The sequence below is a fragment of the Rhizobium sp. 10N427 genome (assembly GCF_056394605.1).
In genome coordinates, this window is sequence record NZ_JBFTID010000028.1 from 1 (window position 1) to 53,526 (window position 53,526).

Genomic DNA, 53,526 nt, shown 5'->3' on the forward strand with positions numbered 1-53,526 from the left:
TATACCGCCCGCAGTTCTACTTCCGTACGACTGACGTGACCGGTATCGTTTCGCTTCCGGAAGGCACGGAAATGGTTATGCCGGGCGACAACGTCACCGTTGTTGTCGAGCTGATCGTTCCGATCGCGATGGAAGAAAAGCTGCGCTTCGCRATCCGCGAAGGCGGCCGTACCGTCGGCGCCGGCATCGTCGCCTCGATCATCGAGTAATCCCAGGATTACCGAAAGTCTGGAAAGGCCCCGCTGGCAACAGCGGGCCTTTTTCATTGTCACGCGATGGTGACGCCGGCCTTTCGGGCGGCTCTTGCGCTTGGCTGCAAAGCCTTTATCTATCCCTCCGATTTTCATCACGCGGAGGATATTTCATGAAGAAGCGCATTCTTTTCACCGGCGGTTCGGGCAAGGCAGGGCGGCATACGGTGCCGTGGCTGGTCGCCAAGGGCTATGAGGTCCACAATATCGATCTGGTGCCACTCGACAGTCCCGGTGTCACCAATCTGATCGCCGACATCACCGATAGCGGCCAGGTCTTCAACGCGCTGTCGATGCACCGCGATTTTCCCGATCTGGAAGCAGGGAAGGGCGTTCAGCCTTTCGATGCTGTCATCCATTTCGCCGCCGTCCCGCGCATCCTGATCAAGCCCGACAACGAGACCTTCCGCATCAATACGATGGGCACCTACAATGTCATCGAGGCGGCAGTGAAGCTCGGCATCCGCAAGATCGTCGTCGCCTCCAGCGAGACGACCTACGGCGTCTGTTTTGCCGAGGGGCATCGCGACTTCCACCAGTTCCCGCTGGACGAAGACTACGACGTCAACCCGATGGATTCCTACGGCCTCTCCAAAGTGATCAACGAGAAGACGGCGCGCGCCTTTGCCGAGCGCTCGGGCGCCGATATCTATGCGCTGCGCATCGGCAATGTCATCGAGCCGCACGAATATCAGAAGTTCCCGGAATTCTTCGCCAATCCGGAAATACGCAAGCGCATCGCCTGGAGCTATATCGATGCCCGCGACCTCGGGCAGATCTGCCATCTCTGCATCGAGAAGGACGGGCTGGGCTATCAGGTGTTCAACGCCGCCAACGATACGGTGTCCGCCAACACGCCGTCGCGGGAACTGGCGCAACGCTTTTTCCCCAATGTTCCGTTCACCCGCGAGATCGGCGAATACGAGGGCCTGCTTTCCAACCGCAAGATCCGGGAAGTGCTGGGCTTCAGGGAAGAGCACGACTGGCGGAAATACGTGAAGGCGTAAAGCCGAAGCGGAACGGCGGCGCGGTGTTGGAAAAAATGGAAAAACGCACTTGCCAATCCCGCGCAGCCGTCTTAAAGGGTGCGCCATGCTTTAAACGGTGCTTCGAGGCCTTGAGGTCAACAAGCTGAATGCAAAGCGTAAAGGGGTATAGCTCAGTTGGTAGAGCGGCGGTCTCCAAAACCGCAGGCCGTGGGTTCGAGCCCCTCTGCCCCTGCCATTTTCAGACTTCCTTATCATTTACTTGAATATTCTCGGCTGGATGTTTTCCGGCCGTTTGCTTGACGAATCCCTGCGAGCACCGGCGATCGGAATGGCGCCGGAGATGGACGTGAATCCAGAAAAGACAAAAACGCGATCGCCGAAGGCTGGCAGGGCGTCACGATCGGTATTGGTCGATGCGCTGAAACCGGTCGGCGTCACCGATCCTATTGCAGGCAAGGACCAGTCCTTACCATTGCTGTCGCTGGTCTTTCCCTGCTTCAACGAGCAAGAGGTTTTGCCGCGGTTCTTCACACGTGTGATCGATGAGCTTGTCGTCCATATTTATTTCGAGGCGAAGCAGCGGCCCATTTACGTCGTGAGGGGCCGCTACGGGAGCAGGGCATGAGCGCTCCCGCTGATCGATCACGCAACGAAGTCTCGCTGCTGCCTGGCGTCAGCTCCTACGTGCCCCGCAAGACGCTCAATACGACGCTGTTTTGGGCCAGCGCGTTCGCTATCCTGTTGATTGCCGTCGGTTTGAGGATCCCCTCATTGGCGACCCGTTCCCTCTGGTTGGACGAGGCCTACAGTGCCTGGTTCTCGGCCCGTCCGCTCCAGGAGCTCTGGACAAAGGTGCCGCAATACGAAACGCACCCGCCTCTCTACTATACGCTCTTGAAAGGCTGGCGCGGTATGTTTGGCGCCAGTGAGGATGCGCTCCGCAGCCTCTCGGTCCTTGTAAGCGTGTTGACCGTTCTCCTGCTCTCCATTTCCGGCCGGCTGTTGCGGGTTGGACGAGATGGCGAGGTGGTGTCGCTGCTTGCTGGTCTTTTCCTTGCAGCCAACGCAGGAAGTATAAAATATGCCCAGGAGGCCCGACCCTATGCGCTTGAAACGCTTGCGGTCACGGCGACTTTGCTTGCTGCGGCCGGCATTCTAACGGCGGCCCGCAGCCAAGACGTCTTCCGCAAAACGCCAACGACAGCTCTTGCGGTTATACTTTCGTTGTCGGGTGGCTTGGTCCTGTGGTGCCACAACACCGCTGTCTTTGTTCTGTTCGGCGTATGGTGCGCTTTATTTATATCGATCTTACTGCTGGAACCGGCGTTGCGGCTGCGGGCGCTGGCTGTCGCTATTGTTGCTGGCATTGGCGCCCTTGCAGTCTGGGCGCCGTTCCTGCCCTGGTTTATTCATCAGAGCCAAAGCTTCAGTGCAATGCAGTTTTGGATAAGCTCATCACCGCATGATTTGGTCACTGCCTGGATATTGGCCGGTGGCGGCCTTCCGCCCGCGTTTATCGTATGTCCCTTGGCAATCGGCGGCGCATGGGCCTTATGGCGTCGTGACCGGCCGCTAACGGCGTTGCTCTCGATCACGTTGATGTTGCCGCTCTGCCTCGTTCTGGCCGTCAGTTTCACCGTGAAGCCAATCTACATTGACCGGTTGTTCAGCTGGATGGCGCCGCCATTGATGGTGTTCGTCGCATGCTGTGTTGTCGCCGTCACGACGAGCGTTCCGGTGCGGGCGGTGATTTGCGCCATTCTGCTGGCATCGAGCCTCCAGGTTGTGATCGCAGGATATGCGGAGGAGCCGATGGACAACTTTCGAGCATTGAGCCGGGAGATCATGGCGCAGGCGAAACCTGGCGATGCCGTTATCGTGGTTCCGAACGAGCTCAGTGTCGGTTTTGAATACTATGCCGGAGTGCCGGATTTTCCGCCTGTCACCTACGTTCCCGGACCGTTTCCGTATCTTTCCCCGGCCGGCGGGCGCCGATATGTTGCAAACCTCGGAGCGCCGGCGATCGAGCTTGCGGACATCGATGGTCTTGAGCGCAAGCTCGGCAATCCCGGCCGGATCTGGCTCGTCACCCGCGGTATCGGTATCTACGATCCAGATGGCTCCGTCCGCCGCGTGGTCGCATCGAGAGGAACACTCGTTGCGGAATTTCACTTTGGTATCATTGAAGCGTCTCTCTACGAGAGTCGAACTCGCTAGGCTTTGCTGCTGTCCATAAAAGATGCTGGTCGCGCATTGCAATGCACGGATGGCTTATGGTAACAGGGCGGCCAGATGCGGGATTTCCGCGCTTGGCGAACACCCGGCGCAGCCTTTGAGGCTGAAACGCCGTGCATCCGCTAATTTCGTTAAACTTCGGTTCCCCTCTTGTGCAATCGGGAATCGGTGTTTATGTAGGGTTCAACAGACACGCGGTGCGTGGGGCTGATAGTTTCAGCTTTACGCGCCGTAATTGCGTGGGCAGTGATGGCATCCAAATCCAATCCATTTACGTTTCTTCAGCAGGTGCGGTCGGAAACGGCCAAGGTCACCTGGCCGTCGCGCCGCGAGACGATGATCTCGACGATCATGGTTCTCGTAATGGTGGTTTTCGCCGCGCTGTTTTTCTTTGCTGCCGACCAGCTCATCAGCTGGCTCCTGAGCTTCGTGCTCAACATCAGCAACTGATCGGGTGGAGATAGAAGATGGCGGCACGTTGGTACATCGTCCACGCGTATTCGAATTTTGAAAAGAAGGTCGCTGAGGACATCGAGAACAAGGCTCGCCAGAAGGGGCTTGAGCACCTGTTCGAGAAGATCCTCGTGCCGACCGAAAAGGTGGTTGAAGTGCGCCGTGGCCGCAAGGTCGACAGCGAGCGCAAGTTCTTCCCGGGCTACGTCATGGTTCGTGCGAACCTGACGGATGAAGCCTACCACCTGATCAAGAACACGCCGAAGGTCACGGGCTTCCTGGGCTCCGACAACAAGCCCGTTCCGATCCCGGATTCCGAGGCCGACCGTATTCTCGGTCAGGTGCAGGAAGGTGTCGAGCGTCCGAAGGCTTCGGTCAGCTTCGAGATCGGCGAGCAGGTTCGCGTTTCCGATGGTCCGTTCGCGTCGTTCAACGGCACGGTTCAGGATGTCGATGAAGAGCGTTCGCGCCTGAAGGTGGAAGTTTCGATTTTCGGCCGCGCTACGCCGGTCGAGCTGGAATACGCTCAGGTCGAGAAGGTCTGAGTTGCGGGTGAGTCGCCAAGGCTCGCTCGTGTGCGGTGAAAACCGCAAATCGCGTGGAAGGTGAGGGGCCTTAGCCGGACCTCGATATTCCGCACCACGCAACCGCAGCCGCCGGAGCGATCCGGCATCAAGGGCCGGGCAACCGGCTATCAATGAAAGGCAGAGAGTTATGGCTAAGAAAGTTGCAGGCCAGCTCAAGCTTCAGGTCAAGGCAGGATCGGCTAACCCGTCCCCGCCAATCGGCCCGGCGCTTGGTCAGCGTGGCATTAACATCATGGAATTCTGCAAGTCGTTCAATGCGGCTACGCAGGAAATGGAAAAGGGTATGCCGATCCCGGTCGTCATCACCTATTACCAGGACAAGTCCTTTACCTTCGTCATGAAGCAGCCGCCGGTCAGCTACTTCCTGAAGAAGGAAGCGAAGATCACGTCCGGTTCGAAGACGCCTGGCAAGGGCGCCAACGCCGGCAAGCTCACCAAGGCTCAGATCAAGTCGATCGCCGAAGCCAAGATGAAGGATCTCAACGCAGCGGATATCGAAGGTGCAATGGCGATGATTGAGGGCTCTGCCCGCGCCATGGGCCTGGAAGTGGTAGGTTAAGACCATGTCAGGCAAGCGCACCAAGAAGATCAACGAAGGTGTTGATCCCACGAAGCTCTACACACTCGGCCTCGCCATCGGCATGGTCAAGGAGCGTGCTGTCGCCAAGTTCGACGAGACCATCGAAATCTCGATGAACCTCGGTGTTGACCCGCGTCACGCAGACCAGATGGTCCGCGGCGTCGTCAACCTGCCGAACGGCACCGGCCGCGACGTTCGCGTTGCTGTTTTCGCCCGCGGTGCCAAGGCTGATGAAGCCAAGGCTGCAGGCGCAGACATCGTCGGCGCCGAAGATCTGGTCGATATCGTCCAGGGCGGCAAGATCGACTTCGACCGCGTTATCGCGACCCCCGACATGATGCCGCTCGTCGGCCGTCTCGGTAAGGTTCTCGGCCCGCGCGGCATGATGCCGAACCCGAAGGTCGGGACGGTTACGATGGACGTCACGGGTGCCGTCAAGGCTTCCAAGGGCGGCGCCGTCGAGTTCCGCGTCGAAAAGGCTGGTATCGTCCACGCCGGTATCGGCAAGGCCTCGTTCGAAGCCAAGGCTCTGGAAGAAAACATCCGCGCCTTCGCTGACGCCGTCATCAAGGCAAAGCCGGCTGGCGCCAAGGGCAACTACGTCAAGCGCGTAGCGATCTCTTCGACCATGGGTCCGGGCGTCAAGATCGAGCTCGGCTCGGTCACCGCTCCGGCCGCCTAACGAATTTGCCGGGCCTAGGCCCGGCAGCATGCATTCCGGCCTCGCAAGGGGCCGGGATATTCCGGAGAAATCCGGAATCCTGTCCGAGATTGCAGGTGGTTATCCCTTAATCACTTAAGCCTGCATGAGACGGGTAAGACCCGAATTGCATGAAGCTTAGCTTCGATCGATTTGGTTCGAGCCTTGGATGCCTTGTCCTCCTAGCCTTGAGTGGCGCGGAGCGCGAGGGGACAGGATCCTGAAGCGTCGCTTGGGATCGCTTCTGATCTCAGGAGGCAAAAGGCAACCCGGCAGGCCCCGTCAAACGGACCTGCCAACTGGAGATAGGCAGTGGAAAGAGCGGAAAAACGCGAATTCGTCACGGAACTGAACGAAGTCTTCAAGGCTTCGGGCTCGGTTGTCGTGGCCCACTATGCTGGTGCTACAGTCGCGCAGATGAACGACTTCCGTTCAAAGATGCGCGCAGCTGGCGGTACCGTCAAAGTCGCGAAGAACCGCCTGGCCAAGATCGCCCTTCAGGGTACGGAAGCAGAAGGGATCTCTGGTCTCTTCACAGGTCAGACGCTCATTGCATACAGCAATGACCCGATCACTGCTCCGAAAGTCGTCGTGGATTTCGCCAAGACCAACGATAAGATCGTTGTTTTGGGCGGCGCCATGGGAACAACCACGCTCAACGCCGATGCAGTCAAGTCGCTTGCGACCCTGCCGTCGTTGGACGAACTGCGTGCAAAGCTGCTGGGCATGATCCAGACTCCGGCTACCCGCATCGCAGGCGTTGTTGCAGCACCGGCAAGCCAGCTTGCTCGCGTGTTCTCGGCTTACGCCAAGAAGGACGAAGCCGCATAAGGCGGTTTTTTGCTGTTTATAAAACACCGGTTCGAACCGAACAAAAGGAACTGATAACATGGCTGATCTCGTAAAGATCGTTGAAGACCTCTCTGCACTGACCGTTCTGGAAGCTGCAGAACTGTCCAAGCTTCTCGAAGAAAAGTGGGGCGTTTCCGCTGCTGCTCCGGTAGCTGTTGCTGCTGCTGCTGGCGGTGGCGCTGCTGCTGTCGTTGAAGAAGAAAAGACCGAGTTCGACGTCATCCTCACGGATGCCGGCGCGAACAAGATCAACGTCATCAAGGAAGTCCGCGCTATCACCGGCCTCGGCCTCAAGGAAGCCAAGGACCTCGTCGAAGGCGCTCCGAAGGCTGTCAAGGAAGCCGTTTCCAAGGCTGAAGCAGCTGACATCAAGAAGAAGCTTGAAGACGCTGGCGCAAAGGCCGACGTCAAGTAATCTTGAACTGCATCTGGGAGGCGGCGTTTGCCGTCTCCCATTTGCCGTTTTCCGGAACGAATTACCCAAAAGCCGCGTGAAAACGGCTTTTGGGTAATGGGTTCTTCAAGAGGATGGTCTCGAACCGGGACACGCAGGCAATCCGGCCTGGTGGTTTCGGGAAGTGAGACGAGTTTGAACCAACCCATTGCTTGACGGGGTCGACTGGCCATCGGTTCCCGTCCGTTGCAGGCCCGGATGCAATTTTTGAAGGAGCGACGATGGCTCAGACCCTTTCGTTCAATGGTCGTAGGCGCGTACGCAAGTTTTTTGGTAAAATCCCCGAAGTCGCAGAGATGCCGAACCTCATCGAGGTTCAGAAGGCGTCCTACGACCAGTTCCTGATGGTAGAAGAACCGAAGGGCGGCCGCCCTGACGAAGGCCTCCAGGCCGTCTTCAAGTCCGTCTTCCCGATCACCGATTTCTCCGGCGCCTCGATGCTGGAATTCGTGTCCTATGAATTCGAACCGCCGAAGTTCGACGTCGACGAGTGCCGCCAGCGCGACCTGACCTACGCTGCGCCGCTGAAGGTTACTCTCCGTCTCATCGTGTTCGATATCGATGAGGATACGGGCGCCAAGTCGATCAAGGACATCAAGGAACAGTCCGTCTACATGGGCGACATGCCGCTCATGACCAACAACGGCACGTTCATCGTGAACGGCACCGAGCGCGTTATCGTGTCTCAGATGCACCGTTCGCCGGGCGTCTTCTTCGACCACGACAAGGGCAAGAGCCATTCTTCCGGCAAGCTGCTCTTCGCTGCCCGCGTCATCCCGTATCGTGGTTCCTGGCTCGACATCGAATTCGACGCCAAGGACATCGTCTATGCCCGTATCGACCGCCGCCGCAAGATTCCGGTGTCGTCGCTGCTGATGGCCCTCGGCATGGACGGCGAGGAAATCCTCGATACCTTCTACACCAAGTCGCTCTACAAGCGTGCCGGCGATGGCTGGCGCATTCCCTACCAGCCGGAAACCCTCAAGGGTGCCAAGGCGATCACCGAAATGGTCGACGCCGACACCGGCGAAGTCGTTGTCGAAGCCGGCAAGAAGCTGACCCCGCGTCTGCTCCGCCAGCTCTCCGACAAGGGCCTGAAGGCCCTGAAGGCGACCGACGAAGACCTGTACGGCAACTACCTTGCCGAAGACATCGTCAACTATTCGACGGGCGAGATTTATCTCGAAGCCGGCGACGAAATCGACGAGAAGACCCTCAAGGTCATCCTCGACCACGGTTTCGAGGAAATCCCGGTTCTCGGCATCGACCACATCAATGTCGGCGCCTACATCCGCAACACGCTGTCGGCAGACAAGAACGAGAACCGTCAGGACGCTCTGTTCGATATCTACCGCGTGATGCGTCCGGGTGAACCGCCGACCATGGATTCGGCCGAAGCCATGTTCAACTCGCTGTTCTTCGATGCGGAGCGTTACGATCTCTCCGCCGTCGGCCGCGTGAAGATGAACATGCGTCTCGACCTCTCGGTCGAAGACACCGTCCGCATCCTGCGCAAGGACGACATCTTGGCCGTGGTCAAGATGCTGGTCGAACTGCGCGACGGTAAGGGCGAAATCGACGACATCGACAATCTCGGCAACCGTCGCGTTCGCTCCGTCGGCGAATTGATGGAAAACCAGTACCGTCTCGGCCTGCTCCGCATGGAGCGCGCGATCAAGGAACGTATGTCCTCGATCGAAATCGACACGGTCATGCCGCAGGACCTGATCAACGCCAAGCCGGCAGCTGCTGCCGTCCGCGAATTCTTCGGCTCCTCGCAGCTGTCGCAGTTCATGGACCAGGTGAACCCGCTTTCGGAAATCACCCACAAGCGCCGTCTCTCGGCTCTTGGTCCGGGTGGTCTGACCCGCGAGCGCGCAGGCTTCGAAGTCCGCGACGTTCACCCGACGCACTACGGCCGTATTTGCCCGATCGAAACGCCTGAAGGCCCGAACATCGGTCTGATCAACTCGCTGGCAACTTTCGCACGCGTCAACAAGTACGGCTTCATCGAAAGCCCGTACCGCAAGATCGTCGATGGCAAGGTAACGAACGACGTTCTCTACCTCTCTGCCATGGAAGAAGCGAAGTACTACGTTGCCCAGGCCAACGCCGAACTCGACAAGGATGGTTCCTTCGTCGACGAATTCGTCGTCTGCCGTCATGCCAACGAAGTTATGCTCGCGCCCCGCGACAGCATGAACCTGATGGACGTCTCGCCGAAGCAGGTTGTTTCGGTTGCTGCCGCTCTCATCCCGTTCCTGGAAAACGACGACGCCAACCGCGCTCTCATGGGCTCGAACATGCAGCGTCAGGCCGTTCCGCTGCTGCGTGCTGAAGCTCCGTTCGTCGGCACCGGCATGGAGCCGGTTGTTGCCCGCGACTCCGGCGCTGCTATCGGCGCCCGCCGCGGCGGCGTGGTCGACCAGGTCGACGCGACGCGTATCGTTATCCGTGCAACGGAAGACCTCGAAGCTGGCAAGTCCGGCGTCGATATCTACCGCCTGCAGAAGTTCCAGCGTTCGAACCAGAACACCTGCGTCAACCAGCGTCCGCTGGTCACCGTCGGTGACGAGGTCAACCGCGGCGACATCCTCGCCGACGGTCCGTCCACGGATCTGGGCGATCTCGCTCTCGGCCGTAACGCGCTCGTCGCGTTCATGCCGTGGAACGGCTACAACTACGAAGACTCGATCCTGCTCTCCGAGCGTATCGTTGCTGACGACGTGTTCACCTCCATCCACATCGAAGAATTCGAAGTGATGGCGCGTGACACCAAGCTTGGTCCGGAAGAAATCACGCGCGACATTCCGAACGTCTCGGAAGAAGCGCTGAAGAACCTCGACGAAGCCGGTATTGTCTACATCGGCGCCGAAGTTCAGCCGGGCGATATCCTCGTCGGCAAGATCACGCCGAAGGGCGAAAGCCCGATGACGCCGGAAGAAAAGCTTCTGCGCGCCATCTTCGGTGAAAAGGCGTCCGACGTGCGCGACACGTCCATGCGCATGCCGCCCGGCACCTACGGCACGATCGTCGAAGTGCGCGTCTTCAACCGCCACGGCGTTGAAAAAGACGAGCGCGCGATGGCAATCGAGCGCGAAGAGATCGAGCGTCTTGCAAAGGACCGCGACGACGAACAGGCGATCCTCGACCGTAACGTCTACGGCCGTCTGATCGAGATGCTTCGCGGCCAGATGTCCATCGCGGGCCCGAAGGGCTTCAAGAAGGGCACTGAGCTTTCGAACTCCGTCGTTTCCGAATATCCGCGCTCGCAGTGGTGGATGTTTGCGGTCGAAGACGAGAAGGTTCAGAGCGAACTCGAAGCCCTGCGTGGCCAGTACGACGAATCCAAGTCGCGCCTTGAACAGCGCTTCATGGACAAGGTCGAGAAGGTCCAGCGCGGCGACGAAATGCCTCCGGGCGTCATGAAGATGGTCAAGGTCTTCGTTGCTGTTAAGCGCAAGATCCAGCCAGGCGACAAGATGGCCGGCCGTCACGGCAACAAGGGTGTCGTGTCGCGTATCGTGCCGGTCGAAGACATGCCGTTCCTCGAAGACGGTACGCATGTCGACGTCGTTCTGAACCCGCTCGGCGTGCCTTCGCGCATGAATGTCGGTCAGATTCTCGAAACGCATCTCGGCTGGGCTTGCGCCGGCATGGGCCGCCAGATCGGCGACATGCTGGAAGCCTACAAGGCGAGCGGCAACATCGCTCCGCTGCGCAAGACGATCGGCGACGTTGTCGGCGACGGTCCGAAGGCCGAACAGGTCAAGGACTTCGACGATGACTCGGTCCTGCGTCTGGCAGACCAGTGGAAGCGTGGCGTTTCGATCGCAACGCCGGTGTTCGACGGTGCGCACGAAGGTGATGTCAACGAGATGCTGGCTCTGGCCGGCCTGAAGGAAAGCGGTCAGTCGACCCTTTACGACGGTCGTACGGGCGAGCAGTTCGACCGCCAGGTCACGGTTGGCTACATCTACATGCTGAAGCTGAACCACTTGGTCGACGACAAGATCCACGCCCGTTCGATCGGTCCTTACTCGCTCGTTACCCAGCAGCCGCTGGGCGGCAAGGCGCAGTTCGGCGGTCAGCGCTTCGGCGAAATGGAAGTCTGGGCACTGGAGGCATATGGTGCGGCTTACACGCTGCAGGAAATGCTCACGGTCAAGTCGGACGACGTCGCCGGCCGTACCAAGGTCTACGAAGCCATCGTCCGTGGCGACGATACGTTCGAAGCGGGTATCCCCGAAAGCTTCAACGTTCTCGTCAAGGAAATGCGCTCGCTCGGTCTGTCGGTCGAACTGGAGAATTCCAAGCTCGACGAACAGCAGGCGAACCAGCTGCCTGATGCTGCTGAGTAACCATCTGATAGGGTGTGCGCTGTAATCAGCGCACACCGTTCCCGCTCTGGCCCCGTAACGTGTTGGCCGGGCAGGGACGATTTCGCCGCATTTCGCGGTTATTGTCGTTTTGAGCGTTGGCGCGGCTCCCGGGATTTGCCGCCGGCCATAGCAAGATAAGGGCGCATCCGCCCATGAAGGAGACAGGCATGAACCAAGAGGTCATGAATCTTTTCAATCCGCAGGTGCCTGCGCAGAATTTCGATAGCATTCGAATTTCTATCGCATCTCCGGAGAAGATCCTCTCCTGGTCCTACGGTGAGATCAAGAAGCCGGAAACCATCAACTACCGTACGTTCAAGCCGGAACGTGACGGTCTCTTCTGCGCGCGCATTTTCGGGCCGATCAAGGACTACGAATGCCTGTGCGGCAAGTACAAGCGCATGAAGTACAAGGGCATCATCTGCGAAAAGTGCGGCGTTGAAGTAACGCTGTCGCGTGTTCGCCGCGAGCGCATGGGCCACATCGAGCTCGCCGCTCCCGTTGCCCATATCTGGTTCCTCAAGTCGCTTCCGTCGCGCATCTCGACGCTGCTCGACATGACACTGAAGGATGTAGAGCGCGTTCTCTACTTCGAAAACTACATCGTCACCGAGCCGGGCCTGACTGCTCTGAAGGAGCACCAGCTGCTCTCCGAAGAAGAGTACATGCTGGCTGTCGACGAATACGGCGAAGACCAATTCACCGCGATGATCGGCGCTGAAGCCATCTTCGAAATGCTGGCTTCCATGAACCTTGAGAAGATTGCGGGCGACCTGCGCTCGGATCTCGCCGACACCACGTCGGATCTCAAGCAGAAGAAGCTGATGAAGCGCCTGAAGATCGTCGAGAACTTCATGGAATCGGGCAACCGTCCGGAATGGATGATCATGAAGGTCGTCCCGGTCATCCCGCCGGACCTGCGTCCGCTGGTTCCGCTGGATGGCGGCCGTTTCGCGACGTCTGACCTGAACGATCTCTACCGCCGCGTCATCAACCGTAACAACCGTCTGAAGCGCCTGATCGAACTGCGCGCTCCGGGCATCATCATCCGCAACGAAAAGCGCATGCTGCAGGAATCTGTGGACGCGCTCTTCGATAACGGCCGCCGTGGCCGCGTCATCACCGGCGCCAACAAGCGTCCGCTGAAGTCGCTGTCCGACATGCTCAAGGGCAAGCAGGGCCGCTTCCGCCAGAACCTGCTCGGCAAGCGCGTCGACTATTCCGGCCGTTCGGTCATCGTGACGGGTCCGGAACTGAAGCTGCACCAGTGCGGCCTTCCGAAGAAGATGGCGCTCGAGCTCTTCAAGCCGTTCATCTACGCCCGCCTCGACGCCAAGGGTTACTCCTCGACCGTCAAGCAGGCCAAGAAGCTGGTCGAAAAGGAAAAGCCGGAAGTCTGGGATATCCTCGACGAGGTCATTCGCGAGCATCCGGTTCTCCTGAACCGCGCACCGACGCTGCACCGCCTGGGTATCCAGGCCTTCGAACCTACCCTGGTCGAAGGCAAGGCCATCCAGCTGCACCCGCTCGTCTGCACGGCCTTCAACGCCGACTTCGACGGTGACCAGATGGCCGTTCACGTGCCGCTGTCGCTCGAAGCCCAGCTCGAAGCCCGCGTTCTGATGATGTCGACGAACAACATCCTGCACCCTGCAAACGGTGCACCGATCATCGTTCCGTCGCAGGACATGGTTCTCGGCCTGTACTACCTCTCGATCCTGAACCAGAACGAGCCGGGCGAAGGCATGGCCTTCTCCGATCTCGGCGAGCTGCATCACGCGCTCGAAACCAAGGTCGTGACGCTGCACACCAAGATCCGCGGCCGCTTCAAGTCGATCGGCGAGGACGGCAAGCCGTACTCGAAGATCTATGAAACGACGCCTGGCCGTCTGCTCATCGGCGAACTCCTGCCGAAGAACGGCAAGGTAACCTTCGACATCTGCAACCAGGAAATGACCAAGAAGAACATCTCCAAGATGATCGACGCGGTCTACCGTCACTGCGGTCAGAAGGACACGGTCATTTTCTGCGACCGCATCATGCAGCTCGGCTTCAGCCATGCTTGCCGCGCCGGCATCTCGTTCGGCAAGGACGACATGGTCATTCCGGAAACCAAGGCCAAGATCGTCGGTGACACCGAAAACCTGGTCAAGGAATACGAGCAGCAGTACAATGACGGCCTGATCACTCAGGGCGAAAAGTACAACAAGGTCGTCGACGCCTGGGGCAAGGCAACCGAAAAGGTCGCCGAAGATATGATGGCCCGCATTAAGGCCGTCGAATTCGATCCGAACACCGGCCGTCAGAAGCCGATGAACGCCATCTACATGATGTCGCACTCCGGCGCCCGCGGTTCTCCGAACCAGATGCGTCAGCTGGGCGGCATGCGTGGCCTCATGGCCAAGCCGTCGGGCGAAATCATCGAAACGCCGATCACGTCGAACTTCAAGGAAGGTCTGACCGTCAACGAGTACTTCAACTCGACCCACGGTGCCCGTAAGGGTCTCGCAGACACGGCTCTGAAGACCGCTAACTCCGGTTACCTGACTCGCCGTCTCGTTGACGTCGCGCAGGATTGCATCGTCAACCTCGTGGATTGCGGCACCGACAAGGGCCTCACCATGACGGCGATCGTCGATGCCGGTCAGGTCGTTGCTTCCATCGGCGTTCGCGTCCTTGGCCGTACCGCGCTTGACGATATCGATCATCCGGTGACCGGCGATCGGATCGTCGATGCCGGAAAGATGATCCTCGAGCCCGATGTCATCGAGATCGAAAAGGCCGGTATCCAGTCGATCCGCATCCGCTCGGCACTGACCTGCGAAGTTCAGACCGGCGTTTGCTCGATCTGCTACGGCCGAGACCTGGCGCGCGGTACCCCTGTCAACATGGGCGAAGCGGTCGGCGTTATCGCTGCTCAGTCGATCGGCGAACCGGGCACCCAGCTCACCATGCGTACGTTCCACCTTGGTGGCACGGCAACGGTGGTCGACCAGTCGTTCCTGGAAGCTTCGTACGAAGGTACGGTTCAGATGAAGAACCGCAACATGCTGCGCAACTCGGACGGCGTTCTCGTCGCCATGGGCCGCAACATGGCGGTCCAGATCCTGGACGAACGCGGTGTCGAGCGCTCCTCGCAGCGCGTTGCCTACGGTTCGAAGATCCATGTCGATGATGGTGACAAGGTCAAACGCGGTCAGCGTCTGGCAGAGTGGGACCCATACACCCGTCCGATGATGACGGAAGTGGCCGGTACCGTTCAGTTCGAAGACCTCGTCGACGGTATCTCCGTTCTCGAAGCGACCGACGAATCCACGGGTATCACCAAGCGTCAGGTTATCGACTGGCGTTCGACCCCCCGCGGTTCGGATCTGAAGCCTGCTATCGTCATCAAGGATGCCAGCGGCAACGTCATGAAGCTGTCGCGTGGTGGTGACGCCCGCTTCCTGCTCTCGGTTGACGCGATCCTGTCGGTCGAGCCGGGCACGAAGGTTTCGCAGGGTGACGTGCTTGCACGTTCGCCGCTCGAAAGCGCCAAGACCAAGGACATCACCGGCGGTCTGCCGCGCGTTGCCGAACTGTTCGAAGCCCGCCGTCCGAAGGACCACGCCATCATCGCTGAGATCGATGGTACGATCCGCCTCGGCCGCGACTACAAGAACAAGCGCCGCGTCATCATCGAGCCGGCGGAAGACGGTGTCGAGCCTGTCGAATACCTGATCCCGAAGGGCAAGCCCTTCCACCTTCAGGAAGGCGACTATATCGAAAAGGGTGACTACATCCTCGACGGTAACCCGGCTCCGCACGATATCCTGGCGATCAAGGGCGTCGAAGCACTTGCTTCGTACCTGGTCAACGAAATCCAGGAAGTCTACCGCTTGCAGGGCGTTGTCATCAACGACAAGCACATCGAAGTGATTGTCCGTCAGATGCTGCAGAAGGTGGAAATCACCGATGCAGGCGACTCGACCTATATCGTCGGTGACAACATCGACCGTATCGAGCTCGAGGACGTCAATGACGGCCTGATCGAACAGGGCAAGAAGCCTGCCTACGGTGACCCGGTTCTTCTCGGTATCACCAAGGCATCGCTGCAGACCCCGTCCTTCATCTCCGCCGCGTCCTTCCAGGAAACGACGAAGGTGCTCACGGAAGCTGCGATCGCCGGCAAGACCGACGGTCTCCAGGGCCTCAAGGAAAATGTCATCGTCGGCCGCCTTATCCCGGCCGGTACCGGTGGCACCATGACCCAGATCCGCCGTATCGCCACGTCGCGCGACGAGCTGATCCTCGAAGAGCGCCGCAAGGGCACGGGTGCAGACTCGGCAACGCCGATGCTGCAGGACATGGCAAACGAAAGCGCGCCTGCCGCCGAATAACGGCAGGTTCGACTGCAGAAATCAAAACCGCCCGGAGCGATCCGGGCGGTTTTTTGTTGACCGCTTGAGACCGCAGGCATGCAAAAAGGGCCGCAGTCGAATTACGGCCCTTTCGGCAGACGTGCGGATGTCAGAGGCCGAGGACGGTGCGCAGTTCAGTGCGGGCTGCTTCGTATTCGGCCTTATAGTCGTCATGCTGCATGATCGTCTGTGCGGTGGCGATACCGGCGATACGGCCGGCCTCGATATCCGTCGGGTAGTGGATGCCGCCGATGACGCGGTTCCAGCCATAGGCCCAGGCGCGGGCCATGATGGCATCCTTCTTTTCGGGAACCATGTTCGACAGGACGACGCCCATCAGCGTGCCGAGCGTCGTGTGGCCGGACGGGTAGGAGCCGGACTTCGAGAGTGGCACGACTGGCTTGACGAGCTCGGGATAGAGCAGGTGAGGGCGCGGGCGCTTCCAGACGTCCTTCGCTGGGTCGACGACGGCGGCTTCGGTCTCGACGATGCGGTCGAAGAAGGCCGAAAACTTCGGCAGGTTTTCCTTGGTGAATTTCGGATTGTCGATGACGTCGCTGAAACGCCAGACATTCTCCTCGGCATCGGCAACGGCCTGAGCTTCCATCTCCGGCGTGCGGGTGACCTGGATCGAGAGAAGCTCGCCGATCTCGGCCTTGGTCTTGGCGGAATCATTGGCAGGCGGCGGCGGAAGCAAGTTCAGAAGGTTGACTTCGGTATTGTCGGTAAAGGGCTTTGCCTTGTCTTCGGCAAAAGCCGGCGCAGCAAACGCAACGGCAGTGGCAAGGCCGAGAGCCAGGAATTTCGAGACAGTACGCATTTGGGGGGACTCCGTTTGGGGCAATGAAATGCACCTCGCGGGTAACCGAGGATTGTTTGGCGAAGATGACAGAACGGCGTCAGAGCCTGCGGCATAATCGCCGCCGCTGGTTCGTCAGCAGGAGGATGGCAACAAGTGGAGGCAGCGCTCCATTCCATATCCAAGCTGCGCCCCGGCGGCTGTCAGGCTCATCCAACTGAACCGAAATACGATAGGTGACCCACCGTCGAACGGTGTCATCTCCTGATGAAGCCACGTCTCGGGATGTGGGCCGTGTAGCGGCACCATATAATAGTGCCTTCGATGCCAGACCGTGCGGCCATTGCGGGTGAAGCGGTAGTCGTCGATCGCCAGCGGCAGGAGAGGGGATTCCGGCGCGACGCCAGTCTCCTCGGTGAATTCCCTGGCGGCTGCTTCGGCGAACTCTTCGCCGTGCTCGACTGTGCCACCCGGCACCTGGAATTCGACCTCGGGAAAATCAGGTTCGTCGAAAACCAGAAGACGGTCGCGCCAGGTCGCGTAGATCATGACTTTCAGCGCGTCCGGCGTCACGTTCATTCTTAGTTGAACCGGATGATCGAAACCTCGCCGTCCAGCGCGCCCTGATAGGCAGACGCGTGCGGCTCTTCTTCAGGCACTTCGGTCAGCATGCCGATCTGGTCGAGATCGGCCTCGATGAAGCCTTCCTCGGACAGCGCGTTCAGCGCCTCGCGCACGGCGGTGTCGTCATCGGCGGCTCTCAGCATGATATGCAGGTCGACGCCTTCGCTGCCGTCCGACTCATAACCCTTGCCGATAATGATGAAGACCATCGGGCCTTCGGAGTTGTTGTCGTTGTCGGGGCTGGTGATCATCGGGCGGTCCTTTGAATATGTAACGATTCGTAAACTCGAATCCGCTTGCTGCGGATTTCGTCTGCAATCGCCGATTCCTTAACCGCTTTTCCGGCAAGCCCCAAGTTGAACTTTAAGGGCCGCCGCAAAAACGTCCGGAACCCTTGCAAACAGGGCGTAGGCCCGGCATTTCAAGGCATTCGCGGGAAGATTATTTCTTAACCGGCCTTGACGTAGGTGAGGGAAACCAGTAGTACCCGCGCCATCGGAACCCATGTGAGGCATGGCTTTCTGGGGCGCCTTGCCCTGGAGTTCACCTCAAACAAGGTTCGAAACGCACGTTGAAGATATGATGCCCGCACGCATGACGCATGTCTTTTGCGTCCTCTGCCCTCTGTGGTCCATCCGTGAAAGCGGATCGGGCCACGTTTTGCGCATTGAGACAAGCGTGTGATCTTGCCGGAGACGGCGTGATTTTACGCCCGAAAGGGTACAGTTAAACGTAAGGGATGGTTGAATGCCTACCGTAAACCAGCTGATCCGCAAGCCGCGCCAGCCGAACGTAAAGCGTAACAAGGTTCCTGCTCTGCAGGAAAACCCGCAGAAGCGTGGTGTTTGCACCCGCGTCTACACGACGACCCCGAAGAAGCCGAACTCGGCTCTGCGTAAGGTTGCCAAGATCCGCCTGACCAATGGCTTCGAAGTCATCGGCTATATTCCGGGCGAAGGTCACAACCTGCAGGAACACTCCGTCGTCATGATCCGTGGCGGCCGCGTCAAGGACTTGCCGGGCGTTCGTTACCACATCATCCGCGGCGTTCTCGATACCCAGGGTGTCAAGAACCGCAAGCAGCGCCGTTCCAAGTACGGTGCGAAGCGTCCGAAGTAATTCGGGTTTTGTTTTTCCGGCGCTGCGCGAGGTTCTCCGCGTGGTAGAGCGCCTTAACAGTTAAGAGACGAGAAGTTATGTCCAGACGTCACAGAGCAGAAAAGCGCGAGATCAACCCGGACCCGAAGTTCGGCGATTTGGTCGTCACGAAGTTCATGAATGCCATCATGCTCGATGGTAAGAAGTCCGTTGCTGAAAGCATCGTTTACGGCGCATTTGACTCCGTACAGGGCAAGTCCAAGCAGGAGCCGCTGGTTGTTTTCCATGCCGCCCTCGACAACATTGCCCCGCACGTCGAAGTCCGTTCGCGCCGCGTCGGTGGTGCGACCTATCAGGTTCCGGTTGATGTCCGCCCTGAGCGCCGTCAGGCCCTTGCTATCCGCTGGCTGATTACCGCTGCGCGCAAGCGCAACGAAACGACCATGGTCGACCGTCTGTCGGGCGAGCTTCTCGATGCATCCAACAACCGTGGTTCCGCGGTCAAGAAGCGCGAAGACACGCACAAGATGGCTGACGCCAACCGTGCGTTCTCGCATTATCGCTGGTAATCCCGAACGGTATCGAAAGGCAGTCCACTATGGCTCGCGAATATAAAATCGAAGACTACCGTAATTTCGGTATCATGGCGCACATCGACGCCGGCAAGACGACGACGACCGAGCGTATCCTTTACTACACCGGCAAGTCGCACAAGATCGGCGAAGTGCACGACGGCGCAGCCACGATGGACTGGATGGAGCAGGAGCAGGAGCGTGGCATCACGATCACCTCTGCTGCGACCACGACCTTCTGGAAGGGCCGTGACGGCAAGATGCGCCGCTTCAACATCATCGACACTCCCGGCCACGTCGACTTCACTATTGAAGTCGAGCGTTCGCTGCGCGTGCTCGACGGTGCGGTCGCTCTTCTCGATGCCAACGCCGGCGTAGAGCCGCAGACGGAAACCGTCTGGCGTCAGGCTGAGAAGTACAACGTTCCGCGCATGATCTTCTGCAACAAGATGGACAAGACCGGTGCGGACTTCTACCGTTCGGTCGAGATGATCAAGACCCGCCTCGGCGCAACGGCTGTTGTCATGCAGCTGCCGATCGGTGCAGAATCCGAATTCAAGGGCGTTGTCGATCTGATCGAGATGAACGCACTCATCTGGCGCGACGAATCRCTCGGCGCACAGTGGGACGTCGTCGAAATCCCTGAGGACCTGAAGGCCAAGGCTGAAGAATATCGCGAAAAGCTGATCGAGACCGTTGTCGAGATCGACGAAGAAGCGATGGAAGCTTACCTGAACGGCGACATGCCCGACAACGACAAGATCCGCGCCCTGGTTCGCCGCGGCACGATCGACGTCAAGTTCCACCCGATGTTCTGCGGCACCGCATTCAAGAACAAGGGCGTTCAGCCGCTGCTCGACGCTGTTGTCGATTATCTGCCGTCGCCGATGGACATCCCTGCCATCAAGGGCATCGACTTCAAGACGGAAGCCGATATCGAGCGTCACGCTGACGACTCCGAGCCGCTTTCCATGCTTGCGTTCAAGATCATGAACGACCCCTTCGTCGGTTCGCTCACCTTCGCTCGCATCTACTCCGGCAAGCTCGAAAAGGGCGCGTCGGTCATGAACACGGTCAAGGACAAGCGCGAGCGCGTCGGCCGCATGCTGCAGATGCATTCGAACTCCCGTGAAGACATCGAAGAGGCCTTTGCAGGCGACATCGTTGCTCTTGCCGGCCTCAAGGAAACCACCACTGGCGATACGCTCTGCGATCCGCTGAAGCCGGTTATCCTCGAGCGCATGGAATTCCCGGAGCCGGTCATCCAGATCGCGATCGAGCCGAAGACCAAGGGCGACCAGGAAAAGATGGGCCTCGCGCTCAACCGCCTGGCTGCTGAAGATCCGTCCTTCCGCGTCAAGACCGACCAGGAATCCGGCCAGACGATCATCGCCGGGATGGGTGAACTTCACCTCGACATTCTGGTCGATCGCATGCGTCGTGAATTCAAGGTCGAAGCAACTGTCGGTGCGCCGCAGGTTGCCTACCGTGAAACCATCACGAAGAAGCACGAAGAAGACTACACGCACAAGAAGCAGTCCGGTGGTACCGGTCAGTTCGCGCGCGTCAAGATCGTCTTCGAACCGAACGAAGAAGGCGACGACTTCAAGTTCGAATCCAAAATCGTCGGCGGTGCTGTTCCGAAGGAATACATCCCGGGCGTTCAGAAGGGTATCGAAAGCGTTCTGTCGTCTGGCCCGCTGGCTGGCTTCCCGATGCTCGGCGTCAAGGCGACGCTCATCGACGGTGCCTTCCACGACGTCGACTCGTCGGTCCTGGCGTTCGAAATCGCTTCCCGCGCCTGCTTCCGTGAAGCAGCCAAGAAGGCCGGCGCTCAGCTCCTCGAGCCGATGATGAAGGTCGAAGTTGTAACGCCTGAGGACTACGTCGGTGACGTTATCGGCGACCTCAACTCCCGCCGTGGTCAGATCCAGGGTCAGGAGCAGCGCGGCATCGCGATCGTCATCGCGGCCAACGTTCCGCTGGCGAACATGTTCAAGTACGTTGATAACCTGCGCTCCATGTCGCAGGGCCGTGCTCAGTACACGATGACCTTCGATCACTACGCGCCGGTCCCGTCGAACGTCGCAACTGAAATCCAGGCAAAGTATTCCGGTCAGAAGTGACCGGAATACCAATTGTCCGATAACAAGAATTAGCGCCTTCGGGCCTTAGAAGAATGGAGAGCCGGAAATGGCAAAGAGTAAGTTTGAGCGCAACAAGCCGCACGTAAACATCGGCACGATCGGCCACGTTGACCACGGCAAGACGTCTCTGACGGCAGCGATCACGAAGTATTTCGGCGAGTTCAAGGCGTATGACCAGATCGACGCTGCTCCGGAAGAAAAGGCACGCGGCATCACCATTTCGACGGCACACGTCGAATATGAAACGCCGAACCGCCACTATGCGCACGTTGACTGCCCCGGCCACGCCGACTACGTCAAGAACATGATCACCGGTGCCGCACAGATGGACGGCGCGATCCTGGTTTGCTCGGCWGCTGACGGCCCGATGCCGCAGACCCGCGAGCACATCCTGCTCGCCCGCCAGGTTGGCGTTCCGGCAATCGTCGTGTTCCTCAACAAGGTYGACCAGGTTGACGACGCYGAGCTTCTCGAACTCGTCGAGCTCGAAGTTCGCGAACTTCTGTCGTCCTACGACTTCCCGGGCGACGACATTCCGGTTGTCAAGGGTTCGGCTCTGGCCGCTCTCGAAGACTCTGACAAGAAGATCGGCGAAGACGCGATCCGCGAGCTGATGGCTCAGGTCGACGCCTACATCCCGACGCCTGAGCGTCCGATCAACCTGCCGTTCCTGATGCCGATCGAAGACGTGTTCTCGATCTCGGGCCGTGGTACGGTTGTGACCGGCCGCGTCGAGCGTGGTATCGTCAAGGTTGGCGAAGAAGTCGAAATCGTCGGCATCCGCGCCACCTCGAAGACGACGGTTACCGGCGTTGAAATGTTCCGCAAGCTGCTCGATCAGGGCCAGGCAGGCGACAACATCGGCGCTCTCGTTCGCGGTGTTAACCGTGACGGCGTCGAGCGTGGTCAGATCCTGTGCAAGCCGGGTTCTGTCAAGCCGCACAAGAAGTTCAATGCCGAAGCCTACATCCTGACGAAGGAAGAAGGCGGCCGTCATACGCCGTTCTTCACCAACTACCGCCCGCAGTTCTACTTCCGTACGACTGACGTGACCGGTATCGTTTCGCTTCCGGAAGGCACGGAAATGGTTATGCCGGGCGACAACGTCACCGTTGTTGTCGAGCTGATCGTTCCGATCGCGATGGAAGAAAAGCTGCGCTTCGCTGGTCCGCCTTAGCGAAAACAAAAAACGCGTCTTGAGAAAGGCGCGCGAAAAACAGAACACAAGGATAATGTCGAATGAACGGCCAAAATATCCGCATTCGCCTGAAGGCGTTCGATCACCGAATTCTCGATGCTTCCACGCGCGAGATTGTGTCGACGGCGAAGCGCACCGGCGCAAGCGTCCGGGGCCCCGTTCCGCTTCCGACTCGCATCGAGAAGTTTACGGTTAACCGGTCCCCACACATCGACAAGAAGAGCCGCGAGCAGTTCGAGATGCGCACGCATAAGCGCCTCCTCGACATCGTAGATCCGACCCCGCAGACGGTAGACGCGCTGATGAAGCTCGATCTCGCCGCCGGTGTCGATGTTGAGATCAAGCTCTGAGCCCTGCTCGAGCGGATTTGGAAGGATTGAACCGATGCGTTCAGGTGTGATTGCACAGAAGGTGGGCATGACACGCGTCTACAACGACGCTGGTGAGCATGTTCCAGTTACCGTACTGCGTATGGAAGGCTGCCAGGTCGTCGCTACGCGTACTGTCGAAAAGAATGGCTACGTCGCTGTCCAGCTTGGTGCTGGCACGGCCAAGGTCAAGAATACCTCCAAGGCCATGCGCGGCAACTTCGCAGTTGCCAACGTTGAGCCGAAGGCGAAGCTCCAGGAATTCCGCGTTTCGGAAGATCAGCTCCTCGAAGTTGGCACCGAAATCAAGGCTGGTCACTTCGCAGCCGGTCAGCTCGTCGATGTGACGGGTACCACGATCGGTAAGGGCTTTGCCGGCGCCATGAAGCGCCACGGCTTCGGCGGTCTCCGCGCCACGCACGGTGTGTCGGTTTCGCACCGTTCGCACGGTTCGACGGGCTCGCGCCAGGATCCGGGCAAGGTTTTCAAGAACAAGAAGATGGCTGGTCACATGGGCCAGACGCGCGTTACGACTCAGAACCTGGAAGTGGTTTCGACCGATGAAGATCGCGGTCTGATCCTGATCAAGGGTGCAGTACCCGGTTCCAAGGGTGCCTGGATCATCGTGCGCGATGCCGTCAAGTCGGCAGCGAAGTAAGGGAGCCGGACCAATGGAATTCAACGTCAAGACCCTCGAGGGAAAAGACGCAGGGAAGGTTTCTCTTTCTGACGCGATTTTCGGCCTCGAGCCCCGTGAAGACATTCTTGCCCGCGTTATCCGCTGGCAGCTTGCCAAGAAGCAGCAGGGCACTCACCAGGCCAAGGGCCGCGCCGACGTTTGGCGCACCGGCGCCAAGATGTACAAGCAGAAGGGTACGGGCCGCGCTCGTCACCATTCGGCTCGTGCTCCGCAGTTCCGCGGCGGTGGTAAGGCTCACGGCCCGGTTGCCCGCAGCCACGAACACGACCTTCCGAAGAAGGTTCGCGCTCTCGGCCTGCGTCTAGCCCTGTCGGCAAAGCTGAAGTCCGATGATGTCATCATCATCGACAACCTCGTTGCTGCTGAAGCAAAGACCAAGGCTCTGGCCGCTACCTTCGAGACGCTCGGTCTGACCAACGCGCTCTTCATCGGTGGTGCTGAGCTCGACGGCAACTTCAAGCTCGCTGCCCAGAACATCCCGAACATCGATGTTCTCCCGATCCAGGGCATCAACGTTTATGACATCGTCCGCCGCGGCAAGCTCGTGCTTTCCAAGGCTGCCGTTGAAGCTCTAGAGGAGCGTTTCAAGTGACCGATCTTCGCCACTATGATGTGATCGTCTCGCCGTCGATCACCGAAAAGTCCACTCTGGTATCTGAGAACAACCAGGTTGTTTTCAATGTCGCCAAGAAGGCGTCGAAGCCGGAAATCAAGGCTGCAGTCGAGGCGCTCTTCGGCGTCAAGGTCACGGCCGTCAACACGCTGCTCCGCAAGGGCAAGACCAAGCGTTTCCGCGGTTTTGCCGGCAAGCAGCAGGACGTGAAGAAGGCTGTCGTAACGCTGGCTGAAGGCCAGACGATCGACGTCTCCACCGGTCTCTGAGGAATAAAAACATGGCATTGAAAACATTCAATCCTATCACCCCGAGCCAGCGTCAGCTGGTCATCGTCGACCGCTCCTCGCTCTACAAGGGCAAGCCGGTCAAGGCGCTGACGGAAGGTCTGACGAAGAGCGGTGGCCGTAACAACCTCGGCCGTATCACTGCCCGCTTCATCGGCGGCGGTCACAAGCGTACCTACCGTCTGATCGACTTCAAGCGCCGCAAGTTTGAAGTTGAAGGCACGGTTCAGCGTATCGAGTATGACCCGAACCGTACGGCTTTTATCGCGCTCATCGCTTACGCAGATGGCGAACAGGCCTACATCATCGCTCCGCAGCGTCTCGCTGCCGGCGACAAGGTCATCGCTTCTGAAAAGGCTGTCGACGTAAAGCCCGGCAACGCAATGCCGCTGCAGTACATCCCGGTCGGCTCCATCATCCACAACGTGGAAATGAAGCCGGGCAAGGGTGGTCAGATCGCCCGTTCGGCTGGCGGCTACGCCCAGCTGGTCGGCCGCGATGCAGGCATGGCGATCCTTCGTCTGAACTCTGGCGAACAGCGTCTCGTTCACGGCTCTTGCCTGGCGACGATCGGTGCGGTTTCGAACCCTGACCACGGCAACATCAACGACGGCAAGGCCGGTCGTACGGTGTGGCGCGGCAAGCGTCCGCATAACCGCGGTGTCGTCATGAACCCGGTCGACCACCCGCACGGCGGTGGTGAAGGCCGCACCTCTGGTGGCCGTCACCCGGTTACTCCGTGGGGCAAGCCGACCAAGGGCAAACGCACCCGGTCGAACAAGTCGACCGACAAGATGATCATGCGCTCGCGTCATCAGCGTAAGAAGTAAGAGAGGAAGTCTCCAATGGCTCGTTCAGTATGGAAAGGTCCGTTCGTTGACGGCTATCTTCTCAAGAAGGCTGAGAAGGTTCGTGAAGGCGGACGTGCAGAAGTAATCAAGATCTGGAGCCGTCGCTCCACGATCCTGCCGCAGTTCGTCGGTCTCACCTTCGGCGTCTACAACGGCAGCAAGCATGTACCGGTCAGCGTCAACGAAGACATGGTCGGTCACAAGTTCGGTGAATTCTCTCCGACGCGGACCTACTACGGTCACGGCGCGGACAAGAAGGCAAAGAGGAAGTAACGATGGGCAAGGCAAAAGCCGAACGCCGGCTGAAGGACAACGAGGCGCAAGCAGTCGCCCGCACGCTCCGCGTCAGCCCACAGAAGCTCAACCTGGTGGCCGCTCTTATCCGCGGCATGAAGGTCGAGCGTGCACTCGCTGAGCTGGAATTTTCGCGCAAGCGCATTTCGGGCGCCGTCAAGAAGACGCTCGAATCTGCGATCGCAAACGCCGAGAACAACCACGATCTCGACGTTGACTCGCTGGTCGTAGCAGAAGCCTACGTTGGCAAGTCGATTGTCATGAAGCGCTTCCACGCTCGTGGCCGCGGCCGTGCATCTCGCGTCGAGAAGCCGTTCGCGCACCTGACGATCGTCGTGCGCGAAGTGCAGGCACAAGAGGAGGCCGCATAATGGGTCAGAAAATCAATCCAATCGGTTTCCGTCTTGGCATCAACCGTACCTGGGATAGCCGCTGGTTCGCGGACAATGCCGAATACGGTCAGCTGCTGCATGAAGACCTGAAGATGCGTAAGTTCGTCATGAGCGAACTGAAGCAGGCTGGTATCGCCAAGGTCGTCATCGAGCGTCCGCACAAGAAGTGCCGCGTCACGATCCACTCGGCTCGCCCGGGTCTGATCATCGGCAAGAAGGGTGCAGACATCGACAAGCTCCGCAAAAAGCTGTCGGACATGACGAACTCCGAAACGCACCTCAACATTGTTGAAGTTCGCAAGCCGGAAGTCGACGCAACGCTGGTTGCCCAGTCGATCGCCCAGCAGCTCGAGCGTCGCGTGGCTTTCCGCCGCGCCATGAAGCGCGCTGTTCAGTCTGCCATGCGTCTTGGCGCCGAAGGCATCAAGATCACCTGCGCAGGCCGTCTCGGCGGTGCCGAAATCGCTCGTACGGAATGGTATCGCGAAGGTCGCGTTCCGCTCCACACGCTGCGTGCGGACATCGACTATGGCACAGCCGAAGCGGAAACCGCTTTCGGTATCTGCGGCATCAAGGTTTGGATCTTCAAGGGCGAAATCCTTGAGCACGATCCGATGGCCTCCGAGCGCCGCGCACTCGAGGGTGATGCTCAGGGTCCGGCTAGCCGTGATCGCGATCGTCGCCGCGACAACGCTTGATAGCGTTGGTGGCTAAGAAGTTCGGAGAATAAGAAAATGTTGCAGCCAAAGCGTACCAAGTACCGCAAGCAATTCAAGGGCCGCATCAAGGGCGTCGCCAAGGGTGGGTCTGATCTCGCCTTTGGTGAATTCGGCCTTAAGGCTCAGGAGCCAAACCGCGTCAACGCACGTGAGATCGAAGCGGCCCGCCGCGCGATCACGCGCTACATGAAGCGTGCCGGCCGTGTGTGGATCCGCGTGTTCCCGGATGTTCCGGTAACCGCAAAGCCGACCGAAGTCCGTATGGGTAAGGGTAAGGGCTCCGTTGAATACTGGGCATGCAAGGTCAAGCCCGGCCGTATGATGTTCGAGATCGACGGCGTCAGCGAAGAGATCGCCCGCGAGGCACTTCGCCTCGGCTCTGCCAAGCTCTCGGTCAAGACGCGCTTCGTACAGCGCATTGCAGAGTAAGGAGAGGCAGATGAAAGCCGAAGAAGTCCGCGGCCTCACGGCCGATCAGCTCAAGGACAAGCTCGCCGACCTGAAGAAGGAGCAGTTCAACCTGCGCTTCCAGAAGGCAACCGGCCAGCTCGAAAAGTCCTCGCGTATCGACGAAGTCCGCAAGGATATCGCCCGCGTGAAAACCATTGCCCGCCAGAAGGCGGCAGAAGCAAAGGCGTAAAGGAAAAAATCATGCCGAAGCGCATTCTGCAGGGCGTCGTCGTTGGCGACAAGAACGAGAAGACTGTGGTAGTCCGCGTCGAGCGCCGTTTCGCTCACCCGCTGCTCCAGAAGACCGTTCGTCGTTCCAAGAAGTACAAGGCCCACGACGAAAACAACCAGTATAAGATCGGCGATACCGTTTCCATCGAGGAATGCGCGCCGATCTCCAAGGACAAGCGTTGGACGGTCATTTCCGCCCAGGCTAAGTAAGAATTTTCGGCGAGGCCTTGCGCCTCGCGGAAATATCTGTATGAAGCAGCGTCAGAACGCTCGAAAGCCGGGCGTTCTTTTGCTTTGAGCGCACGGAAGGTCCCGTTGGGAAACCACCCTGGCACGATCGATCCCGCGCTATTCAAGCTATTGCCGTGTTTTCGCCTGTCCTTGTGGCAAGCGGCCGGCTGACAATTTTCATAAGCCGGGGTAGGGGGCGAGAGCCCAACCATTCCGGTAAACCAAAAAGGCGACCTGATATGATTCAGATGCAAACAAACCTCGACGTGGCGGATAATTCCGGCGCACGTCGTGTCATGTGCATCAAGGTGCTGGGCGGCTCGAAGCGCAAGTATGCCTCGATCGGCGACGTTATCGTCGTTTCGATCAAGGAAGCGATCCCGCGCGGCCGCGTGAAGAAGGGTGACGTGATGAAGGCGGTTGTCGTTCGCACCGCCAAGGAAATCCGTCGTGTTGATGGCAGCATCATCCGCTTCGACACCAATGCAGCAGTCCTCATCGACAACAAAAAAGAGCCGATCGGCACCCGTATCTTCGGACCGGTTCCGCGCGAACTTCGCGCCAAGAACCACATGAAGATCATCTCGCTGGCTCCTGAAGTACTGTAAGGAGCGAGACCGATGCAGAAGATTCGTAAGGGCGACAAGGTCGTCATGCTCGCAGGCAAGGACAAGGGCCGTACTGGCGAAGTCCTCCAGGTCCTGCCCAAGGAAGATCGTGCCGTTGTCCGCGGCGTCAACGTCGTAAAGCGCCATCAGCGCCAGACGCAGACCCAGGAAGCCGGCATCATCAACAAGGAAGCTTCGGTTCACCTGTCCAACCTTTCCATCATCGACAAGGACGGCAAGCCGACCCGCGTTGGTTTCAAGGTTGTTGACGGCAAGAAGGTCCGTGTAGCTAAGCGTTCCGGTGAGGTGATCTGATGGCTGAGGCAAAGTACGAGCCACGGCTCAAGAAGGAATATGTCGAGCGCATCCGTGCGGCCATGCAGGAGAAGTTCTCCTACGCCAACGAGATGATGATCCCGAAGCTCGACAAGATCGTAATCAACATGGGTGTTGGTGAAGCAACGGCTGATTCGAAGAAGCCGACTGTTGCCGCTGCCGACCTGGCCGCTATCGCTGGTCAGAAGCCGGTCATCACCCGTGCGCGTAACTCCATCGCTGGCTTCAAGGTCCGCGAACAGATGCCGATCGGCGCGAAGGTTACTCTCCGCGGCGCCCGCATGTACGAGTTCCTGGACCGTCTCGTGAACATCGCGCTTCCGCGCGTTCGCGACTTCCGCGGCCTGAACCCGAAGAGCTTTGACGGCCGTGGCAACTTTGCCATGGGCATCAAGGAGCACATTGTGTTCCCTGAGATCAACTACGATAAGGTTGATCAGATGTGGGGCATGGACATCATCGTTTGCACGACGGCAACGAAGGACGACGAAGCACGCGCTCTGCTCACAGAGTTCAGCTTCCCGTTCCGTCAGTAACCGTAACGACGAGCGTAGAAAAGGAACCTGACATGGCGAAGACCAGCGCAGTTGAAAAGAACAAGCGCCGCCGTACTACGGTCGCAAATCAGGCTGCAAAGCGTGCAGCTCTGAAGGCGATCATCATGAACCAGTCTCTTCCGATCGAAGAGCGGTTCAAGGCCTCGATCAAGCTGGCATCCCTGCCGCGCGATGGATCGAAGACCCGTATTCGCAACCGTTGTGAAGTATCGGGCCGTCCGCGCGCATACTACCGCAAACTGCGCATGTCGCGTATCGCGCTGCGTGAACTCGGCAATCTCGGCAAGGTGCCGGGCATCGTCAAGTCCAGCTGGTAAGGAGCAGGTTAGATGACAATGACTGATCCGTTGGGCGATATGCTCACTCGCATCCGTAACGGCGCTTCCCGCCGCAAGTCGTCGGTATCGACGCCTGCTTCGAAGCTCCGTGCACGCGTTCTCGATGTTCTGCAGTCCGAAGGCTACATCCGTGGCTATTCCGTTGTCGATTTCGGCAATGGCAAGTCGGAACTCAGCATCGAGCTGAAGTACTACGAAGGCACATCGGTGATCCGTGAGATCGGCCGCGTGTCCAAGCCGGGCCGCCGGGTTTATGTCTCGGTCAAGTCCATTCCGCAGGTCGCGAACGGCCTCGGCATCACCATCCTTTCGACTCCGAAGGGTGTGATGGCCGATCACCAGGCTCGCGAACAGAACGTTGGTGGCGAGGTTCTTTGCTCGGTCTTCTAAGATTGAGCAAGGATCTCCATAGCGAACAGACAGGATTGAAACATGTCTCGTATCGGTAAGAAGCCCGTTCAGGTACCTGCTGGGATCACGGCTACGGTCGAAGGCCAGAAGGTTACTGCAAAGGGCCCGAAGGGCGAGCTGTTCTTCGTCGCAAACGACGAAGTCGGCATCAAGCTCGAAAACAACGCGGTTGTCGTAACGCCGCTCACGCAGTCGAAGGATGCTCGTTCGAAGTGGGGCATGTCCCGCACGATGATCGAAAACATCTTCAAGGGCGTCAAGGACGGCTTCGAGCGCAAGCTCGAAATCAACGGTGTCGGTTACCGCGCATCGCTTCAGGGCAAGAACCTGCAGCTGGCGCTCGGTTTCAGCCACGACGTGGTTTATGAGCCGCCGCAGGGCATCACGATCGCTGTGCCGAAGCCGACGGAAATCGTCGTCACCGGTATCAACAAGCAGCAGGTCGGCCAGGTTGCCGCAGAAATCCGCGAATACCGCGGTCCTGAGCCTTACAAGGGCAAGGGCGTCAAGTATGCCGAAGAGCGGATCATCCGCAAAGAAGGCAAGAAGAAGTAAGGATCACGCGAAATGGCTAGCAGGAAAGAAGCACTTGCACGTCGTGCCAACCGCGTGCGCCGTCATCTCAAGTCGGTGGCCAATGGCCGTCCGCGCCTGTCGGTTCATCGCTCCTCGAAGAACATCTACGTTCAGGTCATCGACGATGTTGCAGGCAAGACGCTCGCGTCTGCCTCGACTCTCGATAAGGATCTGCGCGGTTCTCTGAAGACCGGTGCCGATACCGCAGCAGCTGCCCTCGTCGGCAAGCTCGTTGCAGAGCGCGCAACGAAGGCAGGCGTCAGCGAGGTCGTATTCGACCGTGGCGCCTTCATCTACCACGGCCGTATTAAGGCCCTGGCAGACGCAGCCCGCGAAGGCGGTCTGTCCTTCTAATAAAGTTTCCGGCCGGACGCTGCGAAGCGCCGGCCGGATCTCACCGGACCGCAAACGCTCCCTGATGGGAGGCTGATGCGGTCCTCGTTTTGTTTGCCCGTTGCACCCGGAAAAGAAAAAGGAAAAGGACAATGGCACAGGAAAGAAGAGGCTCGCGGGATGACCGTCAGAGCCGCGAAGAGCGCGATAGCGAATTCGTCGACAAGCTGGTCGCGATCAACCGCGTCGCCAAGGTCGTCAAGGGTGGCCGCCGTTTCGGTTTTGCCGCTCTCGTCGTCGTCGGTGACCAGAAGGGCCGCGTAGGCTTTGGTCACGGCAAGGCACGCGAAGTGCCGGAAGCGATCCGCAAGGCCACGGAAGCCGCCAAGCGCGAGCTGATCTTCGTGCCGCTGCGCGAAGGCCGTACGCTGCATCACGACGTTCACGGCCGCCACGGCGCCGGCAAGGTTCTGCTGCGCTCGGCCAAGGTCGGTACCGGTATCATCGCCGGTGGTCCGATGCGCGCCGTTTTCGAAACGCTCGGCGTTCACGACGTTGTCGCCAAGTCGACCGGTTCCTCGAACCCATACAACATGGTTCGCGCTACCTTCGACGCTCTGAAGCACCAGGTTCACCCGAAGGACATCGCAGCTCAGCGCGGCATCAAGTATGCTACGCTTCAGGCTCGCCGTGCCGCCTCCGGCAACGCCTCTGAAGAATAAGAGGAGTCTGACCCATGGCCAAGGCTACCAAGAAGACCGAAGCAAAGACGGTTACCGTCGAGCAGATCGGCAGCCCAATCCGCCGTCCTGACGTTCAGCAGCGCACGCTGATCGGTCTGGGCCTCAACAAGATGCACCGCCGCCGCACGCTGGAAGATACCCCTTCCGTCCGTGGCATGATCCGCGCTGTGCAGCATCTCGTTCGCATCGTCGACGAGAAGTAAGCAGGGGATACGATCATGAAACTGAACGAAATCAAGGACAACGAAGGTTCGACTCACAGCCGTAAGCGTCTCGGACGCGGTATCGGCTCGGGCTCGGGCAAGACCGGTGGTCGCGGCGTCAAGGGCCAGAAGTCCCGTTCGGGCGTTGCCATCAACGGCTTCGAAGGCGGTCAGATGCCAATCTACCGTCGTCTGCCGAAGCGCGGCTTCAACAACATCTTCAAGGCCGACTACGTTGTCGTGTCGCTTGAGCGCATCCAGGCTGCCGTCGATGCCGGCAAGCTCGACGCCAAGCAGACCGTTGACGCAGCTGCCCTGAAGGCTGCTGGCGTCATCCGCCGTGCCAAGGACGGCGTTCGCGTCCTGTCCGGCGGCGAACTCAAGGCCAAGGTCAAGATCGAAGTTGCAGGCGCTTCCAAGTCTGCTGTCGAGAAGATCGAAAAGGCTGGCGGTTCCATCACGCTTCTTTCTGCCGCAGCGGCAGAATAATAATCTTATGATATGTCGCCCGGGGTGCTTCACACCGGGCGATTTTGCTCCCATATTTGGGCCTCACAAAACCTGTATCGTTGCACCCCCGCGGCGTGCCGGTTTCCGACGAAATCAAGGGTGAGGCAATGGTTGCGCCAGCAATCCGTCCGAAGCCCGGCTTTTGAATATTGACATACCTTTTCCGGGTCCGGCCACTTCGCGAAGGGCTGGAATGGGTAGCGCGGAGAATCGCATGGCTTCTGCAGCGGAACAGTTGGCTTCCAATCTTAATTTTTCGACCTTCGCCAAAGCTGAGGATCTCAAGAAGCGCCTGTGGTTCACACTGGCAGCTCTCCTCGTCTATCGCCTGGGTACGCACATCCCGCTTCCGGGCCTGAACCCTGAAGCCTACGCCCAGGCCTTCCGCGGCCAGGCAGGCGGCATTCTCGGCCTCTTCAACATGTTCTCGGGCGGCGCCGTACAGCGCATGGCGATCTTCGCGCTCGGCATCATGCCCTACATCTCCGCTTCGATCATCGTGCAGCTCATGACCTCGGTCGTGCCGGCGCTCGAGAATCTGAAGAAGGAAGGCGAGCAGGGCCGCAAGATCATCAACCAGTACACCCGCTACGGCACGGTGCTGCTCGGCACGCTGCAGGCCTATGGTATTGCGGTCGGCCTCCAGAGCGGCAACGGTCTCGTTGTCGATCCGGGCTGGTTCTTCAAGATTTCGACCGTCATCACGCTGCTCGGCGGCACTATGTTCCTGATGTGGCTCGGTGAGCAGATCACCTCGCGCGGCATCGGCAACGGTATTTCGCTGATCATCTTCGCCGGTATCGCCGCAGGTCTTCCGACCGCACTGGCCGGTACCCTCGAGCTCGGCCGCACCGGCGCTCTGTCGACGACGCTGATTCTCGCCGTCATCCTGATCGCCATCGGTGTCATCGCCGTCATCGTCTTCGTGGAACGCGCCCAGCGCCGCCTTCTGATCCAGTATCCGAAGCGCCAGGTCGGCAACCGCATGTTCCAGGGCGACACGTCGCACCTGCCGCTGAAGCTCAACACCTCGGGCGTCATTCCGGCGATCTTCTCCTCGTCGCTGCTGCTGCTGCCGGCAACGCTCGCTGGCTTTGCCAACACCACGGCTCTGCCGTCCTGGGCGACGTCGATCGTAGCCGCGCTCGGCCACGGCCAGCCGCTCTACATGCTGCTCTACGGCGCGCTGATTGCCTTCTTCGCGTTCTTCTATACGGCCATCGTCTTCAATCCGAAGGACACGGCCGACAATCTCAAGAAGCATGGCGGCTTCATCCCGGGCATCCGTCCAGGTGAGCGTACCGCCGAATATATCGATTACGTCCTGACCCGAATCACGGTCATCGGCGCAATCTACCTCGTGTTCGTCTGCATCCTGCCCGAGATCCTGGTGTCGCAAACCGGCATCCCATTATCCCTCGGTGGGACTTCGCTTTTGATCGTGGTTAGCGTAACTCTTGATACGGTTGCGCAGATTCAGGGTCACCTGATTGCACAGCAGTACGAAGGCCTGATCAAGAAATCGAAGTTGCGTGGAGGAAAGAGGGGGCGATGAGACTCATACTTTTGGGGCCGCCGGGCGCGGGTAAGGGGACCCAGGCCCAGCGGATCGTGGAGAAGCACGGCATTCCGCAGCTCTCCACCGGTGACATGCTCCGTGCAGCCGTTCAGGCCGGCACGGAGGTAGGCAAGCGGGCAAAGGCTGTCATGGACGCCGGCAAGCTTGTTTCCGACGAGATCGTCAATGCCATCGTCTCCGAGCGTCTCGATGCTCCCGATTGTGCCAACGGCTTCATCCTCGACGGCTTCCCGCGCACGCTCGTGCAGGCGGATGCCACCGAGGTGATGCTGAAGGGCAAGGGGATCGAGCTCTCGGCCGTCATTGAGATTGAAGTCGACGACAAGATCCTCGCTGATCGCGTCTCCGGCCGTTACACCTGCGCCAACTGCGGTGCCGGCTATCACGACACCAACGTGAAGCCGAAGGTGGAGGGGGTCTGCGACCGCTGCGGTTCGACTCACTTCAAGCGCCGCCCGGACGATAACCGCGAGACCGTGGTGACCCGCCTGGCAGCCTACTACAAGGAAACGTCGCCGCTGATCGGCTATTACCATGCAAAGGGTAAGCTGAAGGTGGTGGATGGAATGGCGGATATCGATCACGTGACTGCGGAGATCGACGCCATTCTTTCGAAGCTCTAGGTCTTCGAAAATAAACTTGGCGGGAGCGGTTGCCTTTCAGCACTGATTCCGTTAAACACCGCGCCAACTCGCGACATTTGATGCGATCGGCGCGGATTTCCCAAGGAAGTCCGGGTTCGGTCGTTTTGACATGTACGAACCCCAAATATGAACGAGCGGCCCTACGGAGGGCGGCATAACGAAGCCCTCTTGCCGGATGGCAACAGGAATGCAAGGAGAACAGGCGTGGCACGTATCGCTGGCGTCAACATCCCGACTGCGAAGCGCGTGATTATCGCGTTGACCTACATTCACGGGATTGGTCCGAAGTTTGCTAAGGAAATCATGGAGAAGGTCGGTCTTCCGGCCGACAAGCGCGTCCATCAGCTGACGGACTCCGAAGTGCTCCAGATCCGCGAAACCATCGACCGCGATTATCAGGTAGAAGGTGATCTTCGTCGCGACACCGCGATGAACATCAAGCGCCTGATGGACCTCGGCTGCTACCGCGGCCTTCGTCATCGTCGCGGCCTTCCGGTCCGCGGTCAGCGCACGCACACCAATGCTCGCACCCGCAAGGGTCCGGCAAAGGCGATCGCTGGTAAGAAGAAGTAATTTCCGGGAAACCGGGAAGGGGAGGCTGGCGGTCCGCCGGCCTCTTTTGAGTTTGGAGCGGTGCCTGTCGGGTATCACTCCGGTGGAGCCGCTGGCATTACGGCGGTGACGATATCCAAGAAAGGGATAAGAATGGCCAAGGAAGCCGTACGCGTTCGCCGTCGCGAACGTAAAAACATCTCGTCGGGCGTGGCGCACGTCAACTCGACCTTCAACAACACGATGATCACCATCACCGACGCACAGGGCAACGCGATTGCCTGGTCGTCCGCTGGTGCCAAGGGCTTCAAGGGCTCGCGCAAGTCGACCCCGTTCGCTGCCCAGATCGCTGCTGAAGACTGCGCCAAGAAGGCTCAGGAACATGGCATGAAGTCGCTGGAAGTCGAAGTTTGCGGCCCGGGTTCCGGCCGTGAATCCGCTCTGCGCGCGCTCCAGGCTGCCGGTTTCATGATCACGTCCATCCGCGACGTGACCCCGATCCCGCACAATGGCTGCCGTCCGCGCAAGAAGCGCCGCGTCTGATCATCGCCACTCACAACGCCGGTGAGCGCAGTCGCGCTCCCGGCGCTTCTCAAGCTCGGTTGCCACGATTGGATGGTGGCAACGAACGGAAGGCAAAGATATGATTCAGAAGAACTGGCAGGAACTGATCAAGCCGAACAAGGTCGAGTTCTCTTCGAGCTCGCGCACCAAGGCGACGCTCGTAGCAGAGCCGCTGGAGCGCGGTTTCGGCCTCACCCTCGGCAACGCGCTTCGCCGCGTTCTGCTCTCCTCGCTGCGCGGTGCTGCAGTGACGGCAGTGCAGATCGATGGCGTGCTGCATGAATTCTCCTCGATCCCGGGCGTCCGCGAAGACGTTACGGACATCGTGCTCAACATCAAGGAAATCGCCATCAAGATGGATGGCGACGACGCAAAGCGTATGGTCGTGCGCAAGCAGGGCCCGGGCGTTGTAACGGCTGGCGACATCCAGACGGTCGGCGATATCGAAATCCTCAACCCCGAGCATGTGATCTGCACGCTCGACGAGGGCGCCGAAATCCGTATGGAATTCACCGTCAACAACGGCAAGGGCTACGTTCCGGCCGAACGCAATCGTGCGGAAGATGCTCCGATCGGTCTCATCCCGGTCGACAGCCTGTATTCGCCGGTCAAGAAGGTGTCCTACAAGGTTGAAAATACCCGCGAAGGACAGGTTCTCGACTACGACAAGCTGAACATGACCATCGAAACCGATGGCTCGATCTCCGGTGAAGACGCAGTCGCTTTCGCGGCTCGCATCCTCCAGGATCAGCTTGGCGTGTTCGTCAACTTCGACGAGCCGCAGAAGGAAACCGAGGAAGAAGCCGTCACCGAACTGGCTTTCAACCCGGCGCTCCTGAAGAAGGTAGACGAACTCGAACTGTCCGTTCGCTCGGCAAACTGCCTGAAGAACGACAATATCGTCTACATCGGCGACCTCATTCAGAAGACCGAAGCAGAAATGCTCCGCACCCCGAACTTTGGTCGCAAGTCGCTGAACGAAATCAAGGAAGTTCTCGCTTCCATGGGCCTGCACCTCGGCATGGAAGTGCCGGCGTGGCCGCCCGAGAACATCGAAGATCTCGCAAAGCGTTACGAAGACCAGTATTAAGAACCAAAAAGGCAGGCTCTGAGGCTGCCTTTCCCAGTCAAACAGCAGGCAGATCGCCTGTATGTGCCAGGAAACGGCAGGCCCGCTAGAAGCGAAGAGCCCTGCATCAAAGGAGAATAGCAATGCGCCACGCAAAAGCCGGCCGCAAGCTGAATAGAACTGCCAGCCACCGCAAGGCAATGTTTGCCAACATGGCGGCTTCGCTCATCCTGCATGAGCAGATCGTGACCACCCTGCCGAAGGCAAAGGAAATCCGTCCGATCGTTGAAAAGCTCGTCACCCTCGGCAAGCGCGGCGACCTGCACGCTCGCCGTCAGGCGATCTCGCAGATCCGCGACACCGCCGTCGTTTCGAAACTGTTCGACGCGATTGCTACGCGCTACGCCACCCGCAACGGCGGCTACCTGCGTATCATGAAGGCAGGCTTCCGCCAGGGCGACAACGCCGCTCTCGCCGTCGTCGAATTCGTTGATCGCGACACCTCTGCCAAGGGCGCAGCCGACAAGGCCCGCGTCGAAGCAGAAGCTGCTGCTGCAGAAGCCGCATAAGTCATTCCGGTTTTCCGGAAACAAAACAGCCGGGCTGCAAAGCCCGGCTGTTTTCGTTTGTGGTGGCGGGCTGCATTCAGTTCTGCAGATATTGCTGCAGGAAGTCTTTCACCCGCGCGAAGGACTGTTCGGCGGCGGGGGCATCGTATTCCTCCCTATGGCCGAGCATCATCTTCGGCGTTGCGACATCGGGTGCATCGAATGCGTGATAGGCACCAGGATAGACATCGAGTTCGATGGGAGGGCCTTTGCCGCTGAGATGTGAAATCCTCTGCCGGCAGCGTTCGACCGGGCTCCAATCGTCGACATCGCCGTTCAGGATCAAGGTCGGTACCGTCGCATCGCCGGCATGAGGTGCGCAGTCCGGGTAGTAGCCGACCGCTGCCTTGAATTTACGGTCCATAAGCTGTTCGTTGCCCTCGACTTTCGTGGCCTCCAGCGCCGCGATCCCACCAGCGGAAAACCCCAGCAGCGCGACATGCCCGGCATCGACGAACGGCAAAGTGGCCAGATAATCGAGCGCGCCATAGGCATCGAAGACACGATCCGGCAGATAGCGTTGACAGGTGTTGTCGATATTGCGGGTCGTGAAGCTGTCGACGACAAGGACGGCGTAGCCCCATGAGGTCAGTCGCTGTGGCCAATAGGTCCTAGTGTTCGGATGGATGCCGCCGCAGCCATGCATGACGACGACGGCCGGAAATGGACCGTCTCCCGGCGGCCGGCTTAGATGGCCCAGCAAGTGCGTGGCCTGGGATTGCGGAAGACTGATGCCTTCGTCTTTTATCTTGCGGGCGAGGAACGGGCTTGGCTTAACGGCGGCACTGTCAAATCGCACCAACTGGTCCGCCTGAGCCGTCAGACCAGGCGGTACGGCGGCCAGTAGCCAAAATCCGAAAGCAAGCGCTGCAGTTTTCATGGGGCGGTCCCGCGCGCGATAGCGGCCATTCAAACACTATCCTTCACGGATATTGATTTAGGCGCTGAACTATCGGCGTCCATAGGCTTCGGACCTGCCGAATTGCCACAGCTTTCCATGCAGAGTCGGGGCTTGCTTCGCCGCTAGCTCACAGTCGCTGCAGTCCGCCCTCTCTGGCGCCCTTGTGTCGCCCGTTTCCGGCTCCTGGCGATCGGCCGCCAGGACCGGTAGAGGATCAGCAGGATGATCAGGCCGACATAGATATATTGCTCGAGGTCGAGGATCTTGGTTGAAAGCGCGAAGTGCAAGGCACCCGCGGCGGCGATGATGTAGATCAGCCTGTGCAGCCAGATCCATTTCATGCCCATCTTGCGGATCGAGAAATTGTTAGATGTAACGGCGAGCGGTACGAGCAGGGCGAGCCCCGCCATGCCGAACATGATGAAGGGCCGCTTCAAGACGTCATCCAGAACCGCGGACAGATCCAGCGCCTGGTCGAGCACTATGTAAACGGTGAAATGCATCAGCGCGTAATAGAAGGTCAGCAGTCCCAGTGCGCGGCGGTATCGCAGGTAGTTCCAGCCGAACAGATCGCGCGCCGGCGAGACCGCCAGCGTCAGGATCAGGAAGCGGATCGTCCAGAGGCCGAGGAAGAGTTCGAAGGTCTTGACCGGGTCGGCGCCCAGCTGGTCGCTGGCGCCGAGATAGAAGGTCCAGACGGCGGGCAGCAGGCCGATGGCGTAGAGCGCCCAGACGGAGGCAGGCTGCCAGCGCTTCGGCAGACTGAACGACAGACCCGCCATCAGAAATTCGCCCTCAGATCCATGCCGGAATAGAGGCTGGCGACCTCGTCGGCATAGCCGTTGAAGGGCAGCGTCGGATGGCGGCTGGCGCCGAAGAAGCCGCTCTCGCCGATCCGCCGTTCGGTGGCTTGGCTCCATCGCGGGTGATCCACGGCCGGGTTCACATTGGCATAGAAGCCGTATTCCTGGGCGTTGGTGACCTGCCAGGTGTTCTTCGGCTGCTGGTCGGTGAGCGTGATGCGGACGATCGACTTGATGCCCTTGAAGCCATATTTCCAGGGAACCACGAGGCGGATCGGCGCGCCGTTCTGGTTCGGCAGCGTTTCGCCATAGAGGCCGACGGCGAGCAGCGTCAGCGGGTTCATCGCCTCATCGAGGCGAAGGCCTTCGACATAGGGCCATTCGAGCGACTGGAAAATGCCCTTCTGTCCCGGCATCTCTTCAGGACGAACGACGGTTTCGAAGGCCACGTATTTGGCGCTTCCTTGCGGCTCGACCTTGTTCAGCAGAGCAGCCAGCGGAAAACCGTCCCAGGGGATGACCATCGACCACGCCTCGACACAGCGCATCCGGTAGGTGCGGCTTTCGATCGGGAACTCCTTCATCAGCGCGTCGAGATCGAAGGTGCCGGGCTTGTTGACCATGCCATCGACCTTGACGGTCCAGGGCAGGGGCTTGAAGTCACCCGAGAGTGCTGCGGGATCGCCCTTGTCCAGGCCGAATTCATAGAAATTGTTGTAGGTCGTGATGTCCTTCAGCGGCGTCGTCTTCTCATCGACCGTATATTTGCTGTCGACGGCGTTGAGCGCTGCGGCACTCGCCTTTCCGGCGCCGTAGAGCGCCATGGCGCCGAGCGTCGCAGCGCCGAGAAACTCGCGGCGGCGCAGGTAGACCTGATGCGGGGTGATCTCCGACGAGCGGATTTTCGGGGGGCGGTAGGTCGGCATTTCAAACCTCCTGGGCTGGGGGCGGCCCAAATATCTCTTTAAACGCATGATGGGCGTTTTCAGATTAGTGTCTAGGCCTTGAACCAGCCTGACGGAAAGCCAATTTTTTGTGTTCGGATGTGAAGGAATAGCCTGTAACAAAAGGCTCCCTCGCTCCGTATATGCCCGATAGACGCCTTGGTGCGCCGTACCGGATTTGCCCTTGCCGGTAGTGACAGGCCCTGCCGATTGGATTAGGACAATTCCAAAATACGGCGATCGTCGGCCAGCAAACAGCTTTGCCGCCCTATATCGCAGATAAATCCGGCACTTTGAGGAACACACCGATGCCAGCCTATCGTTCGAGAACCACGACCCACGGCCGCAACATGGCGGGCGCGCGCGGCCTTTGGCGCGCCACGGGGATGAAGGACAGCGATTTCGGCAAGCCGATCATTGCGGTGGTGAACTCCTTCACCCAGTTCGTTCCCGGCCACGTCCACCTGAAGGACCTCGGCCAGCTGGTTGCCCGCGAAATCGAGGCGGCCGGTGGCGTCGCCAAGGAATTCAACACCATCGCCGTCGATGATGGCATCGCCATGGGCCATGACGGCATGCTCTATTCGCTGCCGTCGCGCGAGCTGATCGCCGACAGCGTCGAATACATGGTCAACGCGCATTGCGCCGACGCCATGGTCTGCATCTCCAATTGCGACAAGATCACCCCCGGCATGCTGATGGCGTCGCTGCGCCTCAACATCCCGACGATCTTCGTCTCCGGCGGCCCGATGGAAGCCGGCAAGGTCGTGCTAAACGGCAAGACCCACGCGCTCGACCTCGTCGACGCCATGGTCGCAGCTGCCGACGACAAGGTTTCCGACGAAGACGTCAAGGTCATCGAACGCTCGGCCTGTCCGACCTGCGGTTCGTGCTCCGGCATGTTTACCGCCAATTCGATGAACTGCCTGACGGAAGCGCTCGGCCTGTCGCTGCCCGGCAACGGCTCGACACTCGCCACCCATTCGGACCGCAAGGAACTCTTCCTCGAAGCCGGCCGCCGCGTCGTGGCACTCGCCAAGCGTTACTACGAGCAGGACGATGCCACGGCACTGCCGCGCACCATCGCCAGCAAGGGCGCTTTCGAAAACGCCATGGCGCTGGATATCGCCATGGGCGGATCGACCAACACCGTTCTGCACATCCTGGCGGCTGCCCATGAGGGCGACATCGACTTCACCATGGAAGACATCGACCGCCTGTCGCGCCGTGTGCCCTGCCTGTCGAAGGTCGCGCCGGCGAAATCCGACGTCCACATGGAAGATGTCCACCGCGCCGGCGGCATCATGGCGATCCTCGGCGAGCTGAACCGCGCCGGCCTGATCAACGCAGGCCTGCCGACCGTCCATGCCCCAACGCTTGGCGATGCGCTGGCCGAGTGGGACATCTCGGTCACCGACAATCCGGCCGCCCTGAAGCTCTTCAGCGCAGCCCCCGGCGGCGTGCCGACGCAGGTTGCCTTCAGCCAGAGCGCCCGCTGGGACGAACTCGATCTCGACCGTGAGAAGGGCGTCATCCGCGACGCCCAGCACCCGTTCTCCAAGGATGGCGGCCTTGCCGTTCTGAAGGGCAATCTGGCGCTCGACGGCTGCATCGTGAAGACCGCAGGCGTCGATGAATCGATCCTGAAATTCTCCGGCCCGGCGAAGGTCTATGAAAGCCAGGATGCCGCGGTAAAGGCCATTCTCGGCAACGAAGTGGTTGCCGGCGATGTCGTCGTCATCCGCTACGAAGGACCGAAGGGCGGACCGGGCATGCAGGAAATGCTCTATCCGACCAGCTATCTGAAGTCGAAGGGCCTCGGCAAGGCCTGCGCGCTGATCACCGACGGCCGCTTCTCGGGCGGTACCTCGGGTCTGTCGATCGGCCACGCCTCGCCGGAAGCCGCAAATGGCGGCACCATCGGCCTCGTGCAGCCGGGCGACATGATCGATATCGACATCCCGAACCGCACGATCAGCCTGCGCGTCAGCGATGCCGAGCTGGCAACACGCCGCGCCGAGCAGGAAGCCAAGGGCTGGCGCCCGGCTGAAGTCCGCAAGCGCAATGTGACCACGGCTCTGAAGGCCTATGCGGCCTTCGCAACCAGCGCCGATCGCGGTGCGGTTCGCATTCTGCCTGAGTAACGCGATCCGGTTTTAGTTGAACGTGAGAGCAGCTGATTAAGAGTCAGCTGCTCTTTTCTTTTTCAGAGATGCCGTATTTCGGCAGGCGTGTTCCACCAGCTGTTATTGCGGCCGTCGAAATGCTGCAGCGGAGCCTCTGCAAGTTCCGACGGATCGACGTCATCGAGGCAGGCGAGATTGATCGAGACGTAGTCGCCGCCGACCTCTGCGACATAGCCGTGGCCATAGGGTGCCACGCCGCAGGTGGTGCAGAAGCGGTGATGCCCGGACATGCTGCCGAACTGGTAGTCGCCGATGCCTGCCTCCTCACAGGTCAGCCTGAAATCCTCCGGCTTGATGTTGGTGCCCCAGTAGCGGCGCTTCCAGCAGATCGTGCAGTTGCATTTCCCCGTACCGGCCTGCAGGTCGATATCGGCCTCGTAGCTGATCCGGCCGCAATGGCAACTTCCGTGATAGGTCTTCTTCATCGCCTCTCTCCCTTGCTATTTCAAATCTAATATGACAATATATTGTCATTATTGAAAATGGACAACATATTGTCAATATGAAATCGAAACGAACAGCCGAGGGCGATGCGTTCGCAGAGTTCTCGATCGCGGTATTGCGGCTTGCGGGACATCTGCAGGCGGAAGGCGACACGCTCGCCAGGCCAGCGGGCCAGACCAGCGCCCGCTGGCAAGTCTTGGCCGCAGCCGACCATGCGCCGATGTCGGTAGCCGATACAGCCCGCGCCTTGGGTCTGGCGAGGCAGGGCGTGCAGCGTGTTGCCGATCTTCTCGAAGGCGAGGGCCTGATCGCCTATCGCGACAACCCCGCGCACCAGCGGGCGAAACTCATGGAGTTGACCGAGGCGGGCAGAGTGACCCTCAGCGACATACAAGGACGCCAGGCGAAATGGGCGGATCGGCATGGCGGTGAGTTTGGCGAGCAGCGCTTGCGCGAGGCGACTGGGGTTATTGCTGAGGTGCTTGCATCGCTGAGCGGCAAGCAGCAGGCCTAGGCTGCTTGCTTCGGATGGCCACGCATTGCTATCGGTAAGGAACTTCCTTACATTCATCGAGAGGTGAGCAATGATCACAAGCAAGATAACGAGCAAAGCACAGACAACCATTCCGCAGGCTGTGCGTTCTGCACTGCGCCTTCGGGAAGGCGATTCCATTGTCTATACGCTCGAGGATGAAAACCGTGTCGTGATATCGCGCGCAGCTGAGCCGCTTGCCGACGATCCGTTCGCGACCTTCTCCGAGTGGGACAGCGAAGCTGACCGGAAGGCCTATGCCGATCTTTGAGCAGGGCGACATCGTAAGGGTGCCTTTCCCTTACACCGACCGCGACACGCGCCAGCGCCGCCCGGCGCTGGTCGTTTCGGCTGGCACCCTCGGAGAGAACGAGGCGTTGGTGTGGGCCGTGATGATCACCTCAGCAGAAAACCGCCCGTGGGTTGGAGACGTCGCGATCGACGATCATCATGCCGCCGGCCTGCCAGCGCCGTCTGTCGTCCGTCCGGCCAAGATTGCGACTGTCGAGACGGGACAGATCGACAGGATCGGCCGGTTGCCCGATGCGACGCTCTCGGCTGTCATGTCTACAATCCGAGCCCATATTGGCAGCTGATGACTAAAGCGGCCTGTTGATATTCTTATACGTCTCGCCAAGCTGCTTCAGCCGCTCGTCATAGACCGCCTTGATGCAGGCCGCGTCCGCCTGGCATTCCTGGCGCTTCTTCAGCCAGGCGGTCTGCTCGTCCTGCAGCGTGCCACGCGAGCCCATGGCGAGCAGGCCGGATAGCAGGTCGAAGGTGGTGACCATCTTCACATCTGCGTCGTTGAGCGCCCGGTTGTCGCAGATCGCCTTCTCGTCGGGCTTCAGTTCCTTGGCATCGCAGTCGAAGCTTGCGGCATGGGCGAGCGGTGCGAAGATCGGGAAGAGGATGAAGGCGAGGGCGATAGCGGTGGCTTTCATGCAGTGGATTCCTGTTTGCGGTTACGGCGCTCAGAGGAACGCCCGGATCAGGAAGATGATGCAGCAAGCCCAGACGGCAAGGATGAAGATCAATCCGGTGCGGCTGACCGGGCGTTCCGCACGCTCTGTCGCCTGCGCCCGAAGTTCGGCCATCAGTGGCGGCGGGATGAGCCGCACCGCCAGCAGAATGCCGAGCGGCACGATGATGATGTCGTCGAGATAGCCAAGAACAGGGATGAAATCCGGGATGAGGTCGACCGGCGACAGCGCATAGGCGGCGACCGCGCTGGCAACGGCTTTGGCATGCCAGGGGACGCGCGGATCGCGTGCTGCGAGCCACAGAGCGACAATGTCACGCTTGAGTGACTTGGCCCATGTTTTCGCTTGGCTTATCAGGCTCATATGCGCATTTCCTGAATCAATGTGGCAGGCTCCTCAATTGCTTTTTCGCGTGCTCGCTTCTTCCATGCTTCCGCCCTCTTTCCTTTCTAGCGTCCGGCGTTACAACACTGATCCTTGTAGCATTTCAGAAGGAAATACGATGCTAGGCCTGTCGAAACGTTCGTTTGTCCCGCTCTTTGCGCTCGCCGTGCTCCTGCCGCTTGGCGTTCACGCAGAGGACGCGAAAGCCGTGCCGCAGAGCCAGATGCAAATGCAGCTGTCCTTCGCGCCGCTGGTCAAGCAGACGTCAGGCGCCGTCGTCAATGTCTATGCCGAGAAGACCGTTCAGCGGCAGTCACCTTTCGCCGGCGATCCCTTCTTCGAGCAGTTCTTCGGCCAGCAGATGCCGAACCGCTCCGAGAAGCAGTCCTCGCTTGGCTCCGGCGTCATCGTCGAGGCAAACGGCACCGTCGTCACCAACAACCATGTCATCGAAGGTGCTGACGACATCAAGGTAGCGCTGTCGGACGGGCGCGAGTTTCCCTGCAAGGTGGTACTGCGCGATGACCGCCTCGATCTCGCCGTCCTGAAGATCGAGACCAAGGCCAATTTCCCGACGCTGCCAATCGGCAACTCCGATGCGGTCGAAGTCGGCGATCTCGTTCTGGCGATCGGCAATCCGTTCGGCGTCGGCCAGACGGTGACCTCAGGCATCGTCTCGGCGCTCGCCCGCAACCAGGTGGTCAAGAACGAGTTCGGCTTCTTCATCCAGACCGATGCCTCGATCAACCCCGGCAATTCCGGCGGCGCGCTGATGAACATGAAGGGTGAGCTGATCGGCATCAACACCGCGATCTTCTCGCGCGGCGGCGGTTCCAACGGCATCGGCTTTGCTATCCCGGCCAATCTCGTCAAGGTCTTCCTGACCTCGGCCGATGCCGGCGTGAAATCCTTCGAGCGGCCCTATGTCGGCGCCACCTTCGATGCCGTGACGTCAGAGGTCGCCGAGGCGCTCGGCCTGGACAAGGCCCGTGGCGCGCTGATCGTCAAGGTCACCGATGGCAGCCCGGCGCAGAAGGCCGGTCTCAAAGCCGGTGAGATCGTCACTGCCGTCAACGGTATTCCCGTCGAGCATCCCGATGCGCTTCTCTACCGCCTGACAACGGCCGGCCTCGGCAACACCGTCAAGCTTGGCGTCGTCGAAAACGGCGGCGAGCAGGAAGTGGCTCTGAAGCTCGATCGCGCCCCTGAAACCTCGCCGCGCGACCAGCGCACCATTGGCGGCCGCACGCCCTTTACCGGCACCGTCGTCGAAAACCTGTCGCCGCGCGTCGCCGACGAGCTGCGTATGCCGACGGAATCATCAGGCGTCGTCGTTTCCGAGGTCAAGGAAGACTCTCCGGCCGCCCGTCTCGGGTTCGAGCCGAAGGACATCATCGTCGCCATCAACGGCACGCCGGTGCAGACGACCGAGCAATTGTCGCAGATCGCTGCCGACGATGCGGGCCTCTGGCGTGTCGAGATCGAGCGTGACGGCCAGCGGATCAGGCAGTTCTTCCGATGAGCAATGATCTGTTCGCCCCACGCGTTCCAGACGAGGTCGCCAACCGGCGGCCTCTTGCCGATCGTCTGCGGCCGCAGACGCTCTCGGAGGTTGCCGGTCAGGAACATCTGACCGGTGAGGACGGCGTTCTCAGGCGGATGATCGAAAGCGGGTCGCTGGGGTCGATGATCTTCTGGGGACCGCCCGGCACCGGCAAGACCACAGTGGCCCGGCTTCTCTCCGGCGAGGCGGGGCTGGCCTTCGAACAGATTTCGGCGATCTTCTCCGGCGTCGCCGATCTGAAGAAGGTATTCGAAACCGCGCGGCTGCGGCGGATGGATGGACGCCAGACGCTGCTCTTCGTCGATGAGATCCATCGCTTCAACCGGGCGCAGCAGGACAGCTTCCTGCCGGTCATGGAAGACGGCACGGTCATTCTCGTCGGCGCCACCACGGAAAACCCGTCCTTCGAACTCAACGCCGCTCTCTTGTCGCGTGCCCGCGTCCTGACCTTCAAGTCGCATGGCGAGGAGAGCCTCAGCGAACTGCTGACGCGCGCTGAGGCCGTCGAGCAGAAGCCGCTGCCGCTGACCGATGACGCGCGGGCAAGCCTGCTGCGCATGGCAGACGGCGATGGCCGGGCGATCCTGACGCTGGCCGAGGAGGTCTGGCGTGCGGCAAGGCCGGGCGAGCTCTTCGATACCGAGGGACTGACGCGCATCGTCCAGCGCCGGGCGCCGGTCTACGACAAGGCGCAGGACGGCCACTACAATCTGATTTCGGCGCTTCACAAATCTGTTCGCGGCTCCGATCCCGATGCAGCGCTCTACTATCTGGCGCGCATGTTCGATGCCGGCGAGGATCCGCTCTATCTCGGACGAAGGCTGGTGAGGATGGCCGTGGAGGATATCGGCCTTGCCGATCCGCAGGCGCTGGTCATCTGCAACGCTGCCAAGGACGCCTACGATTACCTCGGTTCCCCGGAGGGCGAACTGGCGTTGGCGCAGGCTTGCGTCTATCTGGCAACGGCACCGAAATCCAACGCCGTCTATACCGCCTTCAAGGCTGCGACTATGGCCGCCAAGCAAAACGGCTCGCTGCTGCCGCCGAAGCACATCCTGAATGCGCCGACCAAACTGATGAAGGATGAGGGCTACAACGACGGCTATCGCTACGACCACGATGAGCCAGACGCCTTTTCGGGTCAGGACTACTTTCCGGAAAAGATGGGCCGCAAGAACTTCTACGATCCGCCGGAGCGCGGCTTCGAGCGCGAGATCCGCAAACGGCTGGAATGGTGGTCCAAGCTCCGCAAAGAGCGCAATCCGCGCTGAACCAGCCGGGTGGCGGCTTTACGAAGCCTTCTTCTGAGCGCCAGGCGCCGCGATCACCTTGACGGCGGATTCCGCCAGCCCGTGATGGCCTTCCATATCGACGATCAGGTGCCAGTGGCCGCTGTCGGGGATCACCATCTTGACCGGTGATTTCTTGGCGACGCCGCCGATATATTTGAAATCGAGAACTTCGGTGAAGCGCTGGAATTGCGGCGCCGTCATCAGGCGGACATTGTTGACCGCATTCAGCGCCACCTCGACGATCGTTCCGGCGCGCTGTTCGTGAAGGTCGTAGTGCTTGAAGCGGAAATTCGGCTTGGTCATCGGTCTCAAAAACTGGCTGCTGTCCGACGGCAATCTTAGTCTGTGCCAGTTAAAGAAAAGTTTGGCAGCCTGTGCGGGAAGGCTCCCGTCTTGGCACAACGGGAGCCTGCGTCCTCAATGCAGCCGGGGCTCTGTCGCGTCGAAGACGCTGAGTTCCGTCACAATCCCGTCTGCAGCACGGTAGATCTCGGCGGGGTTGTGATTGCACTCAGCGGCAGCGAAATGAAGGGCGGCGGCCTCGTTGATGAAGAGGCCGCCGACCAGCCCGTCGCGGTCGGCAACGATCCACTGTCCGCGCCTGTTCCTGCCGATGGTGAAGCGGGCCGGCGCGGTGTTGCGTTGAAGCGGATCGGCGGACGCGCCGGAAGAAAGACGTGACATCGATATGTCCTTTCGAGATGTCTGGCTTACCGTCCAAATCTATGAAGAGACGGATTGCCTTTCCATTCGGCGCCGTGGCCGAATGTATAAGATTGTCATAGGGATAATGCGCGTTTCGGCGTGGCGGCGAAGGGCATCAGCGCCGCGGCGACCGCCTCTCTTGCTGCGTCGTCGGCGGCAACGAGCGGCGGGCGCACGTCTGCGCAAATGCCCGGATAGGCACTCAGCGCATATTTGATGCAGGCAGGGTCGTCGCCGATGGCATCGATCAGCGCCGTCATGCGATCGGCAAGCGTGAGCGCCGCAGGCAGGTTGCCGCAGGCCGCGGCATGCTGAAGCGAGGTCACGAGTTTCGGAAGCACATTGCCGACAGGCGCAATCACGCCGTCGCCGCCACAGGCAAGAAAGGCCGGAGCGCCGAGCGCATTGCCCGTGAAGAGATGAAGGCGATCTCGGTAGCAGGCGAGCGTTGCCATATCGCCCTCGATGTCGAGCAGGCCGAAGATCGTGCCATCGGCAGAAAGCACGTCGAGCGTCGATGGCAGAAGGAGCGAGGCCGTCCGCGCGGGATCGTTGACGATGATCAGCGGCAGGTTGGTGGCTGCTGCCAGTTCGCCAAAGTGATGCAGAATGCCTTTCTGCCCCGGCTTCGAATAGTAGGGGACGGTGACCAGCGCCGCGCTGGCGCCGAGCGCTTCGGCCCGTTGCGTCGCCTCGATGGTCTGCGCCGTGCAGTTGGTGCCGGTCGCGGCAAGAACGGGAATGCGGTCATCGGCAACGCGCAGCACCGTCGAGAGAGCCGTTTCACGCTCGGCCTGCGAAAGCGCCGGGCCTTCGCCGGTGACGGTTCCAACCGCAAGCGCGCCAATGCCGCTGGCGATCTGCCATTCGGCCAGCATCTCGAGTGCCTTGATGTCCAGCGCGCCGTGGCGGAAAGGGGTGACAAGCGGGGTGATGGCGCCGGAAAGGCGCAGCGAGAGATTGGATCGCATCCAGGGGCTCAGATCCAGCTGACGATCACATAGAGTTCGACGCAGGCAAGAATGACGCCGAACAGCATCAGCACCTGGGCCGTGCGCCGTTCACGCATGGCGTGGGCCTTGACGGCTCGGCGCGGCCGGTCGCGAAGCGGATTGGCAGGCATGACGTTGCGCATGGGATTACCTCTGCATTCTCCGCAGAAGTTACGGCTGCCAGGCGTAGGAAATCCATTCCGGGCAGCCGCGTGTCATATATGAAAAGAATAAATGGCACAGGTCAGAAGCCATGCGGCTAAATCGGAGGTCCGCGCTAGATTGTGCGTCTGTTCTCGATATCGAGCTGCGAGGTCAGCGCAAGCACCACTTCGGACACCGGCGTCGGAACTGCCGCAAGGCGGCCCAGAGACACGACCATGCCGCTCAGCGGCACGATCTCCAGCGCCTTGCCGGCGAGAAGATCCTGCAGCATCGAGGTTCTGACGGCGCCGATATGGCGCGATTGCTCGAGACGTTCCTCGATGGTGATCGAGAATGTGGCGCCGAGCGCGGTTCCAACGGCACGAACCTCGTTCATGATCTTGCCGACCATGCCGTAAAGCGCCGGGTCGGCCATGATATCGGTCATCAGGGCGCGCGTGAGTGCGCTCAGCGGATTGAAGGCGGCGTTGCCGGTCAGCTTGTTCCAGATGTCGTCGCGAATGCGTGGGGTTGTGGAGACATTCAGCCCGGCGCCCGTCAGCAGGCTCTTGATGCCTTCAAGATCGGCGCTCATTTCGCCGGAGGGTTCGCCAAGGATGTAGCGGCCATTGTTCGACAGCTGGATTTCGCCCGGCCTGACGACCTCGGCGCCCTGCATCGCCACGCAGCCGATGACGCGCTCCGGGCCGATCAGCCGCCACAGCCGCCCGGCCGGGTCGAGTTCCTCGAACTGCAGTTCGGCATGCGGGCTCTGGCTGTCGCGGTGGAAGTACCACCAGGGAATGCCGTTGAGGATCATCATCACCCGCGTTCCCTGCTTGAGGAGCATGGCGATCCCTTCGGCGGCATCGCCGAGCTGGTGCCCCTTGAGGCCGGTAATGATCAGATCCTGCGGGGGCAGGGTGGAGGGATCGTCCGTAACAGTGATCTGCACCGTAATCGGTGTTTCGCTGCCGGCCTCGAACAGCCGCAAGCCGTTTTCGCGGATGCTTTTGAGATGTGCGCCACGCGCCACCGCCGAAACGGTCACGCCGCTATCCGTAGACGCCAGCTTAGCCGCGATAGCGCCGCCAAGCGCACCGGCGCCGTAAACGCAGATCGATTTGAAGGACATTGAGGGAGGTCTCCGCGAAGATGTAATCGTCGCGTTAGACTTAGGTCATTCGCACGCGATGGCGAATGACAATTTTTCACGAGCGCCCAAATTAGTGCGCAGTTGCGCCGTCGACGAGTTCGGTGCGGCGCAGCTCATCGATTGCTGCGACAGCATCCTCGGCCGACCAGCCGGCGCGCAACGCAGCAGCCACCATCTTGATCTCGACTTCCTGTTCCAGCGCCAGGAACAGCGGCTCCAGCGCTTCCTGAACAGTAAGCGTATGCTCGTGGGGTGGGGCGACGGTCTGGCGTGCGGCAATGCTAGGCATCTCAGCGGTACTCCTCTCCGTTGGCAATGATGATGATAAAGATGACATGAATCCGTCATAATGCGCAGCGGTGAAAAAGGTTCCGAATTTTCTTTCGGAGCGGCTGCATCTTGTTCTTTCGCCCCGCCTCTGCCTTCTTGCGCCTTTAGCCTTACACTCGATTCGCTGTTCCGCACGAGGGCGGGGCATGAGTGAGGCATCAAAGGAGAATACGATGAGCGACGCCAAGAGCGGCATTTCGGGACTGCGGCCGCGTATCACTGTCATCGGCGTCGGCGGCGGTGGCGGCAATGCGATCAACAACATGATCGCAGAAAATCTTGAGGGTGTCGATTTCATCGCCGCCAATACCGATGCCCAGGTGCTCGCCACCTCCAAGGCCTCGCGCCGCATCCAGCTTGGTGCGCATGTCACCGAAGGCCTTGGCGCGGGCTCGCTGCCTGAGGTCGGCCATGCGGCTGCCGAGGAATCGATCGACGAGATCATGGACCATCTGGCCGGCTCCCACATGTGCTTCGTCACCGCCGGCATGGGTGGCGGCACCGGTACGGGCGCCGCACCGGTCATCGCCCACGCGGCACGCCAGGCAGGCATCTTGACCGTCGGCGTCGTCACCAAGCCCTTCACGTTCGAAGGCAACCGCCGCATGCGCACGGCCGATGTCGGCATCGAGGCGCTGCGCCAGGCAGCCGACACAGTCATCGTTATCCCGAACCAGAACCTGTTCCGCATTGCCGATGCCAAGACGACTTTTGCCGACGCCTTCATGACCGCCGACCGCGTTCTCTACGCCGGCGTCGGCTGCATCACCGATCTGATCGTCAAGGAAGGCCTGATCAATCTCGACTTCGCCGACGTCAAGTCGGTCATGCGCGGCATGGGCCGGGCGATGATGGGCACAGGCGAAGCGGCAGGCGAAGGCCGTGCCATGAAGGCTGCAGAAGCGGCAATCGCCAACCCGCTGCTTGACGACATCTCGATGAAGGGCGCCAAGGGCGTGCTGATCTCGATCTCCGGCGGTTCCGACATGACGCTGTTCGAAGTCGACGAAGCGGCAAGCCGCATCCGCGACGAAGTTCAGGACGATGCCGATATCGTCGTCGGCGCGATCTTCGACCGCAATCTCGACGGCAAGTTCCGTGTCGCAGTCGTCGCAACCGGCCTCGATGGCAATGGCGCGCCAGCAGCTCCGGGCCACGCTGTGCAGCAGGCTCCGATCCGCACCCTGCAGTAAGTCACCGCCCAGTGATCAGCTGGTTGTCGCCAACCGGCTGATCACCACATCCATGAAGGCCCTCAGCCTCGGCAGTCGCTTCAGATCGCGATGATAGCCGAGGAATGTATCGCGCCCCGGCGGCGCCTCCGGAACGTCGACGCGTTCCAAGCCTTCAAAACAGTCGCCGAGCGGCCGCGGCAGAACGGCCATTCCAGCACCGCGGGCGCAGAGCGCTGCCTGCACATCGCGATTGTTGCTCCGCATGGTGATCGTCGCCTTCGGGAACATGCGGGTCACCCAATGCACATCGGGCATCTCGGCAAAGGCCTCGTCCATGGTGACAATGGCAAAGCCGCTGCCGTCGCCTGCCGTTGGGTGAGGGGTGCCTTTCGCGACGTAAAGTCCATAGCCGATATGCATCAGCTTGCGTGAGATCACTTCCGGCTCGGTGAATGGCCGGATGCGAAACACCAGATCGGCCTCGCGCCGGGACAGGTTGAGGAGCCGCGCATGCGTCAGCAATTCTACCGAGACCTTCGGATGTGCCAGCGAGAATTCCGCCAGGACAGGCGTCAGCATGTGAAGGCCGAACCAGTCCGAGCATGAAATCCGCAGCATTCCCTCAAGTGATCGCGTGCTGCCCTGCAGTTGCCGCTCCAGCGCAACGGCCTCCTCTTCCATCCTCAACGCATGCTGCAGAACGATGCTGCCCTCGTCTGTCAGCACGAATCCGTCGGCCGTTCGCTGGAACAGCATGTGACCGGTCGCAGCCTCCAGCGCCTTGAGCCGCCGCCCCATGGTCGGCTGTGTCTGGCCGAGCCTGCGGGCGGCCGCACCCAGTGTCCCTTCGCGGGCAATCGCGAGAAAGATCCTGACGTCGCTCCATTCCATGATCGCCTCATTCAATAATGAATGGAGATCATGCGATATCTTTGATTTTCATTCAATCGTGTTGGGAGGATCATCCGCTCATCGAAAACGGAGTGACCGACATGAACACGATGAAAGCCCTGATCCTCGAAAACCACAATGCACCGTTCCGCCTGGCCGAGATCGCCCGCCCGAAACCGGGTGCTGGCGAAGTGCTGGTGCGCATCAAGGCAAGCGGCGTCAATCCGCTCGACACTAAGATCCGCGCCGGTGCCGCAGAACATGCCCGCCAGCCGTTGCCTGCCATTCTCGGCATCGATCTCGCCGGTATCGTCGAGGAGATCGGCGAGGGCGTTTCCGGCTTTCGCCCCGGCGACGAAGTCTATGGCATGACCGGCGGTGTCGGCGGCGTGCAGGGCTCTCTGGCGGAATTCGCTGCCGTCGATGCCCGTCTGCTGGCGATCAAGCCCGCTAACCTGACGATGCGCGAAGCCGCTGCCTTGCCGCTGGTCTTCATCACCGCCTGGGAAGGGCTGGTCGACCGCGCTGCCGTGAAGTCCGGCCAGACGGTGCTGGTTCTCGGCGGTGCAGGCGGCGTCGGTCATGTCGCAGTGCAGATCGCCAAGGCATTCGGCGCTGACGTCTACGCTGCCGATGGTGCTGCCAAGGCGGACTATATCCGCAGCCTCGGTGCGACCCCGATCGATCACACCGCCGAAAGCGTCGAGGACTATGTGGCGAGATATACCGGCGGCAAGGGCTTCGATATCGTCTATGACACCGTTGGCGGGGCAGGGCTCGATGCCGCCTTCAAGGCCGTGAAGCGTTTCGGCCATGTGGTGACCAGCCTTGGCTGGGGCACGCATGCGCTGGCTCCGCTTTCCTTCAAGGCGGCCACTTATTCCGGCGTCTTCACGCTGCTGCCGCTACTCACCGGCGAGGGCCGCGAGCACCACGGCGAGATCATGCAGGAGGCAACCAGGCTGGCCGAAGCCGGAAAGCTGGCGCCGCGCCTCGACGCCCGCCGCTTCAC

Annotated in this window: 67 protein-coding genes and 1 tRNA gene (1 of these 68 only partly in view); 52 read left to right on the forward strand and 16 right to left on the reverse strand. The window is 60.1% G+C overall.

The annotated features are described in order from the left end of the window. The 13 genes from AC1DIJ_RS30200 to rpoC form a co-directional block, all read left to right on the forward strand. Positions 1-209 (forward strand): EF-Tu C-terminal domain-related protein (locus tag AC1DIJ_RS30200; protein WP_477831752.1); only part of this gene is annotated, 209 nt, incomplete at its 5' end. A gap of 155 nt (positions 210-364) precedes the next feature. Next, the gene (locus AC1DIJ_RS30205) at positions 365-1,258 is read left to right on the forward strand and encodes an NAD-dependent epimerase/dehydratase family protein (protein WP_112390817.1); all 894 of its coding nucleotides are present in this window, start codon (positions 365-367) and stop codon (positions 1,256-1,258) included. Positions 1,259-1,399: 141 nt separating this feature from the next. Beyond that, positions 1,400-1,475, forward strand: a tRNA-Trp gene (locus AC1DIJ_RS30210). A 24-nt stretch (positions 1,476-1,499) separates the two neighbouring features. Further along, entirely contained in the window at positions 1,500-1,865 is a 366-nt protein-coding gene (locus tag AC1DIJ_RS30215) for a hypothetical protein (protein WP_148194256.1), read from the forward strand. Continuing rightward, entirely contained in the window at positions 1,862-3,457 is a 1,596-nt protein-coding gene (locus tag AC1DIJ_RS30220) for a glycosyltransferase family 39 protein (RefSeq protein WP_112390815.1), read from the forward strand. The genes AC1DIJ_RS30215 and AC1DIJ_RS30220 overlap by 4 nt, the downstream gene beginning before the upstream one ends. 267 nt (positions 3,458-3,724) lie before the next feature. Next, positions 3,725-3,925: a preprotein translocase subunit SecE gene (secE, locus tag AC1DIJ_RS30225; RefSeq protein WP_112390814.1), complete on the forward strand. Its 201-nt coding sequence runs from the start codon at positions 3,725-3,727 to the stop codon at positions 3,923-3,925. Between the two features lie 17 nt (positions 3,926-3,942). After that, the gene (nusG, locus tag AC1DIJ_RS30230; protein WP_112390813.1) at positions 3,943-4,473 is read left to right on the forward strand and encodes a transcription termination/antitermination protein NusG; all 531 of its coding nucleotides are present in this window, start codon (positions 3,943-3,945) and stop codon (positions 4,471-4,473) included. 169 nt (positions 4,474-4,642) lie between these two features. Then, entirely contained in the window at positions 4,643-5,074 is a 432-nt protein-coding gene (rplK, locus tag AC1DIJ_RS30235; RefSeq protein ID WP_112390812.1) for a 50S ribosomal protein L11, read from the forward strand. Positions 5,075-5,078: 4 nt separating this feature from the next. Further along, complete coding sequence (rplA, locus tag AC1DIJ_RS30240; RefSeq protein WP_112390811.1) at positions 5,079-5,777, forward strand: 50S ribosomal protein L1; 699 nt, start codon at positions 5,079-5,081, stop codon at positions 5,775-5,777. A gap of 330 nt (positions 5,778-6,107) precedes the next feature. Continuing rightward, positions 6,108-6,626: a 50S ribosomal protein L10 gene (gene rplJ / locus AC1DIJ_RS30245; RefSeq protein ID WP_016553543.1), complete on the forward strand. Its 519-nt coding sequence runs from the start codon at positions 6,108-6,110 to the stop codon at positions 6,624-6,626. A gap of 58 nt (positions 6,627-6,684) precedes the next feature. Next, the gene (rplL, locus tag AC1DIJ_RS30250; protein ID WP_112390810.1) at positions 6,685-7,062 is read left to right on the forward strand and encodes a 50S ribosomal protein L7/L12; all 378 of its coding nucleotides are present in this window, start codon (positions 6,685-6,687) and stop codon (positions 7,060-7,062) included. 260 nt (positions 7,063-7,322) lie between these two features. Then, positions 7,323-11,462 carry a DNA-directed RNA polymerase subunit beta gene (rpoB, locus tag AC1DIJ_RS30255; RefSeq protein WP_112390809.1) on the forward strand — a complete coding sequence of 1,380 codons (4,140 nt, stop codon included), beginning with the start codon at positions 7,323-7,325 and terminating at the stop codon, positions 11,460-11,462. A 188-nt stretch (positions 11,463-11,650) separates the two neighbouring features. Beyond that, on the forward strand, positions 11,651-15,862 hold the full coding sequence (rpoC, locus tag AC1DIJ_RS30260) for a DNA-directed RNA polymerase subunit beta' (protein WP_112390808.1): 4,212 nt from the start codon (positions 11,651-11,653) through the stop codon (positions 15,860-15,862). A gap of 130 nt (positions 15,863-15,992) precedes the next feature. Here the strand turns inward: rpoC and AC1DIJ_RS30265 are convergent, their stop codons facing one another. The 3 genes from AC1DIJ_RS30265 to AC1DIJ_RS30275 all read right to left on the reverse strand — a co-directional run bounded on the left by AC1DIJ_RS30265 (position 15,993) and on the right by AC1DIJ_RS30275 (position 17,557). Further along, the gene (locus AC1DIJ_RS30265) at positions 15,993-16,703 is read right to left on the reverse strand and encodes an acid phosphatase (protein ID WP_112390807.1); all 711 of its coding nucleotides are present in this window, start codon (positions 16,701-16,703) and stop codon (positions 15,993-15,995) included. Positions 16,704-16,817: 114 nt separating this feature from the next. Beyond that, complete coding sequence (locus tag AC1DIJ_RS30270; RefSeq protein WP_112390818.1) at positions 16,818-17,255, reverse strand: NUDIX domain-containing protein; 438 nt, start codon at positions 17,253-17,255, stop codon at positions 16,818-16,820. A gap of 8 nt (positions 17,256-17,263) precedes the next feature. Beyond that, on the reverse strand, positions 17,264-17,557 hold the full coding sequence (locus AC1DIJ_RS30275) for a transcriptional regulator (RefSeq protein ID WP_112390806.1): 294 nt from the start codon (positions 17,555-17,557) through the stop codon (positions 17,264-17,266). Between the two features lie 496 nt (positions 17,558-18,053). Between AC1DIJ_RS30275 and rpsL the strand changes: the two genes are divergently transcribed. The 31 genes from rpsL (at position 18,054) to rplQ (ending at position 37,049) form a co-directional block, all read left to right on the forward strand. Beyond that, positions 18,054-18,425: a 30S ribosomal protein S12 gene (gene rpsL, locus AC1DIJ_RS30280; protein WP_018902683.1), complete on the forward strand. Its 372-nt coding sequence runs from the start codon at positions 18,054-18,056 to the stop codon at positions 18,423-18,425. Between the two features lie 77 nt (positions 18,426-18,502). Next, positions 18,503-18,973: a 30S ribosomal protein S7 gene (gene rpsG / locus AC1DIJ_RS30285; protein ID WP_112390805.1), complete on the forward strand. Its 471-nt coding sequence runs from the start codon at positions 18,503-18,505 to the stop codon at positions 18,971-18,973. Positions 18,974-19,002: 29 nt separating this feature from the next. Beyond that, complete coding sequence (gene fusA, locus AC1DIJ_RS30290) at positions 19,003-21,102, forward strand: elongation factor G (protein WP_112390804.1); 2,100 nt, start codon at positions 19,003-19,005, stop codon at positions 21,100-21,102. Between the two features lie 67 nt (positions 21,103-21,169). After that, positions 21,170-22,300 carry an elongation factor Tu gene (tuf, locus tag AC1DIJ_RS30295; RefSeq protein WP_477831753.1) on the forward strand — a complete coding sequence of 377 codons (1,131 nt, stop codon included), beginning with the start codon at positions 21,170-21,172 and terminating at the stop codon, positions 22,298-22,300. 62 nt (positions 22,301-22,362) lie between these two features. Further along, positions 22,363-22,671 carry a 30S ribosomal protein S10 gene (gene rpsJ, locus AC1DIJ_RS30300; RefSeq protein ID WP_003547547.1) on the forward strand — a complete coding sequence of 103 codons (309 nt, stop codon included), beginning with the start codon at positions 22,363-22,365 and terminating at the stop codon, positions 22,669-22,671. Between the two features lie 34 nt (positions 22,672-22,705). Next, positions 22,706-23,347, forward strand: a complete 642-nt coding sequence (rplC, locus tag AC1DIJ_RS30305) for a 50S ribosomal protein L3 (RefSeq protein ID WP_112387879.1) — start codon at positions 22,706-22,708, stop codon at positions 23,345-23,347. A 13-nt stretch (positions 23,348-23,360) separates the two neighbouring features. After that, positions 23,361-23,981 (forward strand): 50S ribosomal protein L4, encoded by a 621-nt coding sequence (gene rplD / locus AC1DIJ_RS30310; protein WP_112387880.1) that lies wholly within the window; start codon positions 23,361-23,363, stop codon positions 23,979-23,981. After that, positions 23,978-24,271: a 50S ribosomal protein L23 gene (locus AC1DIJ_RS30315; RefSeq protein WP_112387881.1), complete on the forward strand. Its 294-nt coding sequence runs from the start codon at positions 23,978-23,980 to the stop codon at positions 24,269-24,271. Before rplD ends, AC1DIJ_RS30315 begins: the two co-directional genes overlap by 4 nt. A gap of 11 nt (positions 24,272-24,282) precedes the next feature. Then, complete coding sequence (gene rplB / locus AC1DIJ_RS30320) at positions 24,283-25,119, forward strand: 50S ribosomal protein L2 (RefSeq protein ID WP_112387882.1); 837 nt, start codon at positions 24,283-24,285, stop codon at positions 25,117-25,119. 15 nt (positions 25,120-25,134) lie between these two features. After that, positions 25,135-25,413: a 30S ribosomal protein S19 gene (gene rpsS, locus AC1DIJ_RS30325; protein ID WP_007531666.1), complete on the forward strand. Its 279-nt coding sequence runs from the start codon at positions 25,135-25,137 to the stop codon at positions 25,411-25,413. A 2-nt stretch (positions 25,414-25,415) separates the two neighbouring features. Then, entirely contained in the window at positions 25,416-25,805 is a 390-nt protein-coding gene (gene rplV / locus AC1DIJ_RS30330; protein WP_112387883.1) for a 50S ribosomal protein L22, read from the forward strand. After that, the gene (gene rpsC / locus AC1DIJ_RS30335) at positions 25,805-26,524 is read left to right on the forward strand and encodes a 30S ribosomal protein S3 (protein ID WP_018857109.1); all 720 of its coding nucleotides are present in this window, start codon (positions 25,805-25,807) and stop codon (positions 26,522-26,524) included. Before rplV ends, rpsC begins: the two co-directional genes overlap by 1 nt. A 36-nt stretch (positions 26,525-26,560) precedes the next feature. After that, positions 26,561-26,974 carry a 50S ribosomal protein L16 gene (rplP, locus tag AC1DIJ_RS30340; RefSeq protein WP_003573792.1) on the forward strand — a complete coding sequence of 138 codons (414 nt, stop codon included), beginning with the start codon at positions 26,561-26,563 and terminating at the stop codon, positions 26,972-26,974. 10 nt (positions 26,975-26,984) lie between these two features. Then, entirely contained in the window at positions 26,985-27,185 is a 201-nt protein-coding gene (gene rpmC / locus AC1DIJ_RS30345) for a 50S ribosomal protein L29 (protein WP_007812871.1), read from the forward strand. An 11-nt stretch (positions 27,186-27,196) separates the two neighbouring features. Beyond that, positions 27,197-27,436 (forward strand): 30S ribosomal protein S17, encoded by a 240-nt coding sequence (gene rpsQ, locus AC1DIJ_RS30350; protein ID WP_112387884.1) that lies wholly within the window; start codon positions 27,197-27,199, stop codon positions 27,434-27,436. A gap of 260 nt (positions 27,437-27,696) precedes the next feature. Further along, positions 27,697-28,065, forward strand: coding sequence for a 50S ribosomal protein L14 (rplN, locus tag AC1DIJ_RS30355; protein ID WP_018900268.1), 369 nt, complete (start codon positions 27,697-27,699; stop codon positions 28,063-28,065). A gap of 12 nt (positions 28,066-28,077) precedes the next feature. Next, a complete protein-coding gene (rplX, locus tag AC1DIJ_RS30360; protein WP_112387885.1) occupies positions 28,078-28,380 on the forward strand; it encodes a 50S ribosomal protein L24 in 303 nt (100 codons plus the stop codon). Further along, on the forward strand, positions 28,380-28,937 hold the full coding sequence (gene rplE / locus AC1DIJ_RS30365) for a 50S ribosomal protein L5 (RefSeq protein WP_112387886.1): 558 nt from the start codon (positions 28,380-28,382) through the stop codon (positions 28,935-28,937). The genes rplX and rplE overlap by 1 nt, the downstream gene beginning before the upstream one ends. Positions 28,938-28,969: 32 nt before the next feature. Continuing rightward, the gene (rpsN, locus tag AC1DIJ_RS30370; RefSeq protein WP_074067600.1) at positions 28,970-29,275 is read left to right on the forward strand and encodes a 30S ribosomal protein S14; all 306 of its coding nucleotides are present in this window, start codon (positions 28,970-28,972) and stop codon (positions 29,273-29,275) included. Positions 29,276-29,287: 12 nt separating this feature from the next. Continuing rightward, positions 29,288-29,686: a 30S ribosomal protein S8 gene (rpsH, locus tag AC1DIJ_RS30375; protein WP_022718381.1), complete on the forward strand. Its 399-nt coding sequence runs from the start codon at positions 29,288-29,290 to the stop codon at positions 29,684-29,686. Between the two features lie 42 nt (positions 29,687-29,728). Then, the gene (gene rplF, locus AC1DIJ_RS30380) at positions 29,729-30,262 is read left to right on the forward strand and encodes a 50S ribosomal protein L6 (protein WP_112387887.1); all 534 of its coding nucleotides are present in this window, start codon (positions 29,729-29,731) and stop codon (positions 30,260-30,262) included. A 12-nt stretch (positions 30,263-30,274) separates the two neighbouring features. Beyond that, on the forward strand, positions 30,275-30,637 hold the full coding sequence (rplR, locus tag AC1DIJ_RS30385; RefSeq protein WP_112387888.1) for a 50S ribosomal protein L18: 363 nt from the start codon (positions 30,275-30,277) through the stop codon (positions 30,635-30,637). A 131-nt stretch (positions 30,638-30,768) separates the two neighbouring features. Continuing rightward, positions 30,769-31,338 (forward strand): 30S ribosomal protein S5, encoded by a 570-nt coding sequence (rpsE, locus tag AC1DIJ_RS30390; protein WP_027509270.1) that lies wholly within the window; start codon positions 30,769-30,771, stop codon positions 31,336-31,338. Between the two features lie 14 nt (positions 31,339-31,352). Next, a complete protein-coding gene (gene rpmD, locus AC1DIJ_RS30395) occupies positions 31,353-31,562 on the forward strand; it encodes a 50S ribosomal protein L30 (RefSeq protein ID WP_016553562.1) in 210 nt (69 codons plus the stop codon). A gap of 15 nt (positions 31,563-31,577) precedes the next feature. Then, entirely contained in the window at positions 31,578-32,051 is a 474-nt protein-coding gene (rplO, locus tag AC1DIJ_RS30400; protein ID WP_112387889.1) for a 50S ribosomal protein L15, read from the forward strand. A 235-nt stretch (positions 32,052-32,286) separates the two neighbouring features. Next, on the forward strand, positions 32,287-33,627 hold the full coding sequence (gene secY / locus AC1DIJ_RS30405) for a preprotein translocase subunit SecY (RefSeq protein WP_112387890.1): 1,341 nt from the start codon (positions 32,287-32,289) through the stop codon (positions 33,625-33,627). Further along, complete coding sequence (locus AC1DIJ_RS30410; protein WP_112387891.1) at positions 33,624-34,274, forward strand: adenylate kinase; 651 nt, start codon at positions 33,624-33,626, stop codon at positions 34,272-34,274. Before secY ends, AC1DIJ_RS30410 begins: the two co-directional genes overlap by 4 nt. A 225-nt stretch (positions 34,275-34,499) precedes the next feature. Then, on the forward strand, positions 34,500-34,868 hold the full coding sequence (gene rpsM, locus AC1DIJ_RS30415; protein ID WP_112387892.1) for a 30S ribosomal protein S13: 369 nt from the start codon (positions 34,500-34,502) through the stop codon (positions 34,866-34,868). A gap of 132 nt (positions 34,869-35,000) precedes the next feature. Beyond that, on the forward strand, positions 35,001-35,390 hold the full coding sequence (gene rpsK, locus AC1DIJ_RS30420) for a 30S ribosomal protein S11 (RefSeq protein ID WP_003547577.1): 390 nt from the start codon (positions 35,001-35,003) through the stop codon (positions 35,388-35,390). A 100-nt stretch (positions 35,391-35,490) separates the two neighbouring features. Then, complete coding sequence (locus AC1DIJ_RS30425) at positions 35,491-36,501, forward strand: DNA-directed RNA polymerase subunit alpha (protein ID WP_112387893.1); 1,011 nt, start codon at positions 35,491-35,493, stop codon at positions 36,499-36,501. 122 nt (positions 36,502-36,623) lie between these two features. Next, positions 36,624-37,049, forward strand: a complete 426-nt coding sequence (gene rplQ, locus AC1DIJ_RS30430) for a 50S ribosomal protein L17 (protein ID WP_112387894.1) — start codon at positions 36,624-36,626, stop codon at positions 37,047-37,049. Between the two features lie 76 nt (positions 37,050-37,125). On the opposite strand, the gene AC1DIJ_RS30435 is transcribed toward rplQ, so the two are convergent. From AC1DIJ_RS30435 to msrP, 3 genes are all read right to left on the reverse strand, one after another. Then, the gene (locus AC1DIJ_RS30435) at positions 37,126-37,968 is read right to left on the reverse strand and encodes a dienelactone hydrolase family protein (protein WP_112388156.1); all 843 of its coding nucleotides are present in this window, start codon (positions 37,966-37,968) and stop codon (positions 37,126-37,128) included. A gap of 143 nt (positions 37,969-38,111) precedes the next feature. Then, positions 38,112-38,771, reverse strand: a complete 660-nt coding sequence (msrQ, locus tag AC1DIJ_RS30440) for a protein-methionine-sulfoxide reductase heme-binding subunit MsrQ (RefSeq protein ID WP_112387895.1) — start codon at positions 38,769-38,771, stop codon at positions 38,112-38,114. Further along, complete coding sequence (msrP, locus tag AC1DIJ_RS30445) at positions 38,771-39,718, reverse strand: protein-methionine-sulfoxide reductase catalytic subunit MsrP (protein ID WP_112387896.1); 948 nt, start codon at positions 39,716-39,718, stop codon at positions 38,771-38,773. The genes msrQ and msrP overlap by 1 nt, the downstream gene beginning before the upstream one ends. Before the next feature lie 326 nt (positions 39,719-40,044). Here msrP and ilvD point away from each other — a divergent pair, with 326 nt between their 5' ends. Beyond that, positions 40,045-41,880 carry a dihydroxy-acid dehydratase gene (gene ilvD, locus AC1DIJ_RS30450; RefSeq protein ID WP_112387897.1) on the forward strand — a complete coding sequence of 612 codons (1,836 nt, stop codon included), beginning with the start codon at positions 40,045-40,047 and terminating at the stop codon, positions 41,878-41,880. A 62-nt stretch (positions 41,881-41,942) separates the two neighbouring features. On the opposite strand, the gene AC1DIJ_RS30455 is transcribed toward ilvD, so the two are convergent. After that, positions 41,943-42,347, reverse strand: coding sequence for a GFA family protein (locus AC1DIJ_RS30455; RefSeq protein ID WP_112387898.1), 405 nt, complete (start codon positions 42,345-42,347; stop codon positions 41,943-41,945). 77 nt (positions 42,348-42,424) lie between these two features. On the opposite strand from AC1DIJ_RS30455, the gene AC1DIJ_RS30460 reads away from it, so the two are divergent. From AC1DIJ_RS30460 to AC1DIJ_RS30470, 3 genes are all read left to right on the forward strand, one after another. After that, positions 42,425-42,880 carry a MarR family transcriptional regulator gene (locus tag AC1DIJ_RS30460; RefSeq protein WP_112387899.1) on the forward strand — a complete coding sequence of 152 codons (456 nt, stop codon included), beginning with the start codon at positions 42,425-42,427 and terminating at the stop codon, positions 42,878-42,880. Positions 42,881-42,950: 70 nt separating this feature from the next. Then, positions 42,951-43,169, forward strand: coding sequence for a type II toxin-antitoxin system PrlF family antitoxin (locus AC1DIJ_RS30465; protein WP_112387900.1), 219 nt, complete (start codon positions 42,951-42,953; stop codon positions 43,167-43,169). Continuing rightward, positions 43,156-43,494 (forward strand): type II toxin-antitoxin system PemK/MazF family toxin, encoded by a 339-nt coding sequence (locus tag AC1DIJ_RS30470; protein ID WP_112387901.1) that lies wholly within the window; start codon positions 43,156-43,158, stop codon positions 43,492-43,494. The genes AC1DIJ_RS30465 and AC1DIJ_RS30470 overlap by 14 nt, the downstream gene beginning before the upstream one ends. 3 nt (positions 43,495-43,497) lie before the next feature. On the opposite strand, the gene AC1DIJ_RS30475 is transcribed toward AC1DIJ_RS30470, so the two are convergent. Both AC1DIJ_RS30475 and AC1DIJ_RS30480 read right to left on the reverse strand, forming a co-directional pair. Next, complete coding sequence (locus AC1DIJ_RS30475) at positions 43,498-43,842, reverse strand: lysozyme inhibitor LprI family protein (RefSeq protein ID WP_112387902.1); 345 nt, start codon at positions 43,840-43,842, stop codon at positions 43,498-43,500. A 30-nt stretch (positions 43,843-43,872) separates the two neighbouring features. Beyond that, a complete protein-coding gene (locus AC1DIJ_RS30480; RefSeq protein ID WP_112387903.1) occupies positions 43,873-44,244 on the reverse strand; it encodes a YkvA family protein in 372 nt (123 codons plus the stop codon). A 139-nt stretch (positions 44,245-44,383) separates the two neighbouring features. On the opposite strand from AC1DIJ_RS30480, the gene AC1DIJ_RS30485 reads away from it, so the two are divergent. Together AC1DIJ_RS30485 and AC1DIJ_RS30490 are read left to right on the forward strand one after the other, a co-directional pair. Further along, positions 44,384-45,787: a DegQ family serine endoprotease gene (locus AC1DIJ_RS30485; protein WP_112387904.1), complete on the forward strand. Its 1,404-nt coding sequence runs from the start codon at positions 44,384-44,386 to the stop codon at positions 45,785-45,787. Next, on the forward strand, positions 45,784-47,100 hold the full coding sequence (locus tag AC1DIJ_RS30490) for a replication-associated recombination protein A (RefSeq protein ID WP_112387905.1): 1,317 nt from the start codon (positions 45,784-45,786) through the stop codon (positions 47,098-47,100). Before AC1DIJ_RS30485 ends, AC1DIJ_RS30490 begins: the two co-directional genes overlap by 4 nt. A gap of 18 nt (positions 47,101-47,118) precedes the next feature. Here AC1DIJ_RS30490 and AC1DIJ_RS30495 read toward each other — a convergent pair whose 3' ends face one another. The 6 genes from AC1DIJ_RS30495 to AC1DIJ_RS30520 all read right to left on the reverse strand — a co-directional run bounded on the left by AC1DIJ_RS30495 (position 47,119) and on the right by AC1DIJ_RS30520 (position 50,407). Next, on the reverse strand, positions 47,119-47,424 hold the full coding sequence (locus AC1DIJ_RS30495) for a DUF1883 domain-containing protein (RefSeq protein ID WP_112387906.1): 306 nt from the start codon (positions 47,422-47,424) through the stop codon (positions 47,119-47,121). A gap of 114 nt (positions 47,425-47,538) precedes the next feature. Next, positions 47,539-47,805 (reverse strand): hypothetical protein, encoded by a 267-nt coding sequence (locus tag AC1DIJ_RS30500; protein WP_112387907.1) that lies wholly within the window; start codon positions 47,803-47,805, stop codon positions 47,539-47,541. A 95-nt stretch (positions 47,806-47,900) separates the two neighbouring features. After that, positions 47,901-48,797, reverse strand: coding sequence for a dihydrodipicolinate synthase family protein (locus tag AC1DIJ_RS30505; protein WP_112387908.1), 897 nt, complete (start codon positions 48,795-48,797; stop codon positions 47,901-47,903). 8 nt (positions 48,798-48,805) lie between these two features. Then, on the reverse strand, positions 48,806-48,961 hold the full coding sequence (locus tag AC1DIJ_RS30510; RefSeq protein WP_162705965.1) for a hypothetical protein: 156 nt from the start codon (positions 48,959-48,961) through the stop codon (positions 48,806-48,808). Positions 48,962-49,095: 134 nt separating this feature from the next. Further along, a complete protein-coding gene (locus tag AC1DIJ_RS30515) occupies positions 49,096-50,097 on the reverse strand; it encodes a 2-dehydropantoate 2-reductase (RefSeq protein ID WP_112387909.1) in 1,002 nt (333 codons plus the stop codon). Positions 50,098-50,188: 91 nt separating this feature from the next. Next, entirely contained in the window at positions 50,189-50,407 is a 219-nt protein-coding gene (locus AC1DIJ_RS30520) for a hypothetical protein (RefSeq protein WP_112387910.1), read from the reverse strand. A 214-nt stretch (positions 50,408-50,621) separates the two neighbouring features. On the opposite strand from AC1DIJ_RS30520, the gene ftsZ reads away from it, so the two are divergent. Further along, entirely contained in the window at positions 50,622-51,641 is a 1,020-nt protein-coding gene (ftsZ, locus tag AC1DIJ_RS30525; RefSeq protein ID WP_112387911.1) for a cell division protein FtsZ, read from the forward strand. A 15-nt stretch (positions 51,642-51,656) separates the two neighbouring features. Here the strand turns inward: ftsZ and AC1DIJ_RS30530 are convergent, their stop codons facing one another. Then, a complete protein-coding gene (locus AC1DIJ_RS30530) occupies positions 51,657-52,514 on the reverse strand; it encodes a LysR family transcriptional regulator (RefSeq protein ID WP_112388157.1) in 858 nt (285 codons plus the stop codon). Between the two features lie 101 nt (positions 52,515-52,615). On the opposite strand from AC1DIJ_RS30530, the gene AC1DIJ_RS30535 reads away from it, so the two are divergent. After that, positions 52,616-53,526, forward strand: partial view of a zinc-dependent alcohol dehydrogenase family protein gene (locus AC1DIJ_RS30535; RefSeq protein ID WP_477831754.1) — the 5' portion only. It continues 79 nt past the right edge of the window; the window shows 911 of its 990 coding nt (coding positions 1-911); it begins with the start codon at positions 52,616-52,618; its stop codon lies beyond the right edge, outside the window.

Coding starts and splice junctions, on each gene's coding strand:
- rplE (WP_112387886.1), top strand. CDS start 28,380: ATGGCTGAGGCAAAGTACGAGCCACGGCTCAAGAAGGAATATGTCGAG.
- rplA (WP_112390811.1), top strand. CDS start 5,079: ATGTCAGGCAAGCGCACCAAGAAGATCAACGAAGGTGTTGATCCCACG.
- rpsJ (WP_003547547.1), top strand. CDS start 22,363: ATGAACGGCCAAAATATCCGCATTCGCCTGAAGGCGTTCGATCACCGA.
- AC1DIJ_RS30500 (WP_112387907.1), bottom strand. CDS start 47,805: ATGTCACGTCTTTCTTCCGGCGCGTCCGCCGATCCGCTTCAACGCAAC.
- AC1DIJ_RS30505 (WP_112387908.1), bottom strand. CDS start 48,797: ATGCGATCCAATCTCTCGCTGCGCCTTTCCGGCGCCATCACCCCGCTT.
- AC1DIJ_RS30495 (WP_112387906.1), bottom strand. CDS start 47,424: ATGACCAAGCCGAATTTCCGCTTCAAGCACTACGACCTTCACGAACAG.
- secE (WP_112390814.1), top strand. CDS start 3,725: ATGGCATCCAAATCCAATCCATTTACGTTTCTTCAGCAGGTGCGGTCG.
- AC1DIJ_RS30510 (WP_162705965.1), bottom strand. CDS start 48,961: ATGCGCAACGTCATGCCTGCCAATCCGCTTCGCGACCGGCCGCGCCGA.
- AC1DIJ_RS30205 (WP_112390817.1), top strand. CDS start 365: ATGAAGAAGCGCATTCTTTTCACCGGCGGTTCGGGCAAGGCAGGGCGG.
- rplV (WP_112387883.1), top strand. CDS start 25,416: ATGGGCAAGGCAAAAGCCGAACGCCGGCTGAAGGACAACGAGGCGCAA.
- rplQ (WP_112387894.1), top strand. CDS start 36,624: ATGCGCCACGCAAAAGCCGGCCGCAAGCTGAATAGAACTGCCAGCCAC.
- AC1DIJ_RS30480 (WP_112387903.1), bottom strand. CDS start 44,244: ATGAGCCTGATAAGCCAAGCGAAAACATGGGCCAAGTCACTCAAGCGT.
- secY (WP_112387890.1), top strand. CDS start 32,287: ATGGCTTCTGCAGCGGAACAGTTGGCTTCCAATCTTAATTTTTCGACC.
- rpsH (WP_022718381.1), top strand. CDS start 29,288: ATGACAATGACTGATCCGTTGGGCGATATGCTCACTCGCATCCGTAAC.
- nusG (WP_112390813.1), top strand. CDS start 3,943: ATGGCGGCACGTTGGTACATCGTCCACGCGTATTCGAATTTTGAAAAG.
- AC1DIJ_RS30410 (WP_112387891.1), top strand. CDS start 33,624: ATGAGACTCATACTTTTGGGGCCGCCGGGCGCGGGTAAGGGGACCCAG.
- msrQ (WP_112387895.1), bottom strand. CDS start 38,771: ATGGCGGGTCTGTCGTTCAGTCTGCCGAAGCGCTGGCAGCCTGCCTCC.
- rpoC (WP_112390808.1), top strand. CDS start 11,651: ATGAACCAAGAGGTCATGAATCTTTTCAATCCGCAGGTGCCTGCGCAG.
- rplD (WP_112387880.1), top strand. CDS start 23,361: ATGGAATTCAACGTCAAGACCCTCGAGGGAAAAGACGCAGGGAAGGTT.
- AC1DIJ_RS30275 (WP_112390806.1), bottom strand. CDS start 17,557: ATGATCACCAGCCCCGACAACGACAACAACTCCGAAGGCCCGATGGTC.
- ftsZ (WP_112387911.1), top strand. CDS start 50,622: ATGAGCGACGCCAAGAGCGGCATTTCGGGACTGCGGCCGCGTATCACT.
- rpsL (WP_018902683.1), top strand. CDS start 18,054: ATGCCTACCGTAAACCAGCTGATCCGCAAGCCGCGCCAGCCGAACGTA.
- rpsQ (WP_112387884.1), top strand. CDS start 27,197: ATGCCGAAGCGCATTCTGCAGGGCGTCGTCGTTGGCGACAAGAACGAG.
- AC1DIJ_RS30475 (WP_112387902.1), bottom strand. CDS start 43,842: ATGAAAGCCACCGCTATCGCCCTCGCCTTCATCCTCTTCCCGATCTTC.
- AC1DIJ_RS30460 (WP_112387899.1), top strand. CDS start 42,425: ATGAAATCGAAACGAACAGCCGAGGGCGATGCGTTCGCAGAGTTCTCG.
- AC1DIJ_RS30490 (WP_112387905.1), top strand. CDS start 45,784: ATGAGCAATGATCTGTTCGCCCCACGCGTTCCAGACGAGGTCGCCAAC.
- rpsG (WP_112390805.1), top strand. CDS start 18,503: ATGTCCAGACGTCACAGAGCAGAAAAGCGCGAGATCAACCCGGACCCG.
- rplO (WP_112387889.1), top strand. CDS start 31,578: ATGAAACTGAACGAAATCAAGGACAACGAAGGTTCGACTCACAGCCGT.
- rpsC (WP_018857109.1), top strand. CDS start 25,805: ATGGGTCAGAAAATCAATCCAATCGGTTTCCGTCTTGGCATCAACCGT.
- rpmC (WP_007812871.1), top strand. CDS start 26,985: ATGAAAGCCGAAGAAGTCCGCGGCCTCACGGCCGATCAGCTCAAGGAC.
- AC1DIJ_RS30530 (WP_112388157.1), bottom strand. CDS start 52,514: ATGGAATGGAGCGACGTCAGGATCTTTCTCGCGATTGCCCGCGAAGGG.
- rpoB (WP_112390809.1), top strand. CDS start 7,323: ATGGCTCAGACCCTTTCGTTCAATGGTCGTAGGCGCGTACGCAAGTTT.
- rplK (WP_112390812.1), top strand. CDS start 4,643: ATGGCTAAGAAAGTTGCAGGCCAGCTCAAGCTTCAGGTCAAGGCAGGA.
- AC1DIJ_RS30465 (WP_112387900.1), top strand. CDS start 42,951: ATGATCACAAGCAAGATAACGAGCAAAGCACAGACAACCATTCCGCAG.
- AC1DIJ_RS30425 (WP_112387893.1), top strand. CDS start 35,491: ATGATTCAGAAGAACTGGCAGGAACTGATCAAGCCGAACAAGGTCGAG.
- AC1DIJ_RS30220 (WP_112390815.1), top strand. CDS start 1,862: ATGAGCGCTCCCGCTGATCGATCACGCAACGAAGTCTCGCTGCTGCCT.
- rplP (WP_003573792.1), top strand. CDS start 26,561: ATGTTGCAGCCAAAGCGTACCAAGTACCGCAAGCAATTCAAGGGCCGC.
- AC1DIJ_RS30435 (WP_112388156.1), bottom strand. CDS start 37,968: ATGAAAACTGCAGCGCTTGCTTTCGGATTTTGGCTACTGGCCGCCGTA.
- AC1DIJ_RS30515 (WP_112387909.1), bottom strand. CDS start 50,097: ATGTCCTTCAAATCGATCTGCGTTTACGGCGCCGGTGCGCTTGGCGGC.
- AC1DIJ_RS30455 (WP_112387898.1), bottom strand. CDS start 42,347: ATGAAGAAGACCTATCACGGAAGTTGCCATTGCGGCCGGATCAGCTAC.
- rplN (WP_018900268.1), top strand. CDS start 27,697: ATGATTCAGATGCAAACAAACCTCGACGTGGCGGATAATTCCGGCGCA.
- rplF (WP_112387887.1), top strand. CDS start 29,729: ATGTCTCGTATCGGTAAGAAGCCCGTTCAGGTACCTGCTGGGATCACG.
- AC1DIJ_RS30520 (WP_112387910.1), bottom strand. CDS start 50,407: ATGCCTAGCATTGCCGCACGCCAGACCGTCGCCCCACCCCACGAGCAT.
- AC1DIJ_RS30265 (WP_112390807.1), bottom strand. CDS start 16,703: ATGCGTACTGTCTCGAAATTCCTGGCTCTCGGCCTTGCCACTGCCGTT.
- rplL (WP_112390810.1), top strand. CDS start 6,685: ATGGCTGATCTCGTAAAGATCGTTGAAGACCTCTCTGCACTGACCGTT.
- rplR (WP_112387888.1), top strand. CDS start 30,275: ATGGCTAGCAGGAAAGAAGCACTTGCACGTCGTGCCAACCGCGTGCGC.
- rplX (WP_112387885.1), top strand. CDS start 28,078: ATGCAGAAGATTCGTAAGGGCGACAAGGTCGTCATGCTCGCAGGCAAG.
- rpmD (WP_016553562.1), top strand. CDS start 31,353: ATGGCCAAGGCTACCAAGAAGACCGAAGCAAAGACGGTTACCGTCGAG.
- msrP (WP_112387896.1), bottom strand. CDS start 39,718: ATGCCGACCTACCGCCCCCCGAAAATCCGCTCGTCGGAGATCACCCCG.
- rpsS (WP_007531666.1), top strand. CDS start 25,135: ATGGCTCGTTCAGTATGGAAAGGTCCGTTCGTTGACGGCTATCTTCTC.
- ilvD (WP_112387897.1), top strand. CDS start 40,045: ATGCCAGCCTATCGTTCGAGAACCACGACCCACGGCCGCAACATGGCG.
- rplC (WP_112387879.1), top strand. CDS start 22,706: ATGCGTTCAGGTGTGATTGCACAGAAGGTGGGCATGACACGCGTCTAC.
- rpsN (WP_074067600.1), top strand. CDS start 28,970: ATGGCGAAGACCAGCGCAGTTGAAAAGAACAAGCGCCGCCGTACTACG.
- AC1DIJ_RS30470 (WP_112387901.1), top strand. CDS start 43,156: ATGCCGATCTTTGAGCAGGGCGACATCGTAAGGGTGCCTTTCCCTTAC.
- rpsK (WP_003547577.1), top strand. CDS start 35,001: ATGGCCAAGGAAGCCGTACGCGTTCGCCGTCGCGAACGTAAAAACATC.
- rpsE (WP_027509270.1), top strand. CDS start 30,769: ATGGCACAGGAAAGAAGAGGCTCGCGGGATGACCGTCAGAGCCGCGAA.
- AC1DIJ_RS30485 (WP_112387904.1), top strand. CDS start 44,384: ATGCTAGGCCTGTCGAAACGTTCGTTTGTCCCGCTCTTTGCGCTCGCC.
- rplB (WP_112387882.1), top strand. CDS start 24,283: ATGGCATTGAAAACATTCAATCCTATCACCCCGAGCCAGCGTCAGCTG.